This is a genomic window from Nocardia tenerifensis NBRC 101015, assembly GCF_000308715.1.
GTDB lineage: Bacteria > Actinomycetota > Actinomycetes > Mycobacteriales > Mycobacteriaceae > Nocardia > Nocardia tenerifensis.
The window spans coordinates 1-50960 of the sequence record NZ_BAGH01000371.1 but is presented as its reverse complement, the minus strand read 5'-3'; the positions used below and the strand labels follow the sequence as shown (position 1 = coordinate 50960).

At 68.4% G+C, this 50960-nt stretch carries 45 protein-coding genes and 2 pseudogenes; 20 read left to right on the top strand and 27 right to left on the bottom strand.

Going from position 1 to position 50960, the window contains the following annotated elements:
• On the bottom strand, nucleotides 1-849 hold an 849-nt coding region (locus ON39_RS29530), incomplete at its 3' end, for a cutinase family protein (protein ID WP_157195531.1).
• 401 nt (nucleotides 850-1250) lie between these two features.
• On the opposite strand from ON39_RS29530, the gene ON39_RS29520 reads away from it, so the two are divergent.
• From ON39_RS29520 to ON39_RS29510, 4 genes are all read left to right on the top strand, one after another.
• Nucleotides 1251-1565: a hypothetical protein gene (locus tag ON39_RS29520; protein ID WP_040739240.1), complete on the top strand. Its 315-nt coding sequence runs from the start codon at nucleotides 1251-1253 to the stop codon at nucleotides 1563-1565.
• Nucleotides 1566-1692: 127 nt separating this feature from the next.
• Nucleotides 1693-1863, top strand: a complete 171-nt coding sequence (locus ON39_RS49085) for a hypothetical protein (protein ID WP_157195530.1) — start codon at nucleotides 1693-1695, stop codon at nucleotides 1861-1863.
• Nucleotides 1864-1877: 14 nt separating this feature from the next.
• A complete protein-coding gene (locus ON39_RS29515; protein WP_040739239.1) occupies nucleotides 1878-2357 on the top strand; it encodes a hypothetical protein in 480 nt (159 codons plus the stop codon).
• Between the two features lie 137 nt (nucleotides 2358-2494).
• Complete coding sequence (locus ON39_RS29510) at nucleotides 2495-3883, top strand: family 1 glycosylhydrolase (protein ID WP_246003021.1); 1389 nt, start codon at nucleotides 2495-2497, stop codon at nucleotides 3881-3883.
• Nucleotides 3884-3950: 67 nt separating this feature from the next.
• Here ON39_RS29510 and ON39_RS29505 read toward each other — a convergent pair whose 3' ends face one another.
• Both ON39_RS29505 and ON39_RS29500 read right to left on the bottom strand, forming a co-directional pair.
• Complete coding sequence (locus ON39_RS29505; RefSeq protein WP_040739237.1) at nucleotides 3951-4475, bottom strand: L,D-transpeptidase; 525 nt, start codon at nucleotides 4473-4475, stop codon at nucleotides 3951-3953.
• Between the two features lie 167 nt (nucleotides 4476-4642).
• Nucleotides 4643-6154, bottom strand: coding sequence for an AIM24 family protein (locus tag ON39_RS29500; protein WP_051187311.1), 1512 nt, complete (start codon nucleotides 6152-6154; stop codon nucleotides 4643-4645).
• Nucleotides 6155-6620: 466 nt separating this feature from the next.
• On the opposite strand from ON39_RS29500, the gene ON39_RS29495 reads away from it, so the two are divergent.
• Nucleotides 6621-8207 (top strand): carboxylesterase/lipase family protein, encoded by a 1587-nt coding sequence (locus ON39_RS29495; protein ID WP_040739259.1) that lies wholly within the window; start codon nucleotides 6621-6623, stop codon nucleotides 8205-8207.
• Nucleotides 8177-8929 carry a crotonase/enoyl-CoA hydratase family protein gene (locus ON39_RS29490; protein ID WP_040739257.1) on the top strand — a complete coding sequence of 251 codons (753 nt, stop codon included), beginning with the start codon at nucleotides 8177-8179 and terminating at the stop codon, nucleotides 8927-8929. Before ON39_RS29495 ends, ON39_RS29490 begins: the two co-directional genes overlap by 31 nt.
• A 201-nt stretch (nucleotides 8930-9130) precedes the next feature.
• Here ON39_RS29490 and ON39_RS47630 read toward each other — a convergent pair.
• The 3 genes and pseudogenes from ON39_RS47630 to ON39_RS29480 form a co-directional block, all read right to left on the bottom strand.
• Nucleotides 9131-9907 (bottom strand): annotated as a pseudogene (locus ON39_RS47630) (anti-sigma factor RsbA family regulatory protein); the annotation flags it as partial.
• Complete coding sequence (locus ON39_RS51740; RefSeq protein WP_083894769.1) at nucleotides 9904-10335, bottom strand: STAS domain-containing protein; 432 nt, start codon at nucleotides 10333-10335, stop codon at nucleotides 9904-9906. The pseudogene ON39_RS47630 and the gene ON39_RS51740, both read right to left, overlap by 4 nt.
• A gap of 42 nt (nucleotides 10336-10377) precedes the next feature.
• Entirely contained in the window at nucleotides 10378-11022 is a 645-nt protein-coding gene (locus ON39_RS29480; RefSeq protein ID WP_040739235.1) for a TetR/AcrR family transcriptional regulator, read from the bottom strand.
• Between the two features lie 266 nt (nucleotides 11023-11288).
• On the opposite strand from ON39_RS29480, the gene ON39_RS29475 reads away from it, so the two are divergent.
• The 3 genes from ON39_RS29475 (at nucleotide 11289) to ON39_RS29465 (ending at nucleotide 15132) form a co-directional block, all read left to right on the top strand.
• The gene (locus tag ON39_RS29475; protein ID WP_146251213.1) at nucleotides 11289-11777 is read left to right on the top strand and encodes a hypothetical protein; all 489 of its coding nucleotides are present in this window, start codon (nucleotides 11289-11291) and stop codon (nucleotides 11775-11777) included.
• An 85-nt stretch (nucleotides 11778-11862) separates the two neighbouring features.
• Complete coding sequence (locus ON39_RS29470) at nucleotides 11863-13437, top strand: flavin-containing monooxygenase (RefSeq protein WP_051187308.1); 1575 nt, start codon at nucleotides 11863-11865, stop codon at nucleotides 13435-13437.
• 159 nt (nucleotides 13438-13596) lie between these two features.
• Complete coding sequence (locus tag ON39_RS29465) at nucleotides 13597-15132, top strand: carboxylesterase/lipase family protein (RefSeq protein ID WP_246003022.1); 1536 nt, start codon at nucleotides 13597-13599, stop codon at nucleotides 15130-15132.
• Nucleotides 15133-15145: 13 nt separating this feature from the next.
• On the opposite strand, the gene ON39_RS46230 is transcribed toward ON39_RS29465, so the two are convergent.
• Nucleotides 15146-15616: a DUF4352 domain-containing protein gene (locus ON39_RS46230; protein ID WP_146251214.1), complete on the bottom strand. Its 471-nt coding sequence runs from the start codon at nucleotides 15614-15616 to the stop codon at nucleotides 15146-15148.
• A gap of 61 nt (nucleotides 15617-15677) precedes the next feature.
• On the bottom strand, nucleotides 15678-16145 hold the full coding sequence (locus ON39_RS29455; RefSeq protein ID WP_051187305.1) for an aggregation-promoting factor C-terminal-like domain-containing protein: 468 nt from the start codon (nucleotides 16143-16145) through the stop codon (nucleotides 15678-15680).
• Nucleotides 16146-16399: 254 nt separating this feature from the next.
• On the opposite strand from ON39_RS29455, the gene ON39_RS46225 reads away from it, so the two are divergent.
• Both ON39_RS46225 and ON39_RS29445 read left to right on the top strand, forming a co-directional pair.
• A complete protein-coding gene (locus ON39_RS46225; protein WP_169335929.1) occupies nucleotides 16400-17368 on the top strand; it encodes a G1 family glutamic endopeptidase in 969 nt (322 codons plus the stop codon).
• A 285-nt stretch (nucleotides 17369-17653) separates the two neighbouring features.
• The gene (locus ON39_RS29445) at nucleotides 17654-17833 is read left to right on the top strand and encodes an RNA polymerase sigma factor region1.1 domain-containing protein (protein ID WP_040739232.1); all 180 of its coding nucleotides are present in this window, start codon (nucleotides 17654-17656) and stop codon (nucleotides 17831-17833) included.
• Between the two features lie 66 nt (nucleotides 17834-17899).
• Here the strand turns inward: ON39_RS29445 and ON39_RS29440 are convergent, their stop codons facing one another.
• Nucleotides 17900-18373 (bottom strand): NUDIX hydrolase, encoded by a 474-nt coding sequence (locus tag ON39_RS29440; RefSeq protein WP_040739231.1) that lies wholly within the window; start codon nucleotides 18371-18373, stop codon nucleotides 17900-17902.
• A 316-nt stretch (nucleotides 18374-18689) separates the two neighbouring features.
• Between ON39_RS29440 and ON39_RS29435 the strand changes: the two genes are divergently transcribed.
• On the top strand, nucleotides 18690-19286 hold the full coding sequence (locus ON39_RS29435) for a TerD family protein (protein WP_306307554.1): 597 nt from the start codon (nucleotides 18690-18692) through the stop codon (nucleotides 19284-19286).
• 11 nt (nucleotides 19287-19297) lie between these two features.
• On the opposite strand, the gene ON39_RS29430 is transcribed toward ON39_RS29435, so the two are convergent.
• The 7 genes from ON39_RS29430 to ON39_RS49070 all read right to left on the bottom strand — a co-directional run bounded on the left by ON39_RS29430 (nucleotide 19298) and on the right by ON39_RS49070 (nucleotide 24691).
• Nucleotides 19298-19957, bottom strand: coding sequence for a chymotrypsin family serine protease (locus ON39_RS29430; RefSeq protein ID WP_040739230.1), 660 nt, complete (start codon nucleotides 19955-19957; stop codon nucleotides 19298-19300).
• A 131-nt stretch (nucleotides 19958-20088) separates the two neighbouring features.
• A complete protein-coding gene (locus ON39_RS29425; RefSeq protein ID WP_040739229.1) occupies nucleotides 20089-22128 on the bottom strand; it encodes a M3 family metallopeptidase in 2040 nt (679 codons plus the stop codon).
• 279 nt (nucleotides 22129-22407) lie between these two features.
• Nucleotides 22408-22593, bottom strand: coding sequence for a hypothetical protein (locus ON39_RS29420; protein WP_040739228.1), 186 nt, complete (start codon nucleotides 22591-22593; stop codon nucleotides 22408-22410).
• A gap of 10 nt (nucleotides 22594-22603) precedes the next feature.
• Nucleotides 22604-23077 (bottom strand): hypothetical protein, encoded by a 474-nt coding sequence (locus tag ON39_RS29415; RefSeq protein ID WP_040739227.1) that lies wholly within the window; start codon nucleotides 23075-23077, stop codon nucleotides 22604-22606.
• Between the two features lie 960 nt (nucleotides 23078-24037).
• Nucleotides 24038-24211: a hypothetical protein gene (locus ON39_RS49075; protein ID WP_157195528.1), complete on the bottom strand. Its 174-nt coding sequence runs from the start codon at nucleotides 24209-24211 to the stop codon at nucleotides 24038-24040.
• The gene (locus ON39_RS29405; RefSeq protein WP_040739225.1) at nucleotides 24208-24441 is read right to left on the bottom strand and encodes a hypothetical protein; all 234 of its coding nucleotides are present in this window, start codon (nucleotides 24439-24441) and stop codon (nucleotides 24208-24210) included. The genes ON39_RS49075 and ON39_RS29405 overlap by 4 nt, the downstream gene beginning before the upstream one ends.
• A 7-nt stretch (nucleotides 24442-24448) precedes the next feature.
• Nucleotides 24449-24691, bottom strand: coding sequence for a winged helix DNA-binding protein (locus ON39_RS49070; protein ID WP_110293718.1), 243 nt, complete (start codon nucleotides 24689-24691; stop codon nucleotides 24449-24451).
• Between the two features lie 155 nt (nucleotides 24692-24846).
• Here ON39_RS49070 and ON39_RS29400 point away from each other — a divergent pair, with 155 nt between their 5' ends.
• Complete coding sequence (locus tag ON39_RS29400) at nucleotides 24847-26208, top strand: NsdA family TPR-like regulatory protein (protein ID WP_040739223.1); 1362 nt, start codon at nucleotides 24847-24849, stop codon at nucleotides 26206-26208.
• Here ON39_RS29400 and ON39_RS29395 read toward each other — a convergent pair.
• Nucleotides 26192-26758, bottom strand: a complete 567-nt coding sequence (locus ON39_RS29395) for an NUDIX hydrolase (RefSeq protein ID WP_211336371.1) — start codon at nucleotides 26756-26758, stop codon at nucleotides 26192-26194. The genes ON39_RS29400 and ON39_RS29395 overlap by 17 nt on opposite strands.
• A gap of 134 nt (nucleotides 26759-26892) precedes the next feature.
• On the opposite strand from ON39_RS29395, the gene ON39_RS29390 reads away from it, so the two are divergent.
• Nucleotides 26893-27411 carry a metallophosphoesterase family protein gene (locus ON39_RS29390; RefSeq protein WP_040739221.1) on the top strand — a complete coding sequence of 173 codons (519 nt, stop codon included), beginning with the start codon at nucleotides 26893-26895 and terminating at the stop codon, nucleotides 27409-27411.
• Here ON39_RS29390 and ON39_RS29385 read toward each other — a convergent pair.
• From ON39_RS29385 to ON39_RS29375, 3 genes are all read right to left on the bottom strand, one after another.
• Nucleotides 27390-28103, bottom strand: a complete 714-nt coding sequence (locus tag ON39_RS29385; RefSeq protein WP_040739220.1) for a polyamine aminopropyltransferase — start codon at nucleotides 28101-28103, stop codon at nucleotides 27390-27392. The genes ON39_RS29390 and ON39_RS29385 overlap by 22 nt on opposite strands.
• Nucleotides 28104-28180: 77 nt before the next feature.
• Entirely contained in the window at nucleotides 28181-29200 is a 1020-nt protein-coding gene (locus tag ON39_RS29380) for an alpha/beta hydrolase (RefSeq protein WP_040739219.1), read from the bottom strand.
• A 157-nt stretch (nucleotides 29201-29357) separates the two neighbouring features.
• Complete coding sequence (locus tag ON39_RS29375; RefSeq protein WP_085998281.1) at nucleotides 29358-30086, bottom strand: lysophospholipid acyltransferase family protein; 729 nt, start codon at nucleotides 30084-30086, stop codon at nucleotides 29358-29360.
• Nucleotides 30087-30320: 234 nt separating this feature from the next.
• Between ON39_RS29375 and ON39_RS29370 the strand changes: the two are divergent.
• Nucleotides 30321-41114, top strand: a pseudogene (locus ON39_RS29370) (amino acid adenylation domain-containing protein); the annotation flags it as partial.
• Nucleotides 41115-41126: 12 nt separating this feature from the next.
• Here the strand turns inward: ON39_RS29370 and ON39_RS29365 are convergent.
• The gene (locus ON39_RS29365; protein ID WP_040739217.1) at nucleotides 41127-41579 is read right to left on the bottom strand and encodes a winged helix-turn-helix transcriptional regulator; all 453 of its coding nucleotides are present in this window, start codon (nucleotides 41577-41579) and stop codon (nucleotides 41127-41129) included.
• Between the two features lie 90 nt (nucleotides 41580-41669).
• On the opposite strand from ON39_RS29365, the gene ON39_RS29360 reads away from it, so the two are divergent.
• Nucleotides 41670-42263, top strand: a complete 594-nt coding sequence (locus tag ON39_RS29360; RefSeq protein ID WP_040739216.1) for a dihydrofolate reductase family protein — start codon at nucleotides 41670-41672, stop codon at nucleotides 42261-42263.
• The gene (locus ON39_RS29355) at nucleotides 42260-42640 is read left to right on the top strand and encodes a TIGR03618 family F420-dependent PPOX class oxidoreductase (protein ID WP_040739215.1); all 381 of its coding nucleotides are present in this window, start codon (nucleotides 42260-42262) and stop codon (nucleotides 42638-42640) included. Before ON39_RS29360 ends, ON39_RS29355 begins: the two co-directional genes overlap by 4 nt.
• A 50-nt stretch (nucleotides 42641-42690) precedes the next feature.
• Here ON39_RS29355 and ON39_RS29350 read toward each other — a convergent pair whose 3' ends face one another.
• The 3 genes from ON39_RS29350 to ON39_RS29340 form a co-directional block, all read right to left on the bottom strand.
• Nucleotides 42691-43311, bottom strand: coding sequence for a CPBP family intramembrane glutamic endopeptidase (locus tag ON39_RS29350; protein ID WP_051187302.1), 621 nt, complete (start codon nucleotides 43309-43311; stop codon nucleotides 42691-42693).
• Nucleotides 43308-44204 carry an NAD(P)H-binding protein gene (locus ON39_RS29345; protein WP_040739214.1) on the bottom strand — a complete coding sequence of 299 codons (897 nt, stop codon included), beginning with the start codon at nucleotides 44202-44204 and terminating at the stop codon, nucleotides 43308-43310. The genes ON39_RS29350 and ON39_RS29345 overlap by 4 nt, the downstream gene beginning before the upstream one ends.
• Nucleotides 44205-44356: 152 nt before the next feature.
• Nucleotides 44357-45004 carry a TetR/AcrR family transcriptional regulator C-terminal domain-containing protein gene (locus tag ON39_RS29340; RefSeq protein WP_040739213.1) on the bottom strand — a complete coding sequence of 216 codons (648 nt, stop codon included), beginning with the start codon at nucleotides 45002-45004 and terminating at the stop codon, nucleotides 44357-44359.
• Between the two features lie 76 nt (nucleotides 45005-45080).
• Here ON39_RS29340 and ON39_RS29335 point away from each other — a divergent pair, with 76 nt between their 5' ends.
• Both ON39_RS29335 and ON39_RS29330 read left to right on the top strand, forming a co-directional pair.
• Complete coding sequence (locus ON39_RS29335; protein WP_051187301.1) at nucleotides 45081-45896, top strand: alpha/beta fold hydrolase; 816 nt, start codon at nucleotides 45081-45083, stop codon at nucleotides 45894-45896.
• Nucleotides 45897-46014: 118 nt separating this feature from the next.
• Nucleotides 46015-46926 (top strand): manganese catalase, encoded by a 912-nt coding sequence (locus tag ON39_RS29330; protein WP_040739246.1) that lies wholly within the window; start codon nucleotides 46015-46017, stop codon nucleotides 46924-46926.
• Nucleotides 46927-46991: 65 nt separating this feature from the next.
• Here ON39_RS29330 and ON39_RS29325 read toward each other — a convergent pair whose 3' ends face one another.
• Together ON39_RS29325 and ON39_RS29320 are read right to left on the bottom strand one after the other, a co-directional pair.
• The gene (locus ON39_RS29325; RefSeq protein WP_146251215.1) at nucleotides 46992-47579 is read right to left on the bottom strand and encodes a hypothetical protein; all 588 of its coding nucleotides are present in this window, start codon (nucleotides 47577-47579) and stop codon (nucleotides 46992-46994) included.
• Between the two features lie 100 nt (nucleotides 47580-47679).
• Nucleotides 47680-48507 carry an SDR family oxidoreductase gene (locus ON39_RS29320; protein ID WP_051187300.1) on the bottom strand — a complete coding sequence of 276 codons (828 nt, stop codon included), beginning with the start codon at nucleotides 48505-48507 and terminating at the stop codon, nucleotides 47680-47682.
• A gap of 102 nt (nucleotides 48508-48609) precedes the next feature.
• On the opposite strand from ON39_RS29320, the gene ON39_RS29315 reads away from it, so the two are divergent.
• The gene (locus ON39_RS29315; protein ID WP_051187299.1) at nucleotides 48610-49932 is read left to right on the top strand and encodes an APC family permease; all 1323 of its coding nucleotides are present in this window, start codon (nucleotides 48610-48612) and stop codon (nucleotides 49930-49932) included.
• 22 nt (nucleotides 49933-49954) lie between these two features.
• Here the strand turns inward: ON39_RS29315 and ON39_RS29310 are convergent.
• On the bottom strand, nucleotides 49955-50960 hold a 1006-nt coding region (locus tag ON39_RS29310), incomplete at its 5' end, for a molybdopterin oxidoreductase family protein (RefSeq protein WP_157195527.1).

The following is a 50960-nucleotide window of genomic DNA, read 5'->3' as shown; positions in this document are numbered from 1 at the left end:
GTCGGCGAGCGAGGACAGCGCGGTCAGCGGATCATCGATGGGCAGCAGCGCCTGACCGGCGATGTTGGTGATCATGTGCAGGATCGGCGCGTTCGCCGGGGAGTCGCACGCCAGGTCGCCGTCGATGCACAGCGACGCGACCCGGCCGGTGAGCGCGCCGAAGTCGGGGGCGAGGTCGCGCAGCGGTCCGATGCCGCCGCCCGCGGCGGACGCGGGCTGGGACTGCAGCGCGGCCAGCCCCGCGGCCACCGTGCCCGGCGGGGAGTCGGGGGCGAGTTGGCCTGCGGCGCCGGGGAACAGCGGTGCGCCGGGGTAACGGGTCGGGTCGGCGAGCAGGGCGACGCCCGCGACGCGGTCGGCCGCGATGCTGGACTGGCCGCGGCCGATCTCCTGGGCGAACAGCGAGGCTATGTGTGCGCCCTGTGAGTAGCCGACGAGGGCCAGCCGAGTGTTCTGGCATCGGTCGACGACGGACTGCGCCATCGCCCGCAGCTGTTGCAGTCCGCCGGTCACCGACTGCGAGTACGGGACGGCGCCGCCGGGCACCGCGCCGCCGAAGCCGGCTTCGTAGGCGAGGTAGGCCCGGTCGACCCGGCCGGGTTCGGCGGCGAGCATGGGCTCGAAGATCGTCGCCAGCATGCCGCGATCCGCTGCGGGGTCGGCCTCGGGAGAGGACTCGCCGGTGCCGGGAACGCCGATGGCGTACAGCGCCGGGCAGCGCGTCGACCGGCCGGTCGACGGCTGAGCCGCGGCCAGACTCACTCCGGCGTTCGCGGCGAGGGCCGCGCTTGCGACGATGATCCCTAGTCTCCGAATGCCTGTTCTGGAGAACAGAATTCGACGCAACATCCCACCTTCGTAGTGTCGTGGCTCGGCCTGAGGCTGGTTCTGGTCGGGAGAGTCTCCGGCGTCCGCCGGTCCGGGGTGGGCTTCGCCGCCACCCCGGACCGCGTGGGATCAGCCGCCGATCAGCGGGGTGATAACGCTCATGAGTCCCGTGGTCAGAGCGGAGACGACGCAGTTGAGGAGCTGTGCGATCATGATTTCCCTTTCATATTCCTGTGGTTGCGTGGCCGTTCGGTCGAGACTTCGGCGCGGTACACCCGACGCTCGGTCTGAAACGTCGGTACTGCTCCGCTTCGAAGGCGCCGAGCGGCGGGACCAACCCCGGTGGCTGATCCAACGCCGACAAAGCCGGGAACCGTCAGAGGCAGGCGTCGATAGTGTCTTCGTTGCCCGGATGCGTTCGGATGGAAAAAATTTCGAGCCAGTTCAAAAACGGCTGTGAGCTGGCGCAATGCCCGGGTTGGGTCGGCGGGCCGCCACGGAACGCGCTCAACGAGGGTGGCTTTGTCCTTTTGCCGACCGATGCGCTAGCGTTCCTCGTCGATCGGCTCGTGTTCTCGTGGGGCGAATGGCCCCGATCCGTCAATGGCGTATCACAGGAGCAAGTCATGTTGAGTGGTGTCTTCGATCTGGTGCACACCGTGCTCGGTCTGGTGAACAGCGTGCTCGCGGTAACGGAGAACGCCGTCGGGATTCTCACCTTCGGCATATTGGGCTAGGCGGCGAGCGCGCGGCTCCCTCGGCTCCGAAGCGAGTTCGGACGCGCCGGAGCCGCGCGCTCCCGCGTATTCCGTGCTGTTGTCGCATCCGCCGGGGATCTCCGGCACTTGGTCGAGGAGTTTTCCTGTGACACGTCTGTGCAACACATTGGCGGCCGCGGTGGTGCTGGCCGTCGTCCTCTACTGTGCGGGAACGGATTCCGTGGCCTTCTGGCGAGCCGACGCCGTCGGCTCGAACTGGCTCGATCCGGACGAAGGCGCGGAACAGGTCGGCCGGGTAGGCGGATTCCGTTGGTAGCCAAAGTTATTCCAATGCTGCCCGGCGGGCGCGGCACCGTGGTGCTGGCGGTGACCGACACCACCCGCGCACTGCTCGCCCAGGCGCACGCGCGGGCGTGCGGCGCCGCCGACCGCGCGAGCGTGGCGGCCAAGCGAGCGGTGAACCGGGAGAAGGCCGTCGACCATGTCGCGCGCGCCCACGACTCCGCGCGCGCCGTCGCGACCGCGAACACGACCCGCGACGCGGCGTGGCACGCCTACGTCGCCGCCAACCACGCGACCAGAGCGACCTTCTACGCGGTCGCCGCCGCCGACGCGGCGGTGACCGTTCAGGACGCGGCCGCCGCCGCGCTCGCCGCGGCCAAGGCCGCCGCCTTCGCGCCGGATGATGTCGCGATCGCCGACACCGCCGCGGCGGCCGAGGAGGCGGCCATCGTTGCCAGCAACGGGGCATACGGCGCCCCGCCGACCGTGCCGATTCCCCGGATCGGTCATCGATTGTCCGTCAACTAGCTCGGCGAACGAGCCCGGCCGCCGCTCCGCACTCGCCGCTGCGACCTGGGGTTGACCAAAGTTCAGCAATTCTTCGGTTAAGTTCTCGGTTTATGCGCAGATGGACTGGGCGTGCCGCGCTAGCGCTCGCTATCTCGATGACCGCGCCGCTGCTACCCGGCGTGAGTGCCGCCGCCCCGCCGGAGCCGGTGACGGGAGTCGCCGCGCTCGGGCCTGACTTCCTATGGGGCGTAGCGGCGTCCGGCTTCCAGTCGGAGGGGCACGCGCCGCCGTCGGGCCGGGCCTCGCAGGACAACCACGCGCCCGACAGCAACTGGGTGCGCTACATCGAGCACCACCCGGAGTTCGACAGGTACCAGGGCTCGATCGACTTCTACGATCGCTACGCCGCCGATATCGACCTCGCGAAATCGCTGGGCGTCAAGGTGTTCCGGATCGGCATCGAGTGGGCGCGGCTACAGCCGACGAGCAGACTCGAGTGGGACGCCGACGGATTCCGCTTCTACGACAAGGTGATCGCCAAGATCATCAATGCCGGCCTGCGCCCGATGCTCACCCTCGACCACTGGGTGTATCCGGGCTGGGCCTACGACGGCGCCTTCCACGGACCGCACTCCGACAGCCCGGACACCGGCTGGGACAACCCGGAGATGCCGGCCGCCTGGCTGACCAACATGCGCAAGGTGGTCGACCGTTACGCGCAGCGAAATCCGCTGTGGGTCACCATCAACGAGCCCGTCGCCTACATCATGCACGAGGTGCGCAACAACGCCACCGATCAGGGGCGCATGGAAGATCTCGTGGCCGAAGCGCACAACAATATCTACGACTACATCCATCGGGTGCGGCCCGACGCGCAGGTGACCAGCAATATCGGCTACGTCGCGGGCATCGACGACCAGGTCAACGGCGGTCTGTTCGCCAAGATCGGGGACCGGCTCGACTACATCGGTGTCGACTACTACTTCGCCTACGAACCGCCGGCCTCGAGCCCACCGGCGACCGTGCGCTCCATCGCGGCCGTCGGGTCGCCGGGCATGTGGAACCTGCCCATCCGGACCGAAGGCATCTACTACGCGGTGAAGCGCTACGCCGACGAGGCTCGCAGGATCGGCAAGCCCGACCTGCCGATCTACGTGGTCGAGAACGGCATGCCGACGGAGAACGCGAACTCCGACGACGACAACGCCCCCGGCACAGGCAATTACAACCGCAGCGACCATCTGCGCGACACCGTCTACTGGCTGCAACGCGCCAAGGCCGACGGCGTGAACCTGATCGGCTACAACTACTGGAGCATCACCGACAACTACGAATGGGGCAGCTACAGCCCGCGATTCGGCCTCTACACCGTGAACGTGCGCGAGGATCCCGCGCTGGAGCGCCGCGCCACCAAGGCCGTCGCCACCTACACCGAGACCATCGCGGCGGGCGGGGTTCCGGCGGACTACCGGCCCACCCGGCAGCCCGCCGGGTGCGCGGTCGTCGATCCGACCCCCGGCTGCGTGGATCTCGCGGTGCCCTGAGTCGTCGGCCGCGACGAAAAACGGGATGCCCGTCGTGGGCATCCCGTTTCGTTCTGTGGATGTAGGGTCACTCCACCACTTCGACGATGTCGCCCGGTTCGAGGTGGTGATAGGTGGCCTCGGCCGCATCGGGATTCATCCGAATACAGCCGTGCGACATCGAATCGAGCGGGCCGATGTGGGTGGCGATATCGCCGTCGAAGAAGACGGCCCATTCCATCGGAGCGTTGTGCATTGTGCTCCAGAAATGTTCGCGCTTGAAGTCGACGTCGAAGACACCGACATGGGTCTCGTATCCGGGCCGGCCGACCTCGATCGGCTTCGGACCGTAGACGGTCTTACCGTCCTCCATCAGCCACATTTCCTTGGTGGATATCCGCAAGCACAGGCGGACCTTCGCCGCGGTGCACGGCGCGTAGACCGGCGGGGGCGGCGGTGGCTGGATGATGGCCGGTACACCCGGGATATCGGGGCCGCCGGGCCATAGCGGTTCAGCCTGCGCGGTGCCCGTCGCGGCGAATCCGGCCGAAGCGATCCCGATCAGTACCGCGGATCTGGCCGACCAATCACGAAAACGCCTGTTGCTGATCAAATTTCCGACCTCTCTTCGCCTTGCCGCCACGCTGCGCGCCGAATGCCAGGGTGATAGGAGTACCTCGTCGCGAAAGCTTCAGAAATACGAGGTGCTGCGATCATCGCGGACGGTGCGCGCGTGGTCAATCGTGGCGCGCGAATTGTTAGCCGAACTATCCCCGGTCGTCAGCCGAACAATCCGCCGAGCGCGCCGCCGCTCTGGCCGGCCTGCTGCCCGCCGCCGGTGCCGCCGATCAGCCCGCCGGGCGGCAACTCCGACGGCTGCACGATGACGAAGCCGCGCCCGGAGAACGAGAGCGTAAGGCCCTCACCGGTGCTGCGGCCGATGAGCCGGCCCAAGCCGAACGAGTCGTTGCGCTTGATCCCGGTCTGCAGGCTGGACGACCAGGCCACCGCGGCCTGCGGATCGGCGTAGGTCGGCTGATCGACCTGGAGGACCACCGGCGAGCCGTGCGTGGTGATGGCGATCCGGCCGCGGCCGGTGAAGACGCAGTTGAACAGGCCTGCGTTGCTGGCGACGCCCGCGGCGCCCTGGACCCGTTGGATCCGATAGGACAGGGTGGTGTCGAAGGCGAGCACGTTGGAGCCGTTGATGGTGAGTCCGTCGCTGCCGTCGAGATCGATGATGTGCACGTCGGCGGCGCTGTCGGCGAGGAACAGATCGCCGCGGCCCGACACGTTCATCAGCGGCACGCCCTCGCCGGTGAGCCGCTGGGTGATCGCGCGGCCGATGCCGCCGGCGCCGAGCGCCTTGAACTGCATGTCGCCCTGGTAGGCGACCATCGAGCCGGCCCGCGCCATGACCTCGCCGTTCACGGCGACCTTGATCATCTTGCCGCCCTGCTTCTGGATGCCGACGCCGTTGACCTCGGCGTGGCTCGGGTTGAACAGATCGCTCTGCATCGGCAGTGCTCCTTGCTGAGGTGATGGCGCGGGCGCTGAGTAGGCCGGGGCCGGGGGGTACGGCTGCGGGTAGGCGGGGGCCGGGGGTTGCTGCGGGTAGCCGGGGGCTGAAGGCTGTTGCGGGTAGCCCTGGCCGGGAGGTTGCTGCCCGTAGCCGGGCCCGGATGGCGGCTGCTGGTAGCCGGGGCTCGGGGGCTGTGGGTAGCCGGGTGCGGAGGGCTGCTGCACGTAGCCGGGTGCGGGGGGTTGCGGCGGCGGGTAGTTCGGCGTCGAAACCGGCGCGGCGGCAGGCTGATTCGCCGCCGGGGGCGCGGGCGCCTCGGGTTCGTCGTCGATGTTCACGCCGAACGCCGTCGCGATACCGGCCAGCCCGTTGTCGTAGCCCTGGCCCACCGCGCGCACCTTCCAGGCGCCGCCGCGGCGGTAGATCTCGACACACACCACGGCCGTCTCCGTGGTGAGCCCGGCCATCGGGAAAGTCAGTGCGCCCGAGTCGGATCCGATCGTCGCGAGCAGCGTGCCCGCGGCCGCGAAGGTCGCGGGCCCGCTGCCGTCGAGGCTGGCGGTGACCACGACCTTGTCGACGTCCGGTGGTAGCGCGCTGGTCTGCACGTCGACCATGTCGCCGCGGCCGTTGCCGTGCCGGTAGGTGACGCCGGGGCCGACCGGCTGGTTGAAGAACACGAAGTCGGCGTCGGAGCGGACACGGCCGTCCGCGCCGAGCAGCAGCGCGGACACATCGACCCCGGCCCCGCAGGTGACGGTCACCGTCATCCGGTCGGCGGGCGCTGGCCGATTCTCGCCGCGGGCGAGGGCGGTCACCGTCGGCCCGCCCGGTCGTCGGCGTTCCGGCCGAGTGGCATGCGATTCACGCCGTCAAGTGTGTCCCGAGTCGGGCCCGTTCGCCACCGTGTCGGCCGTACGCCACGCCGAATCGTTAGCCGGCGCGGGGTCGCCCTCCGCCACGCGCGCTCTCGGAATCGGCGCCCCAGGCCGAGCGCCGCCCTTTCAGCGCCTGCCGGGGGAGATCCGGGTCGGCTGAGCGTGCCCTGGCGGCTCGACCAAAGTATGCAAGACGCACGACCTCAGGGCGATGTCACGCGGTGTGGGCACTGCGCATACTCGATACCGGACCGAGTGGTGTGCTGGGCGCTGACGGCGAAAACTATTGCAGCGCAAGCCATTTCGCGCACCGATCGTGATGTACGACGACGTGATTCGGGAAGAGGGTTCTGTGTCGATGAAGAGGGTCTGTCTCGCGCTCGCCGCGGTCGCGCTGACCGTCGCCTACACCGGATGCGCCACCGACGAGGCCGCGGCCGACGACACCGTGGTCGCGATCGACAGCGGTTCGGTGCGCGGGGTGATCTCCGGCGACTATCGCAGCTTCGCCGGTATCCCGTTCGCCGCGCCGCCGATCGGTGAACACCGTTGGGCGCCACCGCAACCGGTGTCACCGTGGACAGGAGTCCGTGCCGCCGAGAAGCCTGGTCCGGCGTGCATGCAGCCACAGTCCGACGCCGCGCCCGTCGAAATGAGCGAGGACTGCCTGTATCTCAACGTCACCACGCCGCGCGCCGCGCGCGACCTCCCGCGACCGGTCCTGGTGTGGCTGCACGGCGGCGGCTTCTTCGAGGGGCAGGGCGCCGAGTACGACGCGCGACGGTTGGTCGGCGGCGGTGACGTCGTCGTGGTGACGGTGAACTATCGCCTCGGCCTCTTCGGACTGTTTCATCACCCCGAACTCGGTACGCAGGGAGGGGATTTCGCGATCCAGGACCAGCAGGCCGCGCTGCGCTGGGTCAGGTCGAATATCGCTCGCTTCGGCGGCGACCCGCGCAACGTCACGGTGGCCGGCGAGTCCGCGGGCGCGATGAGCACCTGCACCCACCTGGTCGCGCCGGGCAGCGCGGGCCTGTTCGACAAGGCGATCATCGCCAGCGGTTCGTGCACCATGAGCTGGCCGAAGAACTCGCTCATCCCCGGCATGCCGGAGGTCGCGCCGTGGCTGCCCGCCGCCGAGGCGCAGACGACCGGCGTGACCGTCGGGACCGAGCACGGATGCGCGGACGGGCGCGCGGCCCTCGACTGCCTGCGCGCCGTGCCGACGGAGGCGTTGATGGACGCGTTCACCGACTTCACCAGGGTCTCCTACGGCACAGCCACGGTGCCGACGGAGCCGAGCGCGGCGCTGCGGACCGGAGAGTTCGCTCGGGTACCGATCATGCAGGGCAACACCCGCGACGAACACAGCAGTTGGGCGGCGGCCGCTCAGATGGAGCAGCCGATCGATCGCGACCGTTATGGGGCGCTGCTCGTCGCGATGTTCGACGATCGGGCCGCGCGGGTCGAGGCACAGTACCCGGTCGACGACTATGCCTCACCGGCCGCCGCGCTGTCCGCCGTGCTGACCGATCGCACCTGGTTGTGCCCGACACTCCGCGCAAACGCCGAACTAGCCGAACGCACAACGGTTTACGGCTTCGAGTTCGCCGATCGCGCGGCCCCGCCGATCGCCGCGTTCCCGCCGGAGGTCCCGCCCGGCGCGTCTCACGGCTCGGACCTGAGCTACCTGTTCGACGTCAGCGGCGTCGGCTCCGCCACGGCACTCGACCCGGCACAACTCCAACTGTCCGACCGCATGATCGCGTACTGGACCCGCTTCGCCGCCACCGGCGACCCGAACACCACCGACCTGCCCCCCTGGCAACCGTTCCGCACCAGCGACCAGGTGCCATACGTGCAATCCCTCGCCCCCGAGAAGATCGGCCCGGTCGACCTCGCCACCGAACACCGCTGCCACTTCTGGCAAGAGCAAACCCGCTGACGGAGAAGCGCAACGCCTTCACCCTCGAGATGCTCGCCGATCTCTCGCGCGCGTACGCCCTTCTGGAGCACGACGACGAGCTGCGCGCCGGGGTGCTGTTCGGCCACGGCGAGCATTTCACCGCCGGACTCGACTTGGTCGACGTCGCTCCCGCCCTGTCCGCCGGCGCGATCACCTACCCGGAGGACGGCCTCGACCCGTGGCGGCTGGACTACCGCTGGACCAAGCCGGTGATCGCCGCGGCGCAGGGCTGGTGCATGACGCTCGGCATCGAGTTGCTGCTGGCCGCCGACGTCCGGATCGCCGCGGAAGGCACACGGTTCAGTCAGCTGGAGGTCCGGCGGGGCATCTACCCGTTCGGCGGTGCGCCCCTGCGGTTCTGGCGAGAGGCGGGCTGGGGCAATGCCATGCGCTGGGTACTCACCGGCGCGGAGTTCGATGCCGTCGAGGCGCACCGGATCGGGCTGGTTCAGCAGGTCACGCCGGACGCCGCGACGGCCCTCGCCGCGGCGCGCGCACTGGCCACCGAGATCGCCGAGTACTCAGCGCCGTTGGGGGTGCGCACCATCCTCGCCTCGGCACACCGCGCCCGCGACGAGGGCAACGCGGCCGCCGCCGAACGACTGGTCGGCGACGTCACCACCCTTTTCGGGACGGCCGACGGTGCGGAGGGGATCCAGTCGTTCGTCGAACGACGGAAGGCGAAGTTCACCGGCAGGTGACGCGCTCGCGGCGAAAAGCTTTGGCGCCGCGATCAGTTGAGGCGCATGTCCATCTGGATGGTGGTGCCGTGCACGCCGGTGTGGATGCGCACCAGGTCGGTGAGGTGATTGACCAGGAGCAGGCCGCGGCCGCCGAATTGGAACGGCTGGTGGGGGGAGACGGCCGGCGAGGGGATTGGTGATGTGCCCGCCGTCGCGGACCTGGGCGCGCAGCTGCCTGCCCTCGATCCACAGCGCGAGCGTGCCGGTGCCGCCGCCGTGCACCACCGAGTTGGTGATGGTCTCGGCGATGACCAGCTCGAGGTCGATGACGCGCTCCTCGGACATGCCCGCCCGCGCGGCGTACTCGCCCGCCCGGTGCCGCACCTCGGTGAGCGACGTGGCGTCGAAGGCGATGACCTGCGCGATCGCGGGCGGCGGGGGGAGCGGCTTGTTGTACGAGGCCACGATGCGGTCGGGATCGTATGCGGCGCTTGGCCGTTCGCCGCCGCGGTCGATCAGGGTCGGATGGGTCGCGTGCGCGTCGACCAGCACGGTGGGGTCGAGGCGCTCGGTGTCGTAGGGGCACAGGATGGTGACCTCGCGCCCGGCGAACGCGGCGTTGATCAGCGCCTCGTGCTGTACGCAGGCGGGATACTCCGTCGCCGAACGACCGGCCCAGATGGGTTCGCCGATGATCCGCACCCGGCCGGTCGGGTGGGCGTCGGCGAAGGCGCGCAGGACGCCGGGGATGATGCGGCCGGGATTGCGCCCCTCGACGGTCATGTCCATCAGCCGGACCGCGTCGGCGTCGGCGCCGAGTTCGGCGCGGATCAGCTCCAGGTTCGGTCCGGGGACGGACACCGCGACCGGCTCGTCGTTGGCCAGACCTTCCCGGATGAACCCGACGGTGCCCGCGAGGTACTCCTCGGTGTCGCTGTAGAACAGTGCGGGGTGCACGAAGGGGTCGGCGGACGGCCCGGCGGTGGTGGTGGTCATGCGGGGTCTACCTCGATGCTCGGGAGCGACGGCCAGAACAGCTCCAGGATGCGGACCAGCGTCAGGGGTGGATTGTGCAGCACGACCCTGCGTCCCTTCGCCGTCTGATTCGTGGCTTCCACCAGTATCAGGGTGCCGTGTGTATCGATGAAAGTCAGCTCCGACAGCTCCAGATGGACGTCCGGGGCCGCGGGTAGCTGCGCCAGCGCGGTCTCCCACGCGTCATGGGTCGCGAAGTCGACCTGACCCACGCAGCGTAGACCAGGCGGCGTGTTCGTCGAAAATGTCCGCAGCCTGGTCGGATCCGGCGATATCGCGGGACGCCGCTCGGCGGGTCCCGCTGGCTCGGCCTGCACCGTCGCACCACCCCTTCTGCCTGTCACGGCAGGGAAATTACTTATCGAACATACGCCCCGGGCGACTCGCATCGATCAGGCGGCTACTCGAGTGTCCGCTCGAACGCCGCGCCTTCAGGACTCGGGCAGCACCGACGGATCGGTGCAGTACGCCCGCAGCCGCCCCAGCACGGCGGCGCGCGCGTGGGCGAAGGCGGCGTCGCGATCGAGGAGCCGGGCGCGGGTGACCGCGGCGTAGCCCAGCGCGTCGAGTTCGAAGGCCAGCACGCCGGGGTCGGTGTCCGGTCGCAGCTGCCCCGTGTCGAGGGCGGTGTGCACGAGGGAGCGCACGAACGCGTCCCACTCGCGGGCGAAGGCGACGAGGCGATCGCGGACCGGACCGGGCTGGTCGTCGAACTCGTGCTGAACGGCCACGAAGAAGCAGCCGCCGGGCAGCACGAGCTGCTGGTAGAACGCCAACCGCGATTCGTGCAGCGCCCAGAGTCTGCGCACGCCGGGCGGCGCCTCCAGGGCGGGCGCCACGACGAGCTCCGCCCACTGCGCGCCCGCGCGTTCGATGGCGGCCAGCTGCAACTCTTGCTTGTCGCGCCAGAGCGAGAACAGGCCCGACTTGCTCACCCCGGCCTCGGCGGCGACCTGCCCCATGCTCAACGCGCCGAGCCCCGCTATGGAGGCCATGGAGACGACCGCGTCCAGTACAGCCGTTCTGGACCGGTCGCCACGTGCTCGGCGCCCATCGGCAGGGGGCCTGTTGGTCATGTGCGCATCCTTCGCAATAAGTCCGACCGATCGGTCGCAATAGCTGAGGGCGGGGCGGCGGTGAAGTCGAGCCGTGGGGCGGCCGAGGAGTTTTCCGGCCGCGCGATTCACCGGGAAGGGTACGTCCATCGGCGGACGGTGAAATGGGGGATTCCCCTGAGGCGGAAACACTTACGTTTCGGATAGGTTCGTCTTGTGGCACTCGCGGACCGAAAAGGTCTGCTGCCCAACATCTTCCGTGGGGAGGGGATGTCTCGAATCCGAACGTGACACGCACGTTCCCGGCGAACAAGAGGTCGATGATGACGATGAACAGTGTGCGTACGGGCCGGGGCCGTCGGGTGGTGGTGCGGACGGTGATCGCGGCGACCTTGGCGCTCGCACCCGCCGCGGTGATCATCCCGGCCGCCTCGGCGATGCCGTGCGTTGGTGCAGCCGATATAGGCTGCACGAACCCCGACGGCTCGCTCAATACCGGCGGCCCGCATCACCGGCCGAGCGTGCTCGACGACGACTACGGGCCGGACGGTTACGACCACTTCGGTTACGACCGGGGCGGCTACAACCGCTTCGGTTACAACCGATCCGGCTATGACAGGTCCGGCTACGACCGCAACGGCTACGACTGGTTCGGTTACGACCGCAACGGCTACACGGTTCAGGGCTGTGCCCGAAACGGCGCCGACCGGCCCGAGGCCGACCATGCGGCGTGCGAGCGGCGGCGTGCGCGGCCGTCCACCGGCAGCGGCTCGTAGCGGCAGCAGGTCTCGTCCACGGTGTCCCAGACAATGTAGGCTGTATTGAGCAGTGACACCGTGGTCAACGAGAAAGACGACGCCCGTGAGCTTTTCGCCCCCGCCGTTCGATGAGGTCAGCCCGCCCGACCATCAGGTCGCCGTAATCGGCGCGGGGCCGGGCGGACTCGCGGCCGGGGTCAAACTGAAGCAGGCCGGGGTCGACGACTTCGTCCTCATCGAGCGGGCCGGCGAGGTGGGCGGCAGCTGGCACGAGAACACCTATCCCGGTCTCGGCGTCGACATTCCGGCCATCGCCTATCAGTACTCCTTCGCGCGCAACGCCGAGTGGAGCCGGGTGTTTCCGTACGGCGCGGAGGTCAAGCGCTACCACATGAACGTGGCCCGCCGGTTCGGGCTGTATCCGCATGTGCGTTTCCACACGAACGTGGTGCGCGAGGAGTGGGACGACGCCAACCACTACTGGAAACTGCACACCCAGGACGGCGTCATCACCGCGCGCTTCCTGATCAGCGCGGTCGGCGCGTTCGTCCGGCCCAAGGAGGATCCGGGCATCGCGGGCCGGCGCTCGTTCGAGGGCAAGATCCAGCGGCCCTCCGACTGGGACCACGACTACGACCACACCGGCAGGCGAGTCGGCGTGATCGGCACGGGAGCCAGTGCCGTGCAGATCATTCCGGCCATCGCGCCCGAGGTCGCCGCGCTCGGTGTCTTCCAGCGCACGCCGGTGTGGTCGCTGCCCAAGCCGGACTTCGCCATGCCCGAGATCGGCAAGCGGCTGCTCGGCGTGCCCGGGGTGCAGGCGGCCGTGCACGGCGGCGTGCTGGTGGCGGCCGACCTCGTGCTGCGGGCCACCGTCGCGGCCCCGATGCGCGTGGTGCGCCCGACCGCCACCGCGTTCGATCGCTGGTCCATCGCCGCCTACCGCCGATACCTGAAACTGATCATCGACGACCCCGATACCCGAGCGCGGCTCGCGCCGGACTTCGGGGTGGTCGCCAAGCGCCCGACCATGTCCAACGGCTACCTGCGGGCGTTCAACCGCGACAACGTCACCCTGACCACCGAGCCGATCGAGCGAATCACCCCGCGCGGCATCCGAACCCGTGACGGGGTGGAGCACGAGTTCGACATGATCGTGCTCGCGACGGGGTACGAGGTGTTCTCCGATCCGGAGACCTATCGGCCGGGAACCGTGCTGGGGCGCAACGGTTTCGACCTCGGCACGTTCTACACCGAACACGGGATGCAGGCCTACCAGAGTGTTTCGCTGCCGGGCCTGCCGAACCGGTGGACCCTGGTCGGACCGTACTCGTGGACCGGCAGCGGCTGGCACGCGTTCGTGGAGATGACCGCCGACCACGCCGTGCGCGCCATCGCGGAGGGCCTGCGCCGCGGCGCGACCACCGTGGAGGTGCGCCGCGACGTGCACGAGGCGTACCACCGCGAGACGCTCCGGCGCGCCGAGGCGGTGCGGTTCTACTTCAACGAACTCAACGGGCACGTGCCGACCTATTATCGAAACTCGCAGGGGGACAGCACATATCTGCGCCCGTCGGGCTTCTTCGAGGCCAGCCGCGGCAATCGCAAGTTCCCGCTCGATGCGTACCGTTACGAGAAGACCCAGCCAACCGAGGGCCGGCTCGCGGCGGGCGCCTGAAACCGCGAGTCACGCGCCGCTTCGCCGGCGACTCGGTGGAAGTATGGGGGTCGAGTGCGCACCCTCCGCATCCGACAGAGAGGCATCGCGATGAACGCCTACCGCTCAGACGAATCCAGGTGGCGGGCGAACAGGCGCGGGCGGCGGCTAGCAGCGGTGGTGTTCGCCGTGGTCGCGGCGTGCGGCGTCGTCAGCGCGTGCGGCGGCGACAAGGCGGAGTCCTCGGCCGCGCCGACGGTGGTGAAAACCCAGTCCGGCCCGGTCCGCGGAAAGCTCTCGGCGAATACGCGCTCGTTCTCGGGCATTCCCTACGCGGCGCCGCCCACCGGGGACCTGCGCTGGAAGCCGCCAGCGGCACCGGCCATCTGGACGCAGGAGCGGGATGCCACCGAGCCGGGCTCGCGCTGCGTGCAGTCCGACGCGCCGGGCAGCCTCGTCGGCGGCGAGGACTGTCTGTTCTTGAACGTGTGGACACCCCGTGACGCCGCCGAGCAGAAGCGTCCGGTGCTGGTGTGGATCCACGGCGGCGCCTTCCTCGCCGGCGCGGGCAGCGAGTACAACCCCGCGCGCCTGGTCACCTCCGGCGACCTGGTGGTGGTGACGATCAACTACCGGCTGGGCGCGCTCGGCTTCCTCGGGCATCCGGCCGTAGCCCACGACGACGGGCAGGTCGGCAATTTCGGGCTGCTCGACCAGCAGGCGGCGCTGCGCTGGGTGCACGACAATATCGCCGCGTTCGGCGGCGATCCGGCGAAGGTCACTATCGCGGGCGAGTCGGCGGGCGCGATGTCAGTGTGTGATCACCTGGTGTCGCCCGGTTCCGAGCGACTGTTCCAGGGCGCCATTTTGGAGAGCGGGCCGTGTGAACTGCAGGTCGACCGGCAGACCGCCGTCGCGCGCAGCGAGCAGTACGCGGCCTCGGTGGGCTGCCCGGGCGCCGACGCCACGGTCGCGCAGTGCCTGCGCGCGCTTCCCGCGGCGAAGCTCGCGGAGACGCCGCTGCAGTTCACCGGTGCGGGCGACACCGGCCTGCCGGGACCGATCGTCGGGCAACCACTGCTGCCCGAGAGTCCGCCGACCGCGTTCCGCTCCGGCAAGGCCGCGAAGGTGCCGGTGCTGATCGGCGCGAACCACGACGAGTACACCTTCTTCGCCGCGCGGCAGCCGATCACCGCCGAGCAGTACCCCGAGCTGCTGAAGGCGTTCGGCCCGCAGGCCGACGCGGTGGCCGCGCGGTACCCGCTGGCCGCGTATCCGCAACCGTCGCTGGCGTATTCGGCGATGATGACGGACTACCTCTTCTCCTGCCCGACCGCCGACATGGCCAAGTCCCTCATTCGCACGGCCCCCGTCTACGTCTACGAATTCGCCGACCCGAACGCCGCGCCGCTGCCCGGTCTGCCGTCCCCGCCGCCGTTCCCGCTCGGCGCGGCGCACGCCTTCGAACTGCCCTATCTGTTCGATCTGGAAGGTGCCGACGCCCCGTCGACTCCGGCCCAGAAAGACCTGTCGGACAGGATGATTCGCTATTGGTCCACCTTCGTGCGCACCGGCGACCCCAACTCCCGGGGCCTGCCGGAGTGGCCTCGTCACACGGGCGACCAAGCCCTCGTCCTTCATCCGGACAAGATCAGCACCACCGACGCGGCCCGAGATCACCACTGCGACCTCTGGTCCGGCGTTCCCACCCCGTGAAACCGTTGTGCCGCTAAGCCGGCAGCGGGATGGTGGTGGCACAGGTGGTGTCGCGCAGGACTTTCGGGGCCGTGTCGGTCGGAATGTCGTACCAGAGATCCATTTCCAGGCGGTTGCCCGCGCCGATGGTGGGCTCGTTCGGCTGGCGCTTGATCTCCATCGCGTCGACGCTGGTCTGATGCGGGCGATCGGCGGCGTCGTCGAGTTGATAGTCGGTGGGCCGGGTGGTGTGGAAGGTGCTGTCGGTGTTGGTGATCGCCACGCGGATGCGGACGTACTGCCCGTTGGGCAGCCACTCGGCATGGGTGCCGATGATGTAGCCGATGCCGGATTCCACGCTCAGCGGGGTGACCGTCAGTTTGGCGCAGTCCTGCGGCGTGCGGACATACGTGGCGACCGTCGTGGTCGGCGGCGGTGTCGTCGTCCCCGGTTCGGCGCCGCAGGCGGTGAGGGACAGCAGCAAGAGCGGGAGTAGCCGACGCACGGATCAAGACTAGGAGCCGGACGGCGGTGGTGCCGGTGGATCAGCGAACTCGCCGGACGGGTCAGTACCAATGATGCGTCTGCCAGAATTCCCACGCGCCGATCGGGCTGCCGTAGCGTTTGTTCATGTAGTCGTAGGTCCAGCGGATCTGCGTCACGGGATTGAACGGCCAGTCGAGCCCGTGGGTGCTCATCTTTTCCGGCGGCAGCGCCTGACCGAGGCCGTACGCGCCGCTCTCCGGATTGACGGCGAAGACATTCCAACCACTTTCGCGCGTGATGATGTTGTCGAACGCCCAGAAATGATGCGGCGGCACTATTACCATCGCCAAGGCCTTGACGGCCGCGCGCGGCATGGAAAATGCCGAACCGGCCGACTGGGCCTCGGTCTCCCAGGCACTCGACGGCGTCGCGCAAATCGGCGGCGCGTCCGGCGCATCGCAATCGGTCGCGACGGCCTGCGCCGGAGCGGCACAGCAGAACAGGGCACAGACGGCCGCCGCGACAACAGGAAGGAAGTACCGCAGCATCGATTCGATCCTTTCGCATCGCAATGATCTCCGAGCCGGTAGTGCCAATTCAGCAAATCACTGGTTTCCGGCGTTGTCGCGCAGCCGCTCCGGAGTGTCCGCGAAATGAATAAATTAGCCGGAGAGGGGTGCAGCCGGGTGTTCGCCCGTGGGATGAAAAGCCGATGGTGCGAAATAAAACCGGCCACCACCTGCGAAAACATTCCCGCGCGGCGCGGTGGGATCGCGATGATTTTCGGCTACTGTTCTTGTTCATGACGACTACCCAGGGTCGGCCGCGAATTCGAAGCCGTCTCGCCACGACGGTGGTGGGCTCGATCGTCGCGGTGCTGATTTCTCCGTCGTTGGCTACCGCGCAGGGTGCGCCGGAGTCCGAGCCCAAGGCGACTCCGCCGGCGTCGGCGAGGTCGAAAACCCAGTCGGACCCGCCGCGCAAGCGCGGCACTAACTGGGCCGGATATGTCGTCACGGGAAAGTTCCGGAGTATTTCCGCGGAATGGATCGAGCCCGAGGTGCGGTGCTCCGATACCGGCGTTATTCAGCGGGTCGTGCCGTGGGTCGGCCTGAACGGAACAGTGGTCGACGGCGAGCAGGCTTTGCCGTTGATGCAGACCGGCTCCGAGATCATGTGCGTGAGCACGGCGGGCGCGCTGGCGTCGGTGCCCGGCCTGGCGATCGTGAATCTGGCGAGCGCCACGGTCGCCGACAATCCCACGTGGTTTCACAATGCGGTCCGAGCCGCCGAAGGCGCGAACAAGCAGCTGGGCGAGGCCGCGTCCGGCCTGTGCGCGACCGTGGGCACGGCCTCGGCGCAGGGCACCGCGACGTGCGCGCAGGACGCCTACCGAATGGCACTGTGGGAGGCGTATCCGGCGAACCCGGTGGTCTACCCGAATGTGACGCCGGCGCCCGGCGACGCGATGCGGGCCTCGGTCACCTTCGACGGGCAGTCCTACACAATGACGGTGGCGAACGTGACGCAGCACTGGACGCGCACCACCGTCGTGCATTCCGACGCGCCCGTGCGGTCGGCCGAGGTGATCGTCGAGGGTCAGCTCAACAGTGCCCTGCCGGATTTCAGCCCGGTCGTCTTCACCGATGTGAAGGTCGATGGGCGGTCGTTGTCGGCGTTCGAACCGGTGGGTTACTCGATCGGCGCCACGAATGGCGAAGTCGGTCCCGGGCCGATCGCCGAGGACGGCGGCTTCACCGTCGCCAAATAGGTTGCGCGCCGTAGTCGAGCGAGCGCTCGGCGATCCCGGCGGGTGCCGCCGGTCTCACCTGGAAATCAAGCAGGCGGGGCGGAGTAGTGCCTGAATCACATTGCGGTGCAGCGACTTTACGGCATATGGCCGACATTCGATCCGGCTGTGGCCGCCGTGTTCGCGCGGTGCCTGTCGAAACCCTGAGATTCCGCCGATATTTCAGCGCTCACCTGCGCGGCGCTGCTAGCGTAGGGCGTCCCTGGGCCGACAGCAGTACGGCTTCCTGAGACCTGGAGATCACCTATGCCCCATTCTGGAATCAAGGAACTGATCACCCTGGGCCACGAGCAGAAGTACATTACCCACGCCGAGATCAACGAGTACGTTCCCGAGGCGATCGGTGATCGCGATCAGTTCGTCGGCATCATTCAGATGTTGGACGCACGGGGCATCCCCGTCTACGAGACGGACCCGGTCCAATAACCTTCGGCCGCCCGGAATTTCGGCGCACACGCGTCGAATAGGGCTGCGACACAGTCCGATACCGCCTCAGGGCGCGGGCTCGAACCACGCGGGCCCCTCGGACAGCGCGTGCTCGATGCGCACCAGCGCGTGCTCGGGCAACTCCGGCAGCGCGGACACGTCGAACCAGGCGACCTCGAGCGATTCGTCGTCGTTCACCCGCGCCGTCCCGCCGATCGCCTTGCAGCGGAAGGTGATATCCATGAACTGGCAGATGTCGCCGTTCGGATAGGTATGCGCGGGCATGGCCCGGACGAGGGCGATGCGCTCGGCCACACAGTGCACGGCGGTCTCCTCGAACACCTCCCGCACCGCGCACGCCGCGGGCTGCTCCCCGGGCTCCGGCATCCCGGCGACGATCGCCCACCGGCCGGTGTCCGCGCGCCGGCCGAGCAGTAACCGGCCGTCGTCATCGAGGACCACGGCGCTGACGCCGGGCAGCCACAGCAGTTGCGTGCCCGCGTCGGCCCGGATGGTTCTGATGAAGTCGGGAGTCGCCATGGGTACGACAGTATTCCGTGCGCCCGACGGTGCGATCGGTGTGTTCCACGCGGCGAATGTGACGCGGGGAACACTGCCCGAAACGGGCGATTGAACCGGATGCACGCGGGGTAAGCGCCCGATGACGGGCTGTTACGGACTCGGACGGCAGGTCTGCTCGCCGAGTTCCGCCACGGCGCCGGTCGCCAGGATGACCCCCGGCATCGTCAACGATGACGAGCCGCTCGACGGTGAGCAGGCGCGGCGGGAGCTATCGTTGGCCGACCGGGGTTGTGCCCCGCCATGTTTCGAGATGTAAAGGCGTTGCGGTAGCTGGATACCGTGCTCGCCCCTGAGAAAGGGGACACGGTTGTCCTTCCCGCTACAGAATCCTGACGGCACGCTGCCCGAGCATGTCGCGGTCTCGTTGGGCTGGGATCCGTCAGAGGAAAGCCTGCTCGTCGACTTCGACGGCACGGTCGTCCCCGGCAGCAGGATCGACTTGAACTCGGCCGCTTTGCTTTTCGCGGGCGACGTGCTCGCCGACGCCGTCTACCACGAGCAGCTGGTCTCCCGGGACGGCTCGGTCGCGCACAGCGGCGACAGCCCGACGGGCGACGGAGCGGGCGACAACGAGGTGATCACCGTCGATCTGGCGCGGCTCCCGCCGGAGGTGACGACAGTGGTGTTCCTCGTAACCTGTTACTCCGGACAGAGTTTCGCGCAGATCGACAACGCCTACTACCGCCTCCTCGACACCACCTCGGGCGCCGAGATCACCCGGTATCTGCTCAGCGGCGGACCGCACACCGGGCTGGCGATGGGCAAACTCGTTCGGACGCCGCAGTGTTGGTACTTCGTGGGAATCGGCGAGGGCATCTACGCCCATCACGTCGCCGAGGCGGTCCCGCAGGTGGCGCGCTTCCTGCCGTGATCAAGGCCTGATCACAGCGGGCGATACCCGGCGCCGACGCCGCCGCGCGCGTTCAGGTCGTTCATGATGGCGCTGATGTTGGTGCCGACCTCGGGTCCGAGGCAGCCGACGCCGAGGTAGGCGTTCACCATGCCGACCAGCGTGCTGCCTGCCACCACGGGCGCGCCGGAATCGCCCTTCATCACGCACATTTGCGTCCACGTCTCGGTGGCGGTGGCGCGAACGTCGCCCCACACGACGCCGCAACTCGTCCCGCTGGTGCTGCCGCGCTTGCACACCACCGCCGGGAAGAAGGCGGGTCCGCCGAGTTCGGTGATCGTGGTGCCGCCGATCTGATTCACCGGGGTCACCCGCTGGGCGTCGAACTCGATGACGGCGTAGTCCAAAGTGTGGTCGGTGTAGGCGAATCGGCCCACCGCGGTGCCGTCGGGGTCGCCCTCGACCACGACCGTCGCGCCCGGTTCCCCGCAGTGCCCCGCGGTCAGCCCGACGAGTCGCTGCTCGTTGTCCCGGCCGATGGTCGTCAGGGTGCACCCCACGCGGGAGTCCACCAGGATGCCGGAGCCGCCGCCGACGGTGGGCGCGGTGTCGTCTGCCTGCGCCTCGGCGGAGGCGGTGCTCAGTAGTGCGGCGGCGCCGGCGGCGGCTAAGGCGAGTGCGGTTCGTGACACGAGCTGGACTCCTCCGATCGATCGCCCGGCGCCGGTTGGGCCGGTGTTCGCGACATTCCCGCGTCGATCGTTTCCAAACAGGCTACGCCGCAATCGGATTCGCTCGAGCGGTCTCGACATGCCAGCCTTGGTCAGGCGAGCAGTCCGCGCCTGGCCAGCAGCGGCTCGAGGTCGGGTGCCCGGCCGCGGAAGGAAGCGAAGGCCTCGAGCGGGTCCACCGAGCCGCCGCGGGACAGCAGTGCGCGGCGGAAGGCCGTGCCCTTCTCGCGGATCGAGGCGGCGCCGTCCTCGAACCAGTCGACGGTGTCGGCGTCCAGCACCTCGCTCCAGATGTAGGAGTAGTACCCGGCGGCGTAACCGCCCGCGAAGACGTGGGCGAAGTACCCGGTCCGGTATCGCGGCGGGATGGCCGCCAGCGCGAGGCCCGCCTCGCGCAACGCCGCCTCCTCGAAGGTCGCGGCGTCGGCGCCGGCCAGCGACTCCGCGCCGGACACGCGATGCCACGACCAGTCCAGCAGCGCCGCGCCGAGATACTCGACCGTGCGGAAGCCCTCGCCGAAGCGTTCGGCCGCCGCCATGCGCTCGACCAGCTCGGCGGGCATCGGCTCGCCGGTATCGATGTGCCGGGCGTAGTTCGCCAGGATCTCGGGCCGGGCCATCCACACCTCGTTCACCTGCGAGGGGAACTCGACGCAGTCGCGCGGAACCTCGGTGCCGGCGAAGAACGGATATTGGACGTCGGAGAACAGGCCGTGCAGGGCGTGGCCGAACTCGTGGAAAAGCGTTCGGACGTTGTCCCAGGTCAGCAGCGCGGGTTCACCGGCGGGCGGCTTCGCGATATTCAGGTTGTTCACCACCACCGGCCGCTTGCCGAGCAGCCGGGATTGGCTGACCAGCTCGTTCATCCAGGCGCCGCCGTGCTTCGACGGTCTGGCGAAGAAGTCGCCCAGGAACAGACCGAGCGCGCTGCCGTCCGCGTCGAACACCTCGAAGATTCGGACCTCCGGGTGGTAGCCGACCAGGTCGTCGCGCTCGCGCAGCGTGATCCCGTAGACCTGTTCGGCGGCGAAGAACACGCCGTCCCGCAGCACGCGCTCCAGTTCGAAGTAGGGGCGCAGGGCCTCGGCGTCGACCGAGAACCGTTCGGCGCGTACCCGTTGCGACCAGTACTGCCAGTCCCACGAGCGGAGTTCGCCGTCCTCGGCAGGCATCGCGTCAGCCAGTTCGGCCGCTTCGCGTTTCGCGTTGGCCACCGCGGGCGGGACGAGCCGGGCGAGCATCTCCTCCACGGCCTCGGGGGTGCGCGCGGTCTGGTCGGCCACCGCGTACGACGCGTGGTCCGGGTAGCCGAGCAGGGCCGCGCGTTCGGCGCGCAGGGCGGCGATGCGGACGGCCAGGCGGCCGTTGTCGATGTCCTCGGTGAAGCCCCGTTCGAGGGAGGCCGCCATCACCCGGCGTCGCACGTCCCGGTCGGCCAGGTCGGCGAGGACGGGCTGGTTGGAGACGTTTTGCAGGCGCAGCGCCCAGGCGCCCGCGCGGTCCATCGAGCGCGCGTTCTCCGCCGCCGCGGCGACGGCCGTCGGGCTCAATCCCGCGAGTTCGTCGGCGTTGTCCAGCACCACCGTCGCGGCATTGCGCGCCGCCACATTGTTCTGCCCGAATTCGGTTGTCGCGGCGGCGATCTCGGTGTTCAGTTCGCGTAACCTGGCTTGCCCCTGCGTGTCCAGGCCGGCGCCCGCGCGGACGAACCGGAGGTGATACTGCTCGACCAGGCGCCGTTGCTCCGGGTCCAAGCCGAGCTCGTCGCGGCGTCGGTACAGCGACTCGATCCTGGCGAACAAGGCCGGATCGAGATGGATCGCGTCGCGGTGCGCGGCCAGCCGCGGCGACATCCGCGCCTCGATCGCGTCCGTGCCCGCCGTGGAATCCGACGAGGAAATATTGAAGAACACAGCGGCGACCCTGGCCAGCAGCGCCCCCGACCGCTCCAACGCCACCACCGTGTTCTCGAACGTAGCCTCCTCCGCCACCCCCGTGATCCCCCCGATCTCTCCCAACTGCTCCGCCATCCCCCGCTCGAACGTAGGCACATAATGCTCCTCCTCGATCTCCCCGAACGGAGGCAACTCATAAGGCAACGTGCTGCGCTCGAAAAACGGATTCCGCGTCATACCAAAACCCTAAGCCCAACCCGCCCCGTTAGGCCGCGTTGGTGTGCGGGGTGAAGCTGACTCGAGCGTCGTCCTCATCGATCGCGATGTTGAGCGAGGCGTCGAGCGCCCGCGGCGTCGCGGCTGCCCGCGATCGTCGCTTGCCGGTCGCTCTCGCTCGCAGTCGTCCACGGCGGCGACTGCGGAAGGTTTCGATCGTGTTCTCGCGCCCGACTCGCCAACCGACGAGTCGGACGCTTTCGTTGTTCTAGCGGTCGCTGCCGTTAGGGCTAGCAGGGGTCAGTTTGGTTCATAGTCGCCGTAGCGGCGCGGGACAGGTGCGGCGGCGGCGAGTTCGGTCGCCGCGCGTTGCAGCGACACTGCGGCCGGGTGCCCGGCACCGAGCAAGGTCGCGGTTTCCTCGTAGATCGGTTGGATCTTGTCCCGCAGTTCCTGAGACTTGGTCGCGTCGAGAGGGTCTGGCATCAGAGTCCTTTCATCGGCTCGGGCATTGGCTGGTCGATATCTCGCGGGTTCCCGAGTAGTCGCTGAACACGAACGGGATTCCTTGCAGGCGGCCTGTCACGCTCATACTGACACGCCAGGTTCCCGCATAACAGGCCGCGCTCACCTCGTACGACCGCGAGTTCGGCGGCCCCGGAGGAATTCCCGAATCGTTGATGTAGGCGGCCGTGACCCACTGGCCACCCTGCTTGTATTCCAGCGACAGAGTCAAGAAATGTTCCTCCGGCGGTGCATCGCACTGCGCGACGCCGTTGCCCTTGATCTGCGGCGGATAAACCGACGGCCGACTGTAGGTGAACTCGAACCCGCAAGACTTGGCGGCGACGAACGCCGCTGGCGGACTTGCGTAGGCCGGCGCGGTCGTCGCGCCGGAACCAGCAGCGAAGGCAGTAGTAGTCGCGACAAGGGCCGTGAGAGCGCGTGTATAGATGAGTGCGTTTCGCATGATTCCCCCAAGGAATCTCAGCGTTGATCGGGCCCGATGGGTGCCCGTCTGCTCGGAAGACGCCGGGTAGCCGCGCTGCTTCCTGGCGCTGGTCAAATGATGCCCTGTCGGGCGGGGACCTGATATCGAAAAGCGTTGGTATGGCAGTGATCTGGCAGGCGGGGCCCGCGCGCCGATGCCTGCCCTTCGCGCGGATGTCATCGGCCCCCACGAGCTCGCCGGACGCCATACCGGCGCTGTGCTTCCCCTCGGACGGCCCAGGGTGACCATGACCGATTCCTCCGCGGCGAGTTTGTTGGGTCGACGGGTGCCAGGATTCTCTTCACCTCTTCGGCGAAGTGGATGATGTGCATGCGATCTCTTGCTGCGCCAGATGGTTTCGGGTCGTAGAGCTAGAGGGCGGTGTCGAGTCGTGCACTCGCGTCGGTGGGCGAGGGCTGATGTGCGTGCCGTGCGAAGTGGAATGCAGCAGCCAGTACGTGCGCTCGACGGCGTCACAGCGTGCCTGCTGCGGGTCGGGTTTCGACCGGCTCGCTTGGGATGCGGCGGAATCGGTGTGCCCCAAGGGGTCGAGTGAGCAACCGGATGCCGTCCCCGAGCACGGCACCGTGCCCGCCTGCGATTCCAGCGCCAACGATGCGGATACGGCTTGGACGATGGAACGGCCACCGAAGTGCCCGACGTCCGGCGCGACGACCGCGGAGGCTTCGCGGCGTATGGCCGTGTGCACGATCAAGGTGATCGGCATGAAGGTCGCGCAGTCGATCGTGAGCACGGGGCCGAGGTCGTAGCCGCGGTCTCTGCGATAGCGGCGACGATGGTCTGATCGTCGTCGTGTTGGTCGCTGACGTCGGTATTCACTAGGCCAATTGCTCTACGTGCCAACGCAACTCAACTCCTCAGCTCGTCGTGGGGTGGGCCATCTGTGGCCGCGGCGGTAGCTGCGGAGCGTCCGACCGATTACGGGTCTTCTGCCTCCGATTCGGATTCGCGCTCGATGCGCTGGCGTATGCCTTCGACGCTGCGTTCGGGCGGAATCCGTTGCGGCCGCACGGAGAACGCGACCAGCGCGAGTAGGAACAATGCCGCCAAAATCAACGCGCAGCAGGCCACCCACAACTGGGCGGCCGTCATCCGTGCGCGTCGTCGACGACCAGGCTCGACGTCGCCTCCAGAGCGACCCGCCCCGCGAAGCCGAGCGCGGGCGGTCGACAGTTCGGATCAGGGCGGCCGTTCGCGCCGATCGCCTGGAGACCACCGTCGCCGTAATGCCAACCGCGGGGCGGACTATCGTTCGGCGCGAGGGCAAGTTTCGCGGCGTCGTCGGCCTCGAATATTGCGCGCAGCTCTGCCAGGGGGAGCATTTCGGGCTCACCTTGCGACGCGGGCACGGGTGTGTGCGGCCCCGCGTCCGCGCGGGGTGATTTGGTACCGGCTCGACCGTGTTCCGGCCCCGGCGGCGACCAGGCCGCGCGAGCGCAGCGCCGATATCGCAGATCTGGTCCGCAACGTCGTCAGCTGGGCGTCGCGGGCAAGCTGATCAATCGAGAGGATCCCGCCCGGTTCGAGTACCGCCAGCACGGCGGCCTGTGATTCCGTAAGGTTCGTGTGCATCGCCTGCGCCTCCTGGTCGTCGGATGCCTAGATCAAGGACACGCCGCGCGGTTGCCTCGACGTAAGGCGTGCAGGCGGGGCCGGTGTGTGCGCAGGGGGTGTGCGCGGCAGCGAATTCATGGCCTCTGGGGTCTTTCGCGTGCCAGACTGCTGCAATGGGACGGCAGCCCAAGCAGCCCAATTCTCAGCTTGCCGAGTTGCTCGAGGAGACGGGCCTAGCGAACAAGGCGCTTGCCCGCCGAGTAGTCGAACGTGGACGTGCCGTAGGTGTTGAGTTGCGTTATGACCACACTGCGGTAGGGCGGTGGCTGGCAGGAGAACAACCCAATCCGCCTGGGCCTGAGCTGATTGCGGAGTGTCTCACCGAAGTTGCTGGCCGGCGGGTGAGCGCCGCTGATTGCGGGATGACCGGTGGGGGCAAGGCTGCCGATCTCGGATTGGAGTTCTCGCTGAGTCTCGCGGAAGCGACTGCTTCAGCGACAGCGTTATGGAGGAGTGACGTGGAGCGCAGGCGGTTCCTCGTCGGCGCGTCGTATGCGGTCGCGGTTTACCCTGCTGCGTCGATGCGATGGCTGACCCTGCCCGGCCCTGAGCATCCGGTCTCCGCCGGATCTCGCCGAATCGGACAGAGTGACGTCGACGCGGTGCGGACGATGACGACCGCGTTCCGTGACCTCGACAATCGCGTTGGCGGGGGCAAGGTTAGGTCGACAGTCGTCCACTACTTGCACAGCTCGGTCGCTCCGCTTCTTCGTGGCAGCTACAACGAGCGCGTCGGGCGGCAGCTGTTCGCCACCACTGCGGAACTCACGAAGCTTGCCGGCTGGGCCGCCTACGATCTCGAGGAGCACGGCCTAGCGCAGCGATATTTGATCCAAGCTCTTCGGATGTCCCGAGCAGCCGGTGATACCGGACTCGGAGCCGAGATACTCGCAGCGATGAGCCACCAAGCCACCTACGTCGGCCGACCTGGCGACGCCGTCGACCTGGCCCGCGCCGCGCAGATCGCTGCCCGAAACGCTGGCTTGGCTGCCCTCGAGTCCGAGTGCCTGATGGTCGAGGCACACGGTCACGCTGCGCTTCTGGACCAATCATCTTGCGCGACAGCGCTGAACGCAGCTCAACGCGCTTTCAGCCGTAAGGATTTTGGCCGGCCGGAATGGCTCGCGTACTTCGACGACGCGTATTTGTCGGCCAAGATCGCCCATTGCTTCCGGGATCTTGGAGACCTCGGCCGCGCAGCCCGATACGCCGAGCAATCCCTAGAGATGTCCGAGGGATACCAGCGCGGTCGGGCTTTCAATCTGTGCCTGCTCGCTTCCGCTGTCGCGGACTCCGACCCCCACGAAGCGGTACGCATCGGTGACGACGCGCTCGAACTGGTGGGCGGCCTCGAGTCTCGACGCAGCTTTTCATACCTGCGTGAAGTCCGCTTCCGGCTCGCGCCGTACGACCGGCTTACCGATGTTGCCTCGTTCCGGCGGCGGGTGCTGGCCGCCACTACAAATGCAGGTTGAGCGCTCGATACAACGCGACAACCGTTGCGACGCCGACTATCTCGCCGCGATCGATCATCGCTATCGCTTCGGGAAGCGGGAACCAACCGAGTTCTTCGGCCTCGTTGATGTCGGGTGGATTGTCGGTCAGATCGGCGCCGCGGGCGAGGTAAATCTCCTGTGGCTGGTCGAGCGTGCCGATCGCTGGCTGATAGGTGACGAGATGCTCGATGGTGCGGGGCCGCCAGCCTGTCTCTTCCTCGACCTCGCGCGCGGCAGCGAGCGCGATGTCCTCGGCACCGTCGACATAGCCTCCGGGCAGCTCCCACACCCATCGGTCGATGATGAACCGGTGGCGGTACATCAGCAGCGCCTCACGGTCCTCGTTGAGCACCAAAGTCATTGCGCACCGCGGCATTCGAGCAACGTACTGAGTGAAGCGCACGCCATCAGGAAGTTCGACATCGACGGTGGACAGTCGAATGTGACGATTCTCGTCGACCACGCGCTCGCCGTGGATCTTCCACTGAGTTCGGCTCACACCTCGAAGGTAGCAATCATCGGTCGCCACGGCGTGGGCGGTGTTCGGTGAGGATATGTCGCTGGCGACATATCCTGCGGGCTTCGTGAGCGTGTGCTGTGCCAGGCTCGGGGTGGTGCGGTGTCCAGGGGCTTGGGAGGGGGGTGGGGTGGTAGACCGGGGGGATGCGGTTGCTGATTGTTTCGGATACGCACGTGCCTAAGCGGGGGCGGGATTTGCCGGGGGTGGTGTGGGGGGAGGTGGAGCGGGCGGATGTGGTGGTGCATGCGGGGGATTGGGTGGAGGTGGGGTTGTTGGATCGGCTCGAGGCTCGTAGCAGGCGGTTGATCGGGGTTTATGGGAACAATGACGGGGCGGAGTTGCGGGCCCGGCTGCCGGAGGTCGCGTATGCGGAGTTGGCGGGGGTGCGGCTGGCGGTGGTGCACGAGACGGGGCCGGCGAAGGGGCGTGAGCGGCGGTGCGCGCGGGACTTTCCGGACACCGATGTCCTGGTGTTCGGGCACAGTCATATTCCGTGGGACAGTGTCGCGGAGACCGGCCTGAGACTGCTCAACCCGGGCTCGCCGACGGATCGGCGTAGGCAACCCGAGCACACGTATCTCACCGCGCGCATCAGCGCCGGGCAGCTGACCGATGTGGTACTGCACGCCATCGAAAAGGATCAGGAACGAGTGGCGAGGTAGATCGTGTTGGACGATCGGCCGCGAGTCAGCGGGTTGTCGAAGGGCACCTGTTCGGCCCGCACGTCGGTGAAGACGGAAGCCAAAGTCGACAGGAAATGATCGTCGGGCGCGTCGTCGGACCACAGCGCGAAAGTACCGCGCGGAGCGAGATGTTCGGTGAGCGCGCGCAATCCGTCGGCGGTGTAGAACGCGGCGTGCGGATGGTGCAGCACGTGGCGTGGTGAGTGGTCGATGTCGAGCAGGATCGCGTCGTAGACGCGGCTGGGGTTGTCGGGATCGAACCCGGTCGTGCTCGCCGCCGCGGCGAAGAAGTCGGCGCGGACGAGGATGACGCGATCGTCGGCGGCCAGCCCGGCGGTGGGCAGCAGATCGCGGTGGTGCCAATCGATGACCGCGTCCGAGTACTCGACGACGGTGAGACTCCGAACCCGCTTGTCCCGCAACGCTTCCTGTGCGGTGTAGCCCAGCCCGAGCCCGCCGACGACCACCGACAGCTCCGCGCCCGCCGTGCGCGCGAGACCCAACCGGGCCAGTTCGCGTTCGGCGACGGTGAACAGGCTCGACATGAGGTACTCGTCGCCCAGCTTGACCTCGTAGACCTCGGCCCGCGCCGCGGGATCGAACCGCCGCCGCAGGCTGATCTCACCCATCGGCGTCTGCTGCCAGCCGAGTTCCTCGAAGTGTGCGCTCATCGCAGAGACGATAGGCGGTGGCTATCCCCATACGAAGTACGGGAGGAGTCCGCCGACTCCTCCCGTAACTCGAAACCTCAGTGCGGCAGATCCATGCCCTGCGCGAGCAGCGGCCAGGAGTTGTGCAGCGCCTCTTCCCAGTAGGGCCAGTAGTGCGTGCCCACGGGGTTGAACTGGTAGGTGGCGGGGATGTTCAGCGAGTCGAGGCGATTCTTCAGGTTGTTCGTGCAGCCGTTCACGGCCGCCTCGATGATCACGCCGAGGCCGAGGTTGACGGCGCCGGTCGGCCCCGGGGAGCTGCCCAGGTAGTACTTGACGTCGTCCAGCACCGGGATGCCGCTGCCGCTGGAGACGTAGAGCAGCGTGCCGCGCAGCTTCTCCGCGTTGACGACCGGGTCGTTCTCCGCCCACAGCGGGCTGTTGTCGGGCCCGTACATGTTCTCGGTATTGCCGCCCGCCCACGTCTCGGTCGCGAGCTTCACGAACCGCTGACCGGCCGGGTCGGCGATCTGCGCGCAACCGCTGTACGCCGCGACCGACTTGAACAGGCCGGGCTTGGCCTCGGCCAGCTGCAGCACCGACGTGCCGGAGGTCGACAGGCCGGCCAGCGCGTTGCGGCCGGTGGACTGCAGGGTCTTGTCCAGCAGCGGCGGCAGTTCCTCGGTGAAGAAGGTCTTCCACTTGTTCACGCCGAGCGCCGGATCGGGCTTGATCCAGTCGGTGTAGTAACTGCCGCGTCCGCCGACCGGCTGGATGACGTTGACCGACTTGTCGGCCAGGAACTCCAGCGCCTTGGTCTGGGCCTGCCAGCTGGCGGTGCCTTCGCCGCCGTCGAGGCCGTTGAGCATGTAGATGTTCGGCGCGGACTTGGACTCGTCGGCGGGGCGCTGCACGTCGATCTTGACGTCGGTGCCCATCGCGGCCGAATACACCTTGAGGTGCCAGGTGCGCCCGTCCTTCTCGATGGAGGTGACGGCCGACGGCTTCTGCGGCTCGGCCGAGGCGGTGCCCCCGAGCAGGCTCACGGACAGCATGGCGGCCAGCGCCACCACGGTGCTCCGCAGGACGGAGTTCTTACGCAGTGCGGAAGGCTTCATCGGACATGCATCTATCTAGTACTCCCTTATCGGCTGTGCTGCGACCGGCGGGGGCCGCCTCAATCCCCACAGAGTGCGTCTCGCGTCGAGGCAAAACTGTTACATGACGCCGCTCACGCCAGACTGTACCGAGGCGGCGCCGGACAGTACACCTCGCTCAGCGTGCCGCACGAAGATTCTCGATCTGCGTGCGCAGATGGTCGAGCAACTTCTCCGGATTGTCGTATTCGGCCGGATCGATGGGCGTGCCGAAGTGGATCGTCACGCGCTGACTCCGGTCGAAGGCCGGGCCGGCGCCCCGGCTGCGGCGCATCGGCAGGACCCGATCGGTGCCGCTGGTGCCGACGGGGATGATCGGAACCCCGGTCGCCAGTGCGAGTTTCGCAACGCCGGGCTTGTACGGCTCCCACTCGCCTGGCGCCACCAGCCGCCCCTCCGGATAGATGAGCAGCACGCCGCCGTGCCGCAGAATCTGCTCGGCCTGGGACAGCGCGGACCGCCCCGACTCGCTGTCGCGGCGCAGCACCGGAATCTGGCCGAGCCGCCGCACCAGCCAGCCGACCACCGGCCACGACCACAGCTCCGCCATCGCGATGGCGACGGCTCGCCGCCGCAGCGCGCCCCACAGGAAGACCGCGTCGAGCATGGAGATGTGATTGCTCGCCACGATCACCGGCCCGGACTTCGGCACCCGCTCGCGGCCGAGCACGGTCACCCGCACGAACCTCGACCAGGCCAGTGCGCGCAACACCCGCCGCACCAGCTTCGTCGTCACCCACGCACGCTTGCCCAGCCCCTTGGGCCGCCGTACCGGCTCCTCGCTCACCGCCACCCCCACCGGTCCGAACGGCTCGGTTCTCCGAGCCTCGAACCAGATTACCGACACCCCACGACACCTTCGCCCGTCCGTGACACCGCGGGGCAGGGCGCTGGGTCGCTTCTCTCGCTGTGTCGGGCGAATACGTTCGGGCTGTCGCTGAAACCGGCAGACGGTGGCCATTCTTCGCAGGAATTCGGGGCTTTCCCGGGCGGTCCGCGATAGGGATCAATGGTTACTGACTCGGTGTGTGCGCGGCCTCGCTGTTTGCCTGGTCGAACGGCGGAGGAAGGAATCGGGATGTGGGATCCTGCTGAGCCGGTTTCGAACGGGGGGATGGCGGGGGCGTCCGCTGGGCCGACGTTGGTGTCGTTGTTCGAGGAGCAGGTGGCGCGGAGCCCCGACGCGGTCGCGGTGCGGTTCGAGGGGACCTCGGTCTCGTACGCCGAGTTGGCCGGTCGGGTGAACCGGCTGGCCCGGTACCTGATTTCGCTCGGTGTGGGGCCGGATTCGCTGGTCGGCGTGCGAATGGCGCGCTCGGTCGATCTGGTGGTCGGCGTGTACGCGGTGGTGGTCGCCGGTGGTGCGTGGGTGCCGTTGGACCCCGAGGCGAGCGCTCGTTATGTGCTCGACGTGACGGATGTGGCGTGCGTATTGACCACGTCCGGAACGGGATTCGGAGTGGAGGTCGATTGTGTCGATATGTCGGGTTTCTCGACGGATGCGGTCTCCGATGCGGAGCGATCGGGGAAATTACGGCCGTCGAATCTCGCCTATGTGATGTTCACGTCCGGCTCGACCGGGCGTCCCAAAGGGGTGGCTGTATCGCATGCGGCGATCGTGAATCGCTTGCTCTGGATGCAGGCGGAGTATCGGCTGGTCGCCGACGATGCGGTGTTGCAGAAGACCCCGGTCACATTCGATGTGTCGGTGTGGGAGTTGTTCTGGCCGTTGCTCGGCGGCGCGCGACTGGTGCTTGCGACGCCCGGTGGCCACCGCGACCCACGTCATCTGGCCGATCTGATCGTGCGCGAAGGCATTACGATCGCTCATTTCGTGCCGTCGATGCTCGCGGTGTTCGTCGCGGAGCGAAGCGCGGGTGCATGCCGCAGCCTGCGCGACGTCTTCGCCTCCGGCGAGGCGCTGCCGGGTTCGGTTGCGCAGCAGATGATTTCGCTGACGGGTGCGCGGTTGCACAATCTGTACGGGCCGACGGAGGCGGCGGTCGACGTCACCTATCACCGGGTGGAGCCGACGGACACGGTCTCGGTGCCCATCGGCCGTCCGGTATTCAATACCCGGGTCTATGTGCTGGACGAGCGGCTTCGGCCGACCGGTGCGGGCGAGTTGTATCTGGCGGGCGTGCAGGTGGCGCGTGGGTACGCGGGGCGGGCGGAGCTGACCGCGGAGCGTTTCGTCGCCGACCCGTTCGCGGCGGGCGAGCGGATGTATCGCACCGGCGATCGGGTGCGGTGGACGACGGGCGGCGAACTCGAGTACTTGGGGCGCAACGACTTTCAGGTCAAGGTCCGCGGCGTTCGGATCGAACCCGGCGAGATCGAAGCGGTGCTGTCGTCGCATCCGGCGGTGACCCGCGCCGTGGTCACCGTCGGGCAAAGCACCGGCGACGAGAACGACCGTCGGCTGCTCGGCTATGTCACCGTCGGTGCCGAGGACAACGTCGAGTCCGAGCTGGTCGATCAATGGCAGCGGCTCTACGACGAGGTGTATACGAGCGACGGCTCGGCCGAGTTCGGGGCCGACTTCACCGGCTGGAACGACAGTTACACGGGTGAGCCGATTCCGGTGCCGGATATGCGGGAGTGGCGGGACGCGACCGTCGCCCGCATCCGTGCGCTGCGCCCGCGCCGGGTACTGGAGATCGGTGTCGGATCCGGCCTGCTGTTGTCTCAGTTGGCCGCGGAGTGCGAAGAGTACTGGGCGACAGACGTTTCCGAGACGGCGATCCGAAATGCCGAGCGGCGGCTGGCCGAGCGGGCGCCCGAGTGGGCCGACCGCGTCGTCCTGGAGCGGCGCGCGGCGCACGACGTTCAGGGCTTGCCTCGTCTTCACTTCGACACCATCATCCTGAACTCGGTGATCCAGTACTTTCCCGGCGAAAGTCACCTGCGCGGGGTGCTGGGGCAGTTGCTCGAGGTGCTCGAGCCGGGCGGCGCTCTCTTCCTCGGCGATGTTCGCAACTTGGCGCTGCTGGAAGAGTTTTCGATGGCAGTGCAGAGAGCCCGGCACCCCAGTGCGGCTTCGGAATTCGTCCGTGCGCGGGTCCGCACGGCCGTGCGCGCCGAAGCGGAGCTGCTGCTTGCACCCGAGTATTTCGCCGCTCTCGCAGCGGAACTCGGCCACGTCGGCGCCGTCGATATCCAGCTGAAGCGCGGAAGCGCCGTCAATGAGCTGACGTGCTACCGATACGACGTGGTGCTGCGTAAACCGCCCACGGACGCGGCGTCTTTCGCCGACTTGACGAGTCACCGGTTCACTGACGGCGCGGAACTGCGATCGCGCCTGACTTCCCATGAACTCCGCTCGTTTCGCGTCACGGAGATCCCGCACGGGGGGATTCTTCGAGACATGCGGACTGGCATAAACAGCAGTGTCTCAACCGATTTCGAGGGGACACTCCCTGAGGATCTCTATCTCCTCGGTGACGAGTACGGCTACCGGACGGCGGTCACCTGGTCGGCGCGTAAGGGCTACATGGAGGCCGTATTCGCCCGAGACCTGCCAGATCGGACGCCACTGACCGACGTGTACCTTCCCGCCCGACCACTACAAGCACCGTCTGCCTACGCGAACAATCCCGGTGCCCGATCGCTCGCCACCACGCTGCGCCGCTACCTGCGGGATCGGCTGCCCGAGCACCTGATTCCGACGGTGGTGGTCCTCAACGAATTCCCGTTGACCCCCAACGGCAAGCTGGACACCCGCGCCCTGCCCGCCCCGGAGCCGTTGTCCGACAACAACTATCGTCCACCGACGACCTCGCACGAACAGACCCTCGCCGCCTTGTTCGCGGAGATCCTGGGCGTGGACCGGGTAGGCGTCGACGACGACTTCTTCGAGCTGGGCGGTCATTCGCTGCTGGCTACCCGCCTGGTCGGCCGAATCCGGATCGATCTGGGCATCGAGGTGCCGATCCTGACGGTGTTCGACGCGCCGACCCCCGCGCTGCTGGCGACGCGGCTCGATGCCGGTGTCTCCGCGCGCCCGGCACTCACCGCCCTCGAACGCTTCGAGCGTGTCCCGCTCTCCTTCGCCCAGGAGCGGATGTGGTTCCTCTACCGGCTCCATGGGGAGTCAGCGACATACAACGTGCCGCTGGCGGTGCGCCTCTCCGGCACACTCGATCTCGCGGCGCTCGAGGCGGCGCTGGGGGATGTGGCGGGCAGGCACGAGGCCTTGCGGACGGTGTTCGCCGAGATAGAGGGCTCTGTGGTGCAGTTGGTGCGCGAGGCCGAGGTGGCTATTGCGGTATCCGCGGTCGATGATGTCGACGCGGCGGTTCGATCCGCGGCCCGCCGCCCGTTCGACCTCACGACCGATACCCCACTGCGCGCCAGCGTCTTTCGAGACCAACACGGTGAGCAGGTGTTGGTGCTGGTGCTGCACCACATCGCGACCGACGGCGGGTCGTTGCCGATCTTCGCCCGGGACCTGTCCGCGGCATACGCGTCCAGATGTGCGGGAAGAGCACCGGATTGGCCGGACCTGCCGGTGCGGTACGCGGACTACGCGCTGTGGCAGCGACGGTTACTAGGGGACGCCGCGGACCCGAAAAGCCTGACCGCGCGCCAGTTCGAGTACTGGCGCGAGGAACTGGCGGGCATCCCGGATCGGCTGATGTTGCCGTTCGACCGGCCACCGTCGAAGGTGGTGAGCTCGCGCGGCGCGGTGGTCGAGTTCGCCGTCGACGCCGATGTTCGGACGGCGGTGGAGCGGCTGGCGCGCGGCCGGGGCGCCACGGCATCGATGGTCTTGCAGGCGGCGTTCGCGGTGCTGCTGCACAAGATCGGTGCGGGAGACGACATCACGGTCGGCAGCCCGATCGCCGGCCGGACCGATGCGGCGCTGACCGATCTCGTGGGATTCTTCGCCAATACCTGGGTGCTGCGGGTCGCCGTCGCGAGGAGCCTCCGGTTCGCGGACGTGCTCGATCAGGTGCGGTCGAAAGCGTTGCGCGCCTACGAGAATCAGGACCTGCCGTTCGAGCGGTTGGTCGAGTTGTCGAACCCGGCGCGGTCCACCGCGCATCATCCGTTGTTCCAGGTGATGTTCGCCTTGCAGAACAACATGTTTCACGAGTTCGACCTGCCCGGCGCCGCGGCCACCTCGATGGCGGTGCACACCGGCACGGCCAGATTCGATCTGTTCTTCGCGCTCGAGGAGTCGAAATCCGGCGGTTACGCGGGTGCGGTCGAGTACTCGTCCGACCTGTTCGATCGGCACACCGTCGAGTTGCTCGCTGATCGCTTCACACGCGTGCTGGAAGCCGTGTTGCGCGACCCGGCTGTGCCGGTAGGCGAACTCGACCTACTGACGCCGACGGAGCGGGCAGCGCTTGTCACGTCCTGGCGCGACACCCTTCACGACATCGAGAGTGCGACGCTGCCTTCGTTGTTCGAGGCGCAGGTCCGGCGAACTCCGGCGGCCCCGGCGGTGACGTTCCGGGGGGCGGGCCTGTCCTATGGCGAGTTCGCCGGTCGGGTGAATCAGGCGGCGCGTTACCTGATTTCGCTAGGGGTGGGGCCGGAGTCGTTGGTGGGCATCGGGATACCCCGTTCGATTGATCTGCTGGTCGGCGTGTACGCGGTGGTGGCGGCCGGCGGCGGGTATGTGCCGGTGGACCCCGACCACCCGGCCGGGCGCATCGACCACATCCTCGACACCGCGCGTCCGGTGGTCGTGCTGACCTCGGGCGCCGACCTGCCGACCGGGCATGCCCGGTCGGTACGCCTCGACGAGCTCGACCTGACCGGCTTCGACACCGCGCCGATCACCGATGCCGAGCGAGTTCGGCCGCTGCGGCCGGACCACATCGCCTACACCATCTTCACCTCTGGTTCGACCGGCCGGCCGAAAGGCGTCGCGGTGGCACACCAGGCCATCGTCAACCGGCTGGTCTGGATGCAGTCGAAGTACGGACTGGGGCGCGACGATGTGGTGGTGCAGAAGACGCCGGTCACGTTCGACGTGTCGGTGTGGGAGTTGTTCTGGCCGCTGCAGGCCGGTGCGCGATTGGTGATAGCGGAGCCCGGCGGGCATCGCGACCCTGCCTATCTGACACGGCTCATCATCGAACAGCGCGTCACCACAGCGCATTTCGTTCCGTCACTGCTCGCGGCGTTCGTCGCGGAGCCGATGGCGGCCGAATGCCGCAGCCTGCGAAAAGTATTCGCATCGGGGGAGGCGCTGCCCGGCGGCGTCGCGCAGCGCCTGCTCGAGCTGACCGGGACGCGGTTGCACAATCTGTACGGTCCGACCGAGACGGCGGTGGACGTCACCTATCACGAGGTGACCGACGCGGATACGGCGTCGGTGCCCATCGGGCGACCGGTGTTCAACACGCGGGTCTACGTGTTGGACGCGGGGCTCGCGCTGGTGCCGGCGGGTGTGGCCGGTGAACTGTACATCTCGGGCGCTCAGCTGGCGCGCGGCTACGCGGGCCGTCCGGAGTTGACGACGCAACGATTCGTGGCGGACCCGTTCGTGCCGGGTGAACGCATGTATCGCACCGGTGACCGCGTGAAATGGACGAACTCGGGCGAGCTGGAGTATCTGGGGCGCAACGACTTCCAGGTGAAGCTGCGCGGCATGCGGATCGAGTTGGGCGAGATCGAGGCGGCCCTGAACGCGCTGGACCCCGTTGCTCAGGCCGTCGTGATGGTCCGCACCGCCGAGCATCTCGGCGATCAGCTCGTGGGGTATCTGGTGGCGCACACCACCATCGACACCGACGCCGTGCGGGCCGCCCTCCTCGAAGTGCTGCCGTCGTACATGGTGCCCGCGACATTCATGGTGCTGGAGGATCTTCCGTTGACGGCCAACGGCAAGCTGGACGCTAGAGCCTTGCCCGCACCGCGGTTCGCGGCGCGCTCGGCGTACCGGGCGCCGGAAACGTTGCCGGAGTTGGTTCTCACCGAGCTGTTCGCCGATGTGCTCGGTGTCGGCCGAGTCGGCGTCGATGACGACTTCTTCGAGCTGGGCGGTCATTCGCTCGCGGTGACCCGTCTGGTCAGCCGGATTCGGGTGGCCATGGGGGTGGAGGTGCCGATCTTGACGGTGTTCGACGCGCCCACCCCGGCGTCGTTGGCGACCCGGCTCGACGCGAGCAGGCCCACCCGCCCGCCGCTTATCGCACAGGCCCGACCGGAGCCCACTCCGGTGTCATACGCACAGCGGCGAATGTGGTTTCTGTCTCGGCTGCACGGGCTTTCGGCGACGTACAACCTGCCGCTGGCCGTCCGGCTGACCGGAAGGCTGGAGATCGAGGCGCTGGTCTCGGCCGTGCGGGATGTCGTGGACAGGCACGAGACGCTTCGCACGGTTTTCGCCGAGATCGACGGTGCGCCAGAGGCACGGGTACTCGAGGGGGCGGAGGTCCCTGTCCAGGTGTCGGAGATCGGTCCGTCGGACGTGGATCGCGCGGTGCGAGAGGCGGCGGCTCACCGGTTCGATCTCTCGGCGGAGATACCGTTGCGGGTCAACCTGTTTCGCAGCGCGGCCGACGAGTACGTGTTCGTGCTGGTGGTGCACCACATCGCTGCCGACGGTGGCTCGCTGGGTCCCTTGGTACGAGACCTCTCCACCGCGTACGCGGCCAGGTGCGCTGGCCGGCCCCCGGAATGGTCGGCACCGACGGTCCAGTACTTCGACTACGCCCTGTGGCAGCGCGAGTTGCTCGGCGACCCGGCGGATCCGGCCGGTGTGTCGGCGCGGCAGTTCGAGTACTGGCGCGCGGAGCTCGCGGGTCTGCCCGAGCGGTTGACATTGCCCCTCGACCGGCCGAGACCCGAGACGACAAGTCTGCGTGGGGATGTCGTCTCCTTCACCGTCGACGCCGCGGCGCGGTCGGCGGTGGAGCGGCTGGCGCGGAGCCGGGGAGCGACCCCCTCGATGGTGTTGCAGGCGGTCTTCGCGGTGCTACTGCACAAACTCGGTGCGGGAGAGGACATTCCGATCGGTACTCCCATCGCCGGGCGCACGGATGCGGCGCTGGCCGACCTGGTCGGCTTCTTCGTCAACACCTGGGTACTGCGGGTCGATCTGTCGCAGTGCGTTCGGTTCGAGGACGTGCTGGTCCAGGTGCGCGGTAAGGCGTTGCGGGCCTACGAGAATCAAGACCTGCCGTTCGAGCGGTTGGTCGAGCTGCTGAACCCGGTGCGATCCACCGCGCACCATCCGTTGTTCCAGGCGATGTTCACGTTGCAGAACAACGCTTTTCACGAGTTCGAGCTACCGTATGTCGAGGCCGTGCCGATGCCGGTGAGCACGGGGACCGCCAGATTCGACCTCTTGTTCGCGCTGGAGGAGCTCGACGGCTACGCGGGCGTGGTCGAGTACTCGACCGACCTGTTCGACCGCCGGACCGTCGGCCTGTTCACCGATCTCTTCGTTCGGTTGCTGGACACGGTCGTGCGCGACCCCGCGACGAAGGTCGCCGATCTGGATCCGTTCGAGCGCGACGGCGGCACGGCCGTACCGGCGATCGACCAATCCCGCACTGCCACAACGCGTCAACGCTCCAAGTATCGCCCGCCCGCGACCGCACAGGAAAGGATCCTCACCGAGCTGTTCGCGGAGGTGCTCGGTGCGTCCGATGTCGGCGTCGACGATGACTTCTTCGAGCTGGGCGGTCATTCGCTCGTGGTCACGCGGCTGGTCAGCCGGATCCGGGTGGCCATGGGGCTCGAGGTGCCGATTCTGACGGTGTTCGACGCGCCGACCCCGGCGTTGCTCGCGGCTCGCCTCGACGTCGGCGTCCCGCTCCGCCCGGCGTTGCTCCGACGCACCCACCCGGAATACGTTCCGGTGTCGTTCGCGCAGCAGCGGATGTGGTTCCTGTATCGATTCGAGGGTCCGTCCCCGACGTACAACGTGCCGTTGGCGGTGCGGCTGTCCGGGCCCATCCAGATCGAGGCGCTCGCGTCGGCGGTGCGGGACGTGGTGGACAGACACGAGAGCCTGCGCACGGTCTTCACCGAGGCCGACGGCGTGGTGGTGCAACGGGTGCTCGGTGCGTGCGAGGCACCGGTGACCGTCGCGGATGTGGTGGATGTGGACGCGGCGGTCAGGGACGCCGCCTCCTGCACCTTCGACCTCGAGACGGATATCCCTTTGCGGGTCAGCCTGTTACGTGGCGACGGGGAGCAGGTGCTGGTGCTTGTGGTCCACCACATCGCCTCGGACGGCGGCTCACTCGGGCCTTTGGCCAAAGATCTCTCGGCCGCCTATGCGGCCAGGTGCGCGGGGCGGTCGCCCGAATGGCCGATCCTGCCGGTGCAGTACGCGGACTACGCGCTGTGGCAGCGGGAACTACTGGGCGATCCGGCGGACCCGGACAGCCTGTCCGCGCGCCAGTTCGACTACTGGCGTGCGGAATTGGCGGGCCTCCCGGAGCAAGTTACGTTGCCGTTCGACCGGCCACGGCCGAAACTGGCGAGCGCGCAGGGAGCGGTGCTCGAGTTCGCGATCGATGCCGGGCTACGGTCGGCGGTGGAGCGGCTGGCGCGGGGCCGTGGGGCGACCGCGTCCATGGTGCTGCAATCGGCGTTCGCCGTGCTGCTGCACAAACTCGGTGCGGGCGAAGACCTTCCGATCGGGAGTCCGATAGCCGGACGGACCGACGGCGCGCTGGCCGATCTGGTCGGGTTCTTCGTCAACACCTGGATGCTGCGGGTGGAGGTCACGCCGGACGTCGCGTTCACGGAGGTGCTGGCGCGGGTGCGTGGAAAAGCGTTGCGCGCCTACGAGAATCAGGACCTGCCGTTCGAACGGCTGATCGAGCTCCTGAATCCGGTGCGCTCGACGGCATTCCATCCCTTGTTCCAGGTCATGTTCGCGTTGCAGAACAACACGGCCTACGAGTTCGATATGCCCGGCGTCGACGCCACGGCATTGCCGGTGCACACCGGAACCGCCAAGTTCGACCTGTTCTTCGCGCTGGAGGAGCGATCCGGCACCGGGGGATACGCGGGCACGGTCGAATACTCGACGGACCTGTTCGATCGGTCGACCGTCGCGCAGCTCGTCGAACGCTTCTCGCGCCTGCTCGCCACGATCGTCACCGATCCGGAGGCGACGGTGTCGGACCTCGAGATACTGCTACCCGACGAGCGCGGGCAGCTCCTCGAGATCTGGAACGACACCGCGGCCGCGCCGCCGAAAGCGATGCTGCCGCAGCTGTTCACCGCGCAGGCAGTCGCGACCCCGGACGTGACGGCGGTGATGTGCGGTCCGGACCGACTGACCTACGCCGAACTCGCCGCCAGGGTCGAGCAGTTGGCGAGTTGGCTGACGGCACAGGGCGTCGGCGTGGAAGACATAGTGGCGGTGCATCTACCGCGCTCTGCCGAGATGGTGATCGCGGTGCTCGGGGTGCTCGCGGCCGGAGCCGCCTATCTGCCGCTGGATCCGCACTACCCGGAGTCCCGCATCGAGTACATGATGAAGGATGCGCGCCCGGTGGCGGTGCTCGACGCATCCTCGATGGCCCAGGTCCGGCAGTACACCGGTGAAATGCCGACGCCACCTATACATTCCAGCAACGCGGCCTACGTCGTCTACACGTCCGGCTCGACCGGCAAGCCGAAGGGCGTGGTCGGCACCCACGCCGGCCTGGCTAACCGATTGGCCTGGTACAACAAGGTTTTGCCGTGGGCACCGGGTGAGACGGTATGCGCGAAGACCTCGTTGAGCTTCCTCGATTCCCTCTTCGAGATCGCGGGCCCGCTGACGCACGGCGGCACCGTGCTGGTCGCCGACGACGCCCAGGTGCGCGATGTCGGCGCGCTGCTCGGCCTGATCGAGCGGCACCGGGTGAGCCGGATCGTGGTGGTCCCGAGTCTGTTGTCCGCGATGCTCGCCGACGAACGCATCGACCGCGCCGCCGGATGCGCGGTGTGGGTCAGCAGCGGGGAACCGCTGCCGGCCGTCGTGGCGGAGAACTTTTCGAAGGTGTTGCCGGACAGCCGATTGCTGAACTTCTACGGTTCCTCCGAGACGAGCGCCGACAGCACGTGGGCGGCGGCCGAGGTGATGCCCGGCGGAGTGCCGATCGGCCGACCGGTGGACAACACCAGCGTGTACGTGCTGGATCGTGCGTTGCGACCGGTGCCGCGCGGCGTGGTGGGGGAGTTGTACATCGCCGGAATCGGTTCGGCGCGTGGGTATCTGCGTCGCGGGGGACTCACCGCCGCGCGGTTCGTCGCCGATCCGTTCGCTACGGACCCGGGCGGACGGCTCTATCGCACCGGGGATTTGGTGCGCTGGCTTCCCGATGGACAGCTGATGCTGGTGGGCCGCGCCGACGACCAGGTGAAGGTGCGTGGTTTCCGGATCGAGCCCGGCGAGGTCGAGTCGGTGCTGTGCGGGCATCCGTCGGTGGCGCGGGCCGTCGTGGTGGCTCGGGACGGCCATGCGGGTAAGCAGCTCGTGGGCTATCTCGTACCCAACGAAAGCGGTGCGGGACAGGATGTTTCGGCGGTGCGCGACTACGCGTCGAGTGTGCTGCCCGAGTACATGGTGCCCGCCGCCCTCATGTGGCTCGACGCTCTGCCGTTGGGCCCCACCGGCAAGATCGATCGTCGCGCGCTACCCGCGCCGGTGTTCACCAGTGGCGGGTATCTAGCGCCGAGGACCGTGCTGGAGGAGCGGATGTGCGCCGTGTTCGCCGAGGTGCTCGGGGTGGAGCGGGTGGGCGTCGACGATTCGTTCTTCGACCTGGGCGGTCATTCGCTGCTGGTCATGCGGCTCGTCCGCCGGATAGCCGAAATAAGCGGCGAGACAATCGGACTCAGGGATGTCTTCACGGAAAGGACCGTCCGCAACCTGTGCAGGCGACTGCCCACGCGCCACGGCTGACCGGTCGCTCGATCACACCGCCGCGCCGGGACCCGGGAGCACGTCGACGTCGTTCGCGTGCATCGACTCGCCGCAGTGGGCGCAGCGCAGGTCGACGCCGCTGATCTCGCCGCACGCGTGATGGCGGTAGAGCACCGGCGGCCCGGCCTCGCCCGCGCGCCACCGGTCGCCCCACCCGGCCATGACCATCAGCAGATCGACCAGCTCCGTGCCCTTTTCGGTCAGCACGTACTCGTAGCGCGGTCGCCGATCGTAGGGGCGGCGCTCGAGTACGCCGTGGTCGACCAGGTGGTTCAGCCGCTCGGTCAGGACCTTGCGCGAGATGCCGAGCTCGGCTTGGAGCTGATCGAAGCGGTTCAGCCCGACCCACACGTCGCGCAGGATCAACGGCGACCACGGCTCGCCGATGACGTCCAGCGTGCGCGCGATCGAGCAGGCCATCTCGCTGAAGTTCGTCCGTTGCATGCCGACAAGTCTAGCAATTGGAGTTCCCTTAGGGAACTGTTGGTGCTACGGTCATGGAGTCTCTTGAAGGAACTTGAAAGGATGACGGGGATGAGCAAGGTGTACAGCGCTCTCTCGGTATCGGTCGACGGGTATATCACCGGTCGCGATCCCGGAGCCGGGCGCGGACTCGGCGACGGGGGCACGCTGTTCGATTGGTACTTCGACGGCGACACCCCGAGTCAGGTGTTCGACGGTTTCCAGCTGAGCGAGCCGAGCGCCCGCGTCTTCGACGCCCTGGCCGGGCGCGCGGGCGCGGTCGTCGCGGGCCGCAACACCTACGAAGACTCCGAGCATTTCCACGGCGGCAGCCCGCATCCCGCGGCCCGGCTGGTCGTGCTCAGTCATCGGCCCGTGCCGGAGATCTCCGACCGGCAGATCCTGGTGACCACCGGCATCGAGGATGCGATCGAGGCGGCCCGTGCGGCCGCAGGCGGCAAGGACGTCGGCCTCATGGGCGGCGGCGTCGTCACCTCGGCATTGCGGGCCGGGCTCGTCGACGAGGTGATCCTGCACCAGGTGCCCATCCTGCTCGGCGGCGGCAGGCCCTTCTTCCAGTCCCTTCCCGAGCATGTCCGGCTGCGACTGGTCGAGGCCGTCCCCGCGCCCGGCGTCACCCATCTGCACTATGAGGTCCAGCGATGAGCATCGATCCCGAAGTGCGCCGCGTGCTCGACGGCGCCCCGCACGCCCACCTCGCCACCCTGCTTCCCGACGGTGCTCCGCACGCCATTCCGGTGTATGTCGGCACCGAGGGGGACCACGTCGTGTTCATGACCGGGCCGACCTCTCGCAAGGCGCGCAACCTCCGGCGGGACCCGCGGGTCGCGCTCTCGATGACGCCCGCGGACAACTTCTTTCAGCCGGTCGTCCTGCGCGGCCGGGTCGTCGAGTGGCTCGACGGCGACGCCGCCTGGGCCATCATCGACCGGCTCGCGATGAAGTACACCGGCTCGCCCTACTCGCGCGACCTGGATCGGGTCGTCGCGCTCATCGAGCCCGAGCAGAAGCGCGTCGGCTGAGCCCTCGCCCTCGAATCGCCGGACGGTTCGAGGGCGCTCTCATGCCCGGGTCAGCGGAACAGGCGCGGCAGGCACTGGAGCATCAGGGTCGACCAGGTCAGATGGGTCAGCATGGGCGCCTGGATGCCGCCGGTTGCTCGGCGTTGCAGGCTGAACAGGGTGCCCATGAGCACCGAGGCCAGGACCAGCGCGGGGTTGCGGGTGGCGACGGTGGTGCAGGCGTAGACGGCGGTCGAGACGAGGACGGGGCGGCGGCCCGCGACCGAGTAGACCGCGCCGCGGAAGAAGACCTCCTCGGCCGCGCCGTTCGCCAGCGTGATCAGCAGCACCCGCGGGGTCGGCCCGCGATCGGCGTAACGCAGGACTCTGCTGATCGCCTTGCGCAGGAACGGAATTCGTCGCGCGATCAACGCGCAGCCGTAGAAGACGGCGAAGGTCGCACCGCCGATCAGGACGGGGCCGACGATGGGGCGTTCACCGCGTCCGCTGTCGGGTGTGTGACCGCCCGCCGCCCAGGTCGCCGCGGTGGCGAGGGTGAGGCGATAGAACTCGGTGGAATCCGGTGCGGCGGAGAAGGATGCGCCGAGCAGGCCGGTGCCCGCCACGGCGACGGCGGCGACGCGACGGCGGCGGGCGGACAAACCTGCGGCGTGGGCGAACTCGCGAGTCATGAGTCGCGGCCGGCCTTGGCGCGTTCGCCGAGGGCCCGCAGGACCGCGTCGTCGTAGCCGAGCGGTTCGAACGGGATCAGATCTCGAATGCTGTTGTCGCGCACCACGACTTCGTTGCTCATCGAGTCGACGAGCGTGCGTCCGGTGGTGGTGTCCACGGTGGTCACCAGCGACAGCCACCACGACGAGAGTCGCGGGGAGAGCAGCGGAATCGGCACGATGATCAGCGGGCGCCCCTCGATCTTCGCGACCCGGCGCAGCATGTCCTGGTACTCCAGCACGTCCGGGCCGCCGATCTCGAAGGTGCGCCCGGCGGTTTCCGGCCGGTCGAGGACGCCGACCAGGTAGCGGACCACGTCGTCGACCGCGATCGGCTGGGTCCGGGTGTGCACCCACTGCGGTGTGATCATCGCGGGCAGGTGCTCGACCAGCTGCCGGGTCATCTCCCACGAGATACCGCCATGTCCCACAATGATTCCCGCGCGCAGCGTGGTCACCGGCATGCCCGACCCGGCGAGCAACCGCTCGACCTCGCGCCTGCTGCGCAGATGCGCGGACAGGTCGTCGCCGTCGTCGCCCAGTCCGCCCAGATAGACGATCCGCCGCACCCCCGCCTCCGCCGCCGCCTCGCCGAAGTTGCGCGCCGCTTGCGCGTCCCGGCGCTCGAAGTCTTTTTCGGCGAGCGAATGCACGAGGTAATAGGCCGCCTCGCAGCCGGCCACGGCCGCGCGCAGTGCCCCTGCGTCGGCGACGTCCCCACCCACCGCCGTCCCCACGCCCCGATAGGACTCCGGATGCCTGGTCATCGCGCGCACCTCATGGCCCGCCGCCACTAACTGCGGACATAGTCGCCGGCCGACGAACCCCGTAGCCCCAGCCACAAGCACTCTCATTGGCGCATCCCATCCGTCGCGTTGGGCGTAAGCCGTACGTCGCCCCGGTTTGCTGAGCCGTGCCTCGCCAGCCTATCGGTCGTCGCTGTGTCGGCGTGCCCATCACTTCCGAACCGCGGCCGTTGGACATATAGGTCAGTGGTTCGGCGGCTTCACGATTCCGCCTGTGCCGCGCGGAGCAGGGCGGCCGCGCCGGTGATGACGGCGCGCAGGCCGTGGTCGAAGGCACGGCGGTCGGTGGTGGTGCCGCCTTCGCGGACCGCGCGGAGCAGGGGTGCGTCGGCGTCGTTGTCGAGTAGCTCGGTCAACGCGGAGAGCTGAGTGGTGGGTTCGGCGGTCTGTTCACGCAGGACGAAGCCGTTGACGTAGTGGGTGACGGCGGCGACCGTGCGCAGGCCGAGCACGGGGGTGAAACCGTGGCCGACCAGCGTGGTCAGTTCCTCGTTGACCCGCCGGATCGCCGCCGGACTCACCTGGCGCGCGCCCGCGACGACCCGGGCGCCGTCGCGGTGGGCGAGCAGGGACGCGCGGTAGGCGTGCGCGCGCCGGCTGAGCCAGTCCTCCCAGGACTCGCCTGCCCGCGGCGGCCCCATGCGCGCGGCCACGACGATCGCCTCGGCCATGCCGTCGAGGAGTTCCTGCTTGGTTCGGATGTGCCAGTACAGCGCCGGTGACTGGACGCCGAGTTCGCCCGCGAGCCTACGCACGGTCAATCCGTCCAGCCCCACCTCGTCCAGCAGGCGCAGCGCGGCCTCGATCATGGTCGCCCGGGTGACACCGGGCCTTTTGCTCTCACCCATCGACTGGCTACCTTAGCAGCGCTAAGCTCGACTGAGCGCTGCTAAGGAGTAGGCTCCCGCGCCGAGAGGACATGCGATGATCACGCTGACAGCGGCGGACGGCACCAGCGTCCACGCCTCCGACCGGGGGAGCGGCCCGACAATCCTGATGATCGGCCCCGGGCTCGATGACGGCAGCCGGACCGAGAAGGTCGCGGCGATCCTCGCCGAGCGGTTTCGCGTCATCGGACTGCGGCGTCGGCAATACCGGCTGGATCTCAAAGCCGAACACCCTGCGCCGTTTTCGGTAGCCGAGGAGGTCGACGACGTGCTGACGCTCGCTCGCCACGTCGGGCGGCCGTCCGTCGTCTACGGCCACTCGTCCGGCGGGGTCGTCGCGCTGGAGGCGGTGGCGGCGGCGCCGTCGCTGTTCGCCGGTGCGGTGATCTTCGAGCCCGCCGCCGTCATCGAGACGCCGTTGGCGGGTGTGGACGGTGCGGCGATCACCGCGGCGCGGGCCGCGATCGCCGGGGGCAGACCCGATGTCGCGATGCGGATCTTCACCAGGGTCGTGGCCGGCTATCCGGCGTGGCAGGCCTGGCTGGTCGGTGCGCTCGTAGCGCTCGTCCCGCGCTACCGCCGCCTGGTGCCCGGCCAGATCGATGACCTCGCGGCCATGGACCAGCTCGGGGATCGCCGCGCCGCCTACGCGGAAATACCCGTGCCCACCGTGCTTTTGGGCGGCGACCGCAGCCCGGCCCGCAACACCGCGGTGCTCGAGGCCCTCGCGAAGGTGCTGCCCGGCAACGAACGCGTCGTGATGCGCGGACGAGATCACAGCGCCGACGTCAAAGACCCGAAACAGGTTGCCCGCATCGTCGAGACTCTTGCCGACCGAGTCCTGAGCCCCTGAAAGCTTTGCGCCGCAATGTCGGTCCGAGACCTTCTCCGAACTCGCGTCGAAAAAGTGGTTTGCGCAACGTCATTGGCGGTAGACGGGGCGGAAGGGGAGACAACGTTTGGAGGACAGCGTGTTCCGACATACCGACCACTTACAGTTCGACGTCAAACCGGAGAAGCCGGACCCCGTATACGCCCGGAAGTTGCAGGAGCTGATCGGCGGCGCCTACGGCGAGATGACCGTCACCATGCAGTACCTGTTCCAGGGCTGGAACTGCCGGATGCCCGGCAAGTACAAAGACCTGATCATGGATGTGGCGACCGAGGAGATCGGCCACGTCGAGATGATCGCGACGATGGTCGCCCGGCTGCTCGAGGGCGCGCCCGCCACCCACGCCACCCGGGCCGCGCTCGGCGATCCGGTGGTCGCCGCGGTGCTGGGCGGGATGGATCCGCAGCAGGCGATCGTGTCCGGCGGCGGTCCGGTGCTGGCCGACAGCAATGGGGTGCCGTGGAACGGGCGCTACATCGTGGCCAGCGGCAACCTGCTCGCCGACTTCCGCGCCAATGTCACCGCGGAGTCGCAGGGCCGTGTGCAGACCGCGCGGCTCTATCACATGACCGACGACCCCGGCGTCAAGGACATGCTGCGGTTCAACCTGGCGCGCGACACCTATCACCAGAACATGTGGTTGTCCGCGATCGCTCAGCTCAAGGCCGACGGGATCGAGGACACCATCGCGCCGAACGCGCTGTTCGACGAGGAGCACGGCGAGCACGCCACCAGCCTGTGGCACCTGTCCGACGGCGTCGCCGCCGATCAGGGACCGTGGGCGCACGGCGCCGCGCCGGACGGCGTCCACGAGAACGGATTCATTCCGGACCCGGTTCCGTTGGGCGACAAGGCTTCCGCGCCGCCGCCGGATCCGGAACTCTATGTGACGTACGACGGCTCGCAGGGCAAGCCGCGGTCGTCCGCGTTCGGCACCGAGACCGGGCTGATCGGAAAGATCAAGGACACACTGGATCCGGACAAGCCCTGAGTGCAGGACCAGCGGCCGCCGTCCTCGACCGCGGCCGCTGGGCATTCGGCTTGTGGGGCAACAGGTTACGCGGGCACCGCGCGCTCGTCGGGCCCGAGGATGAGCCCCGCGTTCCAGGCGCGATCGATCAGATCCGCCACGTCGATTCGCCGCAGCTCGGCCAGCTCGGGACTGGTGAAGAGCGAATTCGCGTAATCCACAACATGATCCACGACGATCGCGTCGATCCCGCCGGCGCGCTCGGCGAGCTTGCCGAGCACATTCTCGCCGTGCACCCGCGCGACCACGTCGGACCGGCGCACCTCGTCTTGCAGGAACAGCAGGGCGCAGGGTTGATCGGGCACCAGGGTGATCCGCGTCCGCACGCGGACCCCCGCGATGAACCGCGCGCTGACCGCGCCGAGCGAGACGTCCAGCCGCAGTGAGATCGGCACGACGACGCCCACCTCGCGACAGTCGGTGTCGCTCGGCTCGATTCGAATGTGTTCCGGCGTGCCGACCGCTCGCGCGGTCAGGACGCCGCCCGGCCCGAGCGGCACCGGCCCGATATCGAGCCGGTCACCGAGGATTCGCGCGACGACCGCGGCGATCCGTTCGGGACGTGCGGCCGCCCGCAACACCTCGTCGGCGAATGCCAACTGTGCCAACCTCATCGAAACCACCTGGGGTTCGGCCCCCGCCTGACTGTCGCGCATCACAACCTCCGTCTCACGCGGCGGATACCCCCGCGGAGGCGACCTACGCACCACCGGATTACGGCTGCCGCCACTTCTCGTCGGGCAGGATGCTCGAGGCCTGTGGGCCCATGAGCAGCATTCCGCCGTCGACCACGTAGGACGCGCCGGTGATGTAGGCGGCGGCCGGGGTCGCCAGGAAGGCCACCACGGCGGCGACCTCCTGCGTGTGCCCGGGTCGGCCGAGCGGGACGCCGGGCCGGGCCACGGTGCGCGGGTCGACCTCCTCCTGCCCGGTCATCGGCGTCGAGATCTCGCCGGGCGCAACGGAGTTCACGGTGATGTCGTGCTCGGCCAGCTCCAGCGCCAGCACCTTGGTGAGCGCGCCGAGGCCGGCCTTGGCCGCGCAGTACGGGGCCGCGCCCACCCGCGGCGCGTGCTCGTGCACGCTGGTGATGTTGATGATCCGGCCGCCCTTGCCCGCCTCGATCATGTGCCGCGCGGCGCGCTGCGAGCAGAGGAACGCGCCGTCGAGGTCGACCGAGAGCACGTGCCGCCAGGTGTCGAAGTCCATGTCCATCGCCCGCTGCGCGGTGCCGGTGCCCGCGCAGTTCACCAGCACGTCGAGGCCGCCGAGATCCTCGGCCAGTTCATCGATGACCGCCGCGGCCGTGGGCAGGTCGCCGAGATCGAGCCGCCGGACGGCGGCCGCCGCGCCGCGCGCACGGACCAGCTCGGCGGTCCGCTCGGCGCCCTCCCGATCGCTGTGATAGGTGACGCCCACGTCGACGCCGCCGCCGGCCAGTGCCACGGCGATGGCCTGGCCGATCCCGGAGTCGGACCCGGTCACCACCGCGCGAAGCGGAGCGCCGGCACGTTCTTGTGCCAGGGGAGCAGTAGTAGCCATACCCGGCGACTACCCCGCGACCGATCGGCCACACCCTCAGGCATCAGCCACGGCCACCGATTCACTGCGCGTCGGCGGCGAGCGAATGGGTATTGCGCGGCAATGACCGTCTCGTTGTCTCGGGCTGTGCGCACGCCCATGCTCTACTTCTTCATCCTGGGCGACATTCTCGGCGCAGGCATCTACGTGCTCGTCGGCGCGGTGGCCAAGGAGTCGGGCGGCGCGGTGTGGCTGCCGCTGGCCGTCGCGCTGGGTCTGGCGACGCTCACCGCGGGTTCCTACGCCGAACTGGCGACCAAGTATCCGAAGGCGGGCGGCTCGGCGCACTACGCCACGCAGGCGTTCGGCCCCGCCGTCGGTTCGCTGGTCGGCTTCTGCATGCTGGCCGCGGGCGTGGTGTCGGTGGGCGCGCTGGCTAGGGCGTTCGCGGGCGACTACCTGCAGGCGCTGGTGTCGTTGCCGGTCGTCGCGGTGGTGATCGTGTTCCTGATCGCGTTGGCGCTGCTCAACATTCGCGGCGTCAAGCTGTCGCTCGGCGCGAACATGGTGGCGACCGTGATCGAGCTCAGCGGCCTGCTGCTGATCATCGGGCTCGGCGCCTGGGTGATCGTGCGCGGCGACGCCGACCTGGACCGGCTCACCCAGGTCGGCACCGCCGAGCACGGGTTCGTCGGCGCCACCCTCGCCGGCGCGGTGCTGGCCTTCTACTCGTTCGTCGGGTTCGAGACCTCGGTCAATCTCGCCGAGGAGGTTCACGATCCGCGGCGTTCCTACCCGCGGGCGCTGTTCGGCGCGCTGCTGACCGCGGGTCTGGTGTACGTGCTGATCGGCGTGGTCGCCAGCGCGGCCGTGCCCACCGACGAGCTGACGCGCTCCAGCGGGCCGCTGCTGGAGGTGGTCCGCATGGCGGGCGGGGTGCCGGAACGACTGTTCAGCGTGATCGCGCTGGTCGCGGTGGCCAATGGCGCGCTGCTCACCGGAATCATGTGCTCGCGACTGGCTTACGGCATGGCCAAGGACGGGCTGCTGCCCTCGCCGCTCGCGCGCGTGCTGCCCGGCCGCCGAACGCCGTGGGTGGCGATCCTGGTGACCTCCGCGGTGTCCATCGCGCTGGGGCTGACCGGCGAGGTCGCCGCGTTGGCCGAGACGCTGGTCCTGCTGTTGCTCGTGGTGTTCTCCGCGGTCAACCTCGCGCTGCTCGTGCTGCGCCGGGAGGAGGGCGAACCGGGGCACTTCCGGGTGCCGACCATCGTGCCGGTCCTCGGCCTCGGCACATGCCTTTTCCTGTTCACCCAGATCCACGGCGAGGTGTGGGTGCGCGGACTGATCCTGCTCGGCCTGGGCGTTCTCCTCGCGGCGGTGAATGCTGTGCGTTCCCGGCGCGGCAAGGTGGAACGCGAGCCCGTCGACGCGCCCGTCGGCTGAAGCCGGCCGATCGCGGATCCAGTCACGAGACCGGTTCGGCCACCCCGCCTTTCGGCTCGGCGCACTCATGGTCGGCGAGTGCGCGCTCCCCGCCGACGGTCTCCGGCACGTTCGCGCCGTACGGCTTGGACGCGCCGGTCGTCGGCGCCGGGGCGACGCCGTCGGAGTGCTCGATGAGCCGGATCGCGGCCGCCGCGGTCTTGAACAGCGGCTGCTTGGACGCGGGATCCAGCTCGGTGCGGGTCAATTCGTTGGCGGCCCTGGTGTGCTCGCCGTCGTCATCGAAGTAACCGTAGTGGAACGGCAAGAACACCACGCCCGGCCGTATTCCGGTGATGCGGGCACGAGCCCGGACCGCGCCACGCCGCGAATACACCTCGACGAGATCGCCCTCGGACACACCGGCGCCCTGCGCGTCCTGCGGGCACAGCTCGGCCCACACCTCCGGCGCGGCGGCCTGAAGTTGCGGCGCCCGAGCAGTTTTGGTGCGGGTGTGGAAGTGATAGAGCGTGCGGCCGGTGATCAGGACCAGCGGGTACTGCTCGGAGGGCGGCTCGTGCGGCGGGGCGTAGTCGGCCGCCTTGATGATCGCCCGGCCGCGTGGATCCCGGGCTCGATAGTCCTGCTCCTCGATGGTCGAGCCGTCGGCGATGTCCTTGCCGTAGGTCTCGCAGTAGTCGGGGTCGGTGGGGAAATGCCCGTCGGTGTAGAGCCTTTCGGTCCCGTCCGGATGCTCGTCGGTGCACGGCCACTGCACGCCGCCCTCGCGCAGTTTCGCGTAGGTCAGCGCGCTGTAGTCGCAGGGGCGTCCCGCGCTGCATCGCTGCCACGCCGCGAAGGCGTCCTCGGCGCCGGTCCAGGGCGGCAACGGATTTCCCGCGCGGTCCCGGAAGTCCATGCGGCGCGCGTAGTCGAGGAAGATGTCCAGGTCCGGCCGCGCCGAGCCGGGCGGCTCCACCGCCTTCTCCGAGAGATGAACGGTGCGATCGGCATTGGTGAACGCGCCGGTCTTCTCGCCCCACGCCGCC

Bases quoted from the DNA above. Each gene is read 5' to 3' on its own strand.
- ON39_RS29520 (WP_040739240.1), top strand. From the start codon at position 1,251: ATGGAAAAAATTTCGAGCCAGTTCAAAAACGGCTGTGAGCTGGCGCAA.
- ON39_RS29515 (WP_040739239.1), top strand. From the start codon at position 1,878: ATGCTGCCCGGCGGGCGCGGCACCGTGGTGCTGGCGGTGACCGACACC.
- ON39_RS29510 (WP_246003021.1), top strand. From the start codon at position 2,495: ATGACCGCGCCGCTGCTACCCGGCGTGAGTGCCGCCGCCCCGCCGGAG.
- ON39_RS29500 (WP_051187311.1), bottom strand. From the start codon at position 6,154: ATGACGGTGACCGTCACCTGCGGGGCCGGGGTCGATGTGTCCGCGCTG.
- ON39_RS29495 (WP_040739259.1), top strand. From the start codon at position 6,621: ATGAAGAGGGTCTGTCTCGCGCTCGCCGCGGTCGCGCTGACCGTCGCC.
- ON39_RS51740 (WP_083894769.1), bottom strand. From the start codon at position 10,335: ATGCGAGTCGCCCGGGGCGTATGTTCGATAAGTAATTTCCCTGCCGTG.
- ON39_RS29480 (WP_040739235.1), bottom strand. From the start codon at position 11,022: ATGACCAACAGGCCCCCTGCCGATGGGCGCCGAGCACGTGGCGACCGG.
- ON39_RS29455 (WP_051187305.1), bottom strand. From the start codon at position 16,145: ATGCTGCGGTACTTCCTTCCTGTTGTCGCGGCGGCCGTCTGTGCCCTG.
- ON39_RS46225 (WP_169335929.1), top strand. From the start codon at position 16,400: ATGACGACTACCCAGGGTCGGCCGCGAATTCGAAGCCGTCTCGCCACG.
- ON39_RS29445 (WP_040739232.1), top strand. From the start codon at position 17,654: ATGCCCCATTCTGGAATCAAGGAACTGATCACCCTGGGCCACGAGCAG.
- ON39_RS29440 (WP_040739231.1), bottom strand. From the start codon at position 18,373: ATGGCGACTCCCGACTTCATCAGAACCATCCGGGCCGACGCGGGCACG.
- ON39_RS29425 (WP_040739229.1), bottom strand. From the start codon at position 22,128: ATGACGCGGAATCCGTTTTTCGAGCGCAGCACGTTGCCTTATGAGTTG.
- ON39_RS29420 (WP_040739228.1), bottom strand. From the start codon at position 22,593: ATGCCAGACCCTCTCGACGCGACCAAGTCTCAGGAACTGCGGGACAAG.
- ON39_RS29415 (WP_040739227.1), bottom strand. From the start codon at position 23,077: ATGCGAAACGCACTCATCTATACACGCGCTCTCACGGCCCTTGTCGCG.
- ON39_RS49075 (WP_157195528.1), bottom strand. From the start codon at position 24,211: ATGACGGCCGCCCAGTTGTGGGTGGCCTGCTGCGCGTTGATTTTGGCG.
- ON39_RS29405 (WP_040739225.1), bottom strand. From the start codon at position 24,441: ATGCTCCCCCTGGCAGAGCTGCGCGCAATATTCGAGGCCGACGACGCC.
- ON39_RS49070 (WP_110293718.1), bottom strand. From the start codon at position 24,691: ATGCACACGAACCTTACGGAATCACAGGCCGCCGTGCTGGCGGTACTC.
- ON39_RS29400 (WP_040739223.1), top strand. From the start codon at position 24,847: ATGGGACGGCAGCCCAAGCAGCCCAATTCTCAGCTTGCCGAGTTGCTC.
- ON39_RS29390 (WP_040739221.1), top strand. From the start codon at position 26,893: ATGCGGTTGCTGATTGTTTCGGATACGCACGTGCCTAAGCGGGGGCGG.
- ON39_RS29385 (WP_040739220.1), bottom strand. From the start codon at position 28,103: ATGAGCGCACACTTCGAGGAACTCGGCTGGCAGCAGACGCCGATGGGT.
- ON39_RS29380 (WP_040739219.1), bottom strand. From the start codon at position 29,200: ATGAAGCCTTCCGCACTGCGTAAGAACTCCGTCCTGCGGAGCACCGTG.
- ON39_RS29365 (WP_040739217.1), bottom strand. From the start codon at position 41,579: ATGCAACGGACGAACTTCAGCGAGATGGCCTGCTCGATCGCGCGCACG.
- ON39_RS29360 (WP_040739216.1), top strand. From the start codon at position 41,670: ATGAGCAAGGTGTACAGCGCTCTCTCGGTATCGGTCGACGGGTATATC.
- ON39_RS29355 (WP_040739215.1), top strand. From the start codon at position 42,260: ATGAGCATCGATCCCGAAGTGCGCCGCGTGCTCGACGGCGCCCCGCAC.
- ON39_RS29350 (WP_051187302.1), bottom strand. From the start codon at position 43,311: ATGACTCGCGAGTTCGCCCACGCCGCAGGTTTGTCCGCCCGCCGCCGT.
- ON39_RS29345 (WP_040739214.1), bottom strand. From the start codon at position 44,204: ATGAGAGTGCTTGTGGCTGGGGCTACGGGGTTCGTCGGCCGGCGACTA.
- ON39_RS29340 (WP_040739213.1), bottom strand. From the start codon at position 45,004: ATGGGTGAGAGCAAAAGGCCCGGTGTCACCCGGGCGACCATGATCGAG.
- ON39_RS29335 (WP_051187301.1), top strand. From the start codon at position 45,081: ATGATCACGCTGACAGCGGCGGACGGCACCAGCGTCCACGCCTCCGAC.
- ON39_RS29325 (WP_146251215.1), bottom strand. From the start codon at position 47,579: ATGAGGTTGGCACAGTTGGCATTCGCCGACGAGGTGTTGCGGGCGGCC.
- ON39_RS29320 (WP_051187300.1), bottom strand. From the start codon at position 48,507: ATGGCTACTACTGCTCCCCTGGCACAAGAACGTGCCGGCGCTCCGCTT.
- ON39_RS29315 (WP_051187299.1), top strand. From the start codon at position 48,610: ATGACCGTCTCGTTGTCTCGGGCTGTGCGCACGCCCATGCTCTACTTC.